The organism is Chryseobacterium sp. MYb328, assembly GCF_037572595.1.
Classification (GTDB): Bacteria; Bacteroidota; Bacteroidia; order Flavobacteriales; family Weeksellaceae; genus Chryseobacterium; species Chryseobacterium pennae.
On the sequence record NZ_JBBGZQ010000029.1, the window covers coordinates 1 to 57,671 of the forward strand.

Sequence of the window (57,671 nt, forward strand, 5' to 3'; positions counted from 1 at the left end):
GTATATTAAATTATTAAGATTTTTCAAAATATAGAAAATTTATTTATTTCAATTACGGTTTTCCATTTTGTTTTATTAAAAATTTAAAAAAAGAAACAACGAATGACAAGCATTTTGAAAAAACGAGCAGTCTGAGGAAGTGATGACTAAAAAATTTATTAGCAAATACTTAGTAATCGTTTAAAATTTGTTTTTTCAAAAATCTTCTTATGTGAAAAAGAAAAAAAAGAATAAAATAAAATCAGAACAGCTTAACAGCAGGATTTATTAGTTAGTAATTAATCTAACGGTTATCAATAAATTGAATAACTTTAAAACAGATTAAGTCTTAGCTAATTCAGTAATTGATACACCAGCCTGGGCAAAGTTTATATATTATCTTTTTCCAAATCCTTTTCAAGTCTGGATTCCAATAAAATTGGTTGCTTTTTAATATCAGATAAAATCTTTTCTAAATCATTTCTTAATTCTTCTGTATTCCCGTAATTATCTAAAGCAACCGGATCTTCTGTCCATGAAATAATTTCACCAGTTTTTTCGTTGAAATAAACTTCGTACACTCCATAAAAAGGGGTTTCGGTTGTTCCTGTATTGATAATCTGATAACGCCAAAAAGTTATATTTTCCATTAATATTTATTTTTAAAAAAAAATACAATTATTTTTACCACCGAAAAAACAGGATTTATAAAATCTGAACAGTTTTTTCTTTTTAAGTTAAAAAGAAACTTATAAAAATCCATCTCAAATAATTTTGAAGATGGATTTTTTATCTTAAAGATTACTATTCACATCATTAATTAACTATAAATTTATGGATCGTATTTTCTGTTTTAAGAAAATGCATACCTTTCAGTAGATTATCTATTAATATTAAATTGCTTCTTAAGTTTGATTTCTTAATCAGTTTCCCTTCGCTATTATAAATAAGAACTTTATTTACCTTTTTATTAAGATACAGATATTCACTGTTTTTAATTGGATTAGGATAAATTGGAAGCTGAACCGACTTAGCGCTTTCATTAACTCCTAAAGTTGAATAACATGTCCAGGATAAATCATCAATTGCAACTCGCTGTCCTGTATTTGGATTCAAAATTTTAATTACAAAATCACCGGTTACATTCAAATTATCAATAGTCGTTGTAGTTACAACGGAGCTGAAGGGTATTGTTGCAACCTGAATATTATTTATTTCCAATATTAGTTCACTCGGATTTCTGGCAAATTTTAGCTGTGTCGTTACTGTAAGACTTTTAATTCCTCCATTAATTGCAGAACTCATTACATAAATTAAAAATTCAAACAAACTGTAAGTTCAAAAAAAAGACTGTCCTTTTGAGACGGTCTTTTCTATATGAATATTTACTTATTATCTGTCATAACTCTGTTTCTCAAAGTATCAATCCCAAATCCTGTACATCCCTGAAACAGAAATAGCGTCAGAAACATCAGATATAATGTCTGAGGCAGATAAAGGAAGTAGCTCAGCCAGGTAAAAGGATCCATTGCATAGATTCCTGTCTCTTCTTTAATAGGATTCAGTTCTTTAGGAATTGAATTCAGATCATGTGTAAATAAGGCTACCAATATAATAATGATTAAAAACACAGAACTTATTCGCGTCCAAAAACCCAGCATCAGAAATAAACCAAATATACATTCGCAAAAAGCTGTAAAATTGGCAGTAAACTGTGGGAAAGGAAATCCTATATTGCTTATGGTATTTAACATGTATCCCTGAAATATAGGATGAAACAGTTTATTAAATCCTGCAATAAAAAAGAACAGGCCGATTAAAATCCTGCATATGATATAAATATTGGGACTGTTTTTTTCGAAGTTTGATATTATTTTTTTCATTTTTAAATTCTTTTTGATTACATATTCATATCATTGGCATACGACCACGCCATGACTCTTGGTGGATCATGCAATCGTGAATGATATAATTGTTAAATGGTCTGGAAAAATTATACAACGTAAGATACCTTTAATTGTATCGTACTATTAAGGTTAAATTTTAGGGGGAATCCAGATAGAATTAAAAAATGAGCAATAGGGTGGATCATCATATAAAACGAATCGATGACCTAGTGCTTTAGCCAGAAATTTTTCAAATCCAAAAGAGGGAAAAGAAGCTGTAAAAAGGAGTGAAAAACCTGAACAATAATTGCTATTGCATTTTATTGGAGTTTTATTGTTTTCTTTAAGATAAATCTTGTTACATTTCAGATTAGAATCTGCCTGAACACTTTGAAAAATGTTTAAAACTGTTGTGGAAAGTCTACTATAATCTGTCTTATAACTAAATAAATGGAACAACATTAAAAACAGACCTATCATTTTTATAGAGTGCAATACATTAGTGTTTTTATATGTAATTCGTCTTTCCACTGACACAAATATAGCAAAATATTAATGGTCAGTTTTCACAGAAATTAACTTTCAGAGGTTTTGATTTTAAAAGAATTAAAAAAAATGAACTTTTGTTTTTATCTTATGGTTTAAATTTCCAGAAGCTTATATCTGCAAGTTCATTCATTTGATGAGCCATTGTTTTTGGAGCTGATATTGCCAAGAACATTAATGTCCGATTATTTATTGTATTTTAACATAGCATAAGCTTTCCTGCACCTGTTCTTCAATATATCCTACATAATCATATTCTGTAAATCCAAGCTGGTATTTTTCCCATGGGGCCACTAAGCTCTCCGTTTTTTTTATAAAAGAATTAATGAGTTCTACTATTGTTTTTCTATCGAATTGTTCTCCTGAATAATTTTCAACCCTTTCAAACTCTTCATGGTTAATAATTACATTGAATAGGGATAATAATTGCTGTTTAAAATTATTTTCTCCAAACAGAATGATTGAGTTTTCTAATTTTGATGCTGAGAATTTTTTAAAAATAAAAACCGGAGTCTGCATTTCATAAGGTTCTCCCCATTCAAATTTTTTCTCTTCAATTTTACAATGAGGTATTGTTTCAGTATCAATATAATTCTCCATAATTTAATAAATCCTGTTTTTATTTGATTCTATATCGGAAAAACAGATATAAAGAACAAACATTTTTCCATATGAATCGTGAGTAGTAAGCAGTATATTCTTTACGGAAATACTACTCTTCCATTGCTGCTTACCCATTGATTATTTCTGTTCCATTCTCCCCCACAATCGCTCTGCATATACATAACAACTTTTTTCCCGGGAAGATACACAATTACACAAAGATAATTTTCATAGAGTCTTTTACTTTCCCCGTCCTCTACATATCCTTTTGAGATATGATCCAACACAATATATTTGTTATTGGGAGAAATCCCGAGCAATTTTCCTTCAGAATAATTCATACTGCCATATCCTTCTATTTTGTATTTTTTTCTGTCACTCAAAATAAAAGGGTTCTGATACATTTGAAATTCTTTATCATAGGTATTATAGCCCAACTGATAAGATCTGGATATAGGAATAAGTAGCCGTTTCTTTCCAGACTGAGAAAAGACTACAGCAAATAATTGCAATAAAATTAACAGTATAATTTTTTTCAAGATGTATTCCTATTTCTGTATACCCCTAATATTCAGCTTTCTGCTCAAATTCACTAAGTGCATTAAAGTAATATTTCCCGTTATTTTTCTTGAAGAACAGTCTATCACCAACAATATTATTTCCCAGAAAAGTCCGTTTAATGATCAGAGTTTTTTTGCTGCAACAATCTGCAGTAACTTCTACCGGAGCATGACTCCAGTAATTGACTGTTCTGATTCTTACATTTTTGCCCAGCCATTTATTGTCTTTTCTATCTATTGATAAAAAAATACTGTCATCATTCACTTTCTGACGGACGACAATATCAGACTTCAATATTTTACTCCAAATCTTTATTTCCTGAGCATGGAAACTAATGCTGCCCAGAATAAAAAGTAGGATTATTCTTATTTTAAAATTCATAAGGATACAGGGAAAAACAGCATTTAGGATCTATAATTCAATTCTTTCCTGAGCAGGCCCTTATTATTTTGATATCTTTTTTTTTAAGGTCCTTGTATTTTTTTTCATTGGATACTTCTTATTATCAATAGACAGTAAGTAGTTTTTAGGAATATTATTTTCTATTTTCCCGTTTTCATCTTTATTCAGAGTCTCGTCTTTGGTTAATATCCAATTGTTATATTTGGGAAAATAGGTGTATTCCTGTGTATATTCTGTATCAGCAGAAGCATCATACAATAAAATACATCCAGGACCACAATTACTAATGACAGGAGAAGAGACATAATTTAAATTAAAATCATACCTCTTTTTTGATTGTCCCAATACTAAAACGGCTTTACAGGTCGGCTCATTAATTTCTTTAATCTCTCCAACTTTATAGCACTTATAGGTAAGAGTATCATCAATTTTATCATTATTAAAGTCTCCTACAACCTCTTGGGAATACAAAAAGGCAGAGAAAAATGTTATGCATATTATGTTAATCTTCTTTATCATCATATCCTTGTATTGCTTTTTTGTTTTTTTCTTTTTTACCCCATTTGGTGTCTTTTATGGCACTTGTATCGTAGGTATAAACTCCCAGATTTTTTATTTTCTGATTTTTACAGTTATCTTTTACTTTCATATTCTTCAAAATCCTTTTCAGGTTTTCTTTTCTATGGGTAAATCCTGTTAATCCACCATTGACCCCAACTGCTGCTGAGATAAAGTCATCTGTATCTGCAAATTTATTCAAATCACCCCATGCTGAACGATCTCTCCAATACCATGCCGCCGAATTACATACATGTTCCAGATCATTGGCAACAATATCCGGGTCCTGGGTTTCAGGTTTTTTAATCTTAGAAAAGTATGCTTTATAAGTATCTTTCCAGGTAAGCTGAATTAATCCTCTTCCTTTATATTTCGGGCCATCTCCTTTTGTATCGTTCTCACGGCTTAAACATTCAAGATATCTGTTATACCCCCTCTCTATCCGGGCTGTACCGTTTTCTTTATATTTTACTTTGTCTTTTTTGAACAAGAGGTATTTATTATAATTATCAAGATGCGTGGTAGGATCATAATCCCATCCATCAGCATATTCTAAAGAGGTATCCAGCCCTGTTTCGGCTTCCACCTGTGCCAGAAAATGAGCCTTGCGAAGACAGCTGTTGATATCATTATCCTTCATTGCTTTATTCAGGGCTTTTGTAAATTCTTTATAGCTTTTCTTATCTTCCGGCAAAGGACAGTTTTTGGCTGTAAATAATTTCTTGGAGTTATAAAACCCTTTAATATCTTCTTCTGTAAACTCTTTCTCGCAATAGCATTTTTTATCATCTTCCGGGTCTGGTACAGGAGCTCCTTTCCCGTCAATACTTTCCGGGGCATTTACCTGTCCGGAGGTTACAAATTCTATTTTGCCTGTTTCAGGAGGTACAGGGCCCGGCATTTTGCCTGTTCCCGGTAAAGTAGATTTTTTTAACAGCACAAAGTTTTCCTGAACTTTTGCTGTTCCAAAATCCTGCCACTCTGTAAGAGAAATCATCAGAAAACCATCATCAAAGATAAAATTGGGAATCTGTTTTTCTACTATAGTCCCAGTAAGCTTGTCTTGCGTGGTCGGTACATTATTCAGCACTTTAAATGTTCCCAGGTGTGCATTGAATTTAATTTTTGCTCCATCTATAGCCAATAATAAACCTTCTTCAGTTTTATCTTTTTCTTCATTTTCTACACGTTGATCGTCCAGCTTCTGCTTATTGGCTGCTTTCACCTGATCATTATCCTGCGTTTGAGTTTGAGTTTCAGGGGAGATATTTTCTCCATCTTGATTTACACTATCCATACTAATGAATGTTTTAAATGAGAATGTTACAAATTATTACCAGTTCCTTATTTTCACTTATGAATAAAGTTTATCTAATAATACATCCTTAGTCCATTTATCTCTCTAAAAGACTTTTCCTATCTTTTATTTTATGTTATCCTTTGGGGAGTCTGGATTTTCAGGATTAATTTTCTTTATGCTTTTTGGAAATTTAGAGTAATCTATTTTTTTTACTCTTTTCAATTCTGATGGAAACTCTATAGAAATTCGGTTCAAATTAGAATTATCAAAGTGATAATCTTCCGGTTTTTTGTTTTCCTTTCTATAGACATTGTTTTCTTTAAAATATCCCCCTAATAATTTAATATCAGTCTCTGATAAGAGAGTATAGTCAATTACTTTTTTTTGATTTTCATCGGTATAGTAATAAAATTTTGAGGCTTTCCACAATGGAATATAGTCCAAATCATTTATTTTTTCTGTTTCAATATAGAGAAAAGAGACAGGTTCTTTTTCTTTATATACATAGCCATTATCGAAAGCTCTATAAATCGCTTTATCCTTATGTACCTCTAAAGTGCTATAGACATATTTAGAATTAATTTCTGATAAATTATCGTTGTAATAATATTCATAATATTTTACAGAACTACATGATACTATTGTTAATAATAAAAATATAAAGAATATTTTTTTCATCCTTCTTATTTTATGTTGGATTTCGAGCTTGGATTTCGGGAGCAGTTCCCTCGCCTTCATTCTTTAGCCTATCCATAATAATGAATGTTTTAAATGATAATTTTGTTTTTTGATTTCTATGAAACCTTCTTTAAGCTAGTCTTTTCTTTTTACAAAAAACCACTTGAACTCAGTAGACATTCTCACTTATGGTTTATAAGGCTATCATTTTTATAAATCACTTCCTTTATTGTATTTTGAGAATTTTCCAAATCATTGTATTTATAAATCTTCCAGACTCCATTTTTCTTTCCATTACTATAATTTCCTTCCTGAGATTTTTCTTTCCAATAGCCATCTTTCTTCGACTGTTTATTAAATTCTCCCTCACCATCAATTTTTTCAATAACCGTTTTACGAAAGATATATTTGCATTGATAGCATTGATCAATCCTGTTGATGTATTTGCCAATAGGTTGATTTCTTTTAAAATGACCAAATACTATGGTATCTGATTTTTCTATCAGGAGTATTTTCCCATTTAATTCTCCTTTATACAAAGAATAGGAAAAGTTCATATTCGGAAAGATAAATTTTCCTGTCTTTTTTTGCCTGATATCACCATAAAAAATATCCCCTTTGTAATCTACCTGTTGATATACAATAGGCTCACTTACACATGACACCATAAAAAGTATCATAATGAGTTTATAAAAATTGGAATTCATCATTTAATTTTCTTATTATTTCGTGTTGGTAATAAAAGGTGGTTCCTGCAACAGAGGTATCAGGATATTCCATAATATTATCAATTGAACCCTTTTTGAACCTTATATTATTATACAGATTGATCTTTTCATACAGATTAATCTTACTCTCCATTTCCTTTAAGCTGTCTTCATATTCCTGCTTTTCAATCTTCAATTGGCCTTCCAACTCAAAAATTCTAGTTTCCCAATCTTTTTTACTTTTAACTTTTTCATTTCCAAAATTAAATGGATAATGCTCCGGTTTTCTTTCTTTTAAGTCTTTTTTATAATTACCAATACGCTTTTCGAAATCTTCGAGGTAAATTTTTTGTTTTTTATAATACCCGTTCGGATCTATTAGCTTTGCTTTAAGTTGATTCACATATTCATCTTCATCTCCCTCTAAAAAAGTATGAGCTAATCCAAATGAATGTCCTAATTCATGAAAATAAGTATCAATATTAGAAGAATAAAAAAGTCCTCTGTTTTTATGATACCCATAGGATGCTGCCACATTATTATTTTCACTGATTCCTGAAAAGAAGATATACATTTCGTTGTTATTGCAGTTGATTTTCTTTTCTATAAAAGTGGTATACTCGCTTCTCTTCAAAACATAATTATCTGAAATAATATTTTCCGTTTTCAACTCTGCATCATCCACTTCTAATTCTGAAACCTTATATTGTGATTTCAAATTGACTAAAAGCTTACTGATCCCAAAACAATTGATTCCTTCTACGATGTTATTAAGCGCCGTATTTTCATCCTCAAATTTTACAAATTCTCCATTTTTATACAATTGAGTTTCTATAATCATTTTGTTTATAGTTTCCAGATCACTTTGTTTACTATTTTTCCTCAATACTTTTACAAAATGAAAAGATTTATTCGAAAAAATAGCTTTATCATTAGGCTTAATGATCAATAGACCAATAAGGTTATTTTCAGAATCAAAAAACTTAACGGGCTGATCCTTATCAAAAGTATTTTTACAGATAATCATTAAATTGGAAAGCTCCAGCTTCATACTACCTCCGTCTTTTATCAATTGAGGTTCGTAAGCTGTCATCTTAGGGGATATAGGTTTACCTGATTTATCATTTCTGAATTGTCTGGGCTGATTAAAATAGGCATCGTTCTTTGTATCCAGAAATTCTTTAGAAATAATAAATTCTTTAGAAGCTATCGTTTTACCATCTTTGGTAAATCCAATATCAAAGAGCGATTGATCATATTTTAATTGAATACTATTTTTCTCTGTTTTTTTCGGATTTATAATCTCTACATATAAATTTAAAACCACTTCCAATTTTGTTACTTCGCTATGATTCTTAAACATATACAAATAAGGAGGATAGTAATTTGATTTATTAATATTTATTTTACTGGATTCATATTTCTCTTCAAACAATACCTTGTTCTGAGTGCAATTATCTAAAATATCCGATTTAGACTTTGTTCTGAGACTTAAAATATCATCGTGATCTCTATTCCAATCAAATCCGTAATTACTCGCCGCTGGAAAGTCATTCCAAATTCTCGGGTATACAATAAAATTAATGATAGCATCCTTTTGCTCCGGTACAGGTGCACCATTCGTAACTATTTTTTCGGGTATATTTACTTGACCGGAATTTGAAAACTCTACCTTTCCACTTTCTGGAGGTGTTCCTGGGATAGACCCAACTCCTGGTAAAAATGAATCCTTCAACAAAACTTCATTATCCTGTACTTTTACATTTCCAAATTTTTGCCATTCTGTAAGAGTATTTAAAACGAAACCATCATCAAAAATGAAATTAGGCACCTGTTTTTCTACCACCGTTCCTGTAAGTTTATCCTGTGTAGTAGGTACATCATTCAATACCTTAAAAGTTCCTAAGTGAGCATTGAATTTTATCTTTGCTCCATCTATGGCCAACAATAAGCCTTCTTCAGTTTTATCTTTCTTCTCATTCTCTTTACGTCGATCATCCTGTTTCTGCTTATTGGCCGCTTTCACCTGATCATTATCCTGAGTTGGATTTTGAGCTTGGATTTCGGGAGCAGTTCCCTCGCCTTCATTCTTTAGCCTATCCATAATAATGAATGTTTTAAATGATAATTTTGTTTTTTGATTTCTATGAAACCTTCTTCATATTGATCTCTTTTGCAGACAAATAAACCTCTGAAGTGTTTGATTTCTGATTCTTCCAGATTTTCTGCTGATACTTTCAAAGTTAATGTATCTCCATTTTTTACAGGATTCATAATTTCTGTAAAGCCTTCTGAAGATTCTCTTTTCATTTTAGTATCAAATGAATTCAATAAGCCATTAAAAAGTAATCCAAACATTTTATAACTACCTAAAAAGACAATCAGCTTTGTTTCATCTTCCAACAGATCACTGATTTGGCTGAAATAGCGATCTATGGCTTGTCCTGTATGTGTTTCAGACAAACCTGCCTGAATTTTAGCCCATCTTACCCTTAAAAACAATAAATTATCTACCGCAGTAATATTTCCTTCATCATCTACCCTGCATTCTATTTCATCGAATAAATAGCTGATCTTTTTTAAAAATTTATCCATACTCCCTTCATCTTCAGAAAAATCAAAGTGAGTAACCAGAACCTGAAAGTCATGTTGATCCTTTACTTTACCATAATAATAGACCTCAACTTCTCTGACATAGCTTTTTTGGGTAGAATAAAACGGATTTTTTTGTTCTATGACGATGGTCTCCAGCCGATAGGTTTTCTGATGAAGATTCTGCAATAAGTTTACTGCCATACTTAATATATCCTTCTTTGATAATCATTATTGGGATCCATTCCCATCCAGTCTCTATTAGCAGACCAATGAAGATACTTATTTCTTAGGGTTCTCAGTAAATCCTGCCATCGTTGCGAAGTAACCTGTACTGCCGGAATATTGACGATCCTATTGCCATCTTTATCTTTACCATAGGTTGGCTGTTCCAAAGCAGCTTCAGCATTTAATCTGGCAGCTTCTTTTCCCAGGTCCTCATCCTTCACAAAATGCCATGGTTTTCCATCTCCAAACACATATTTTTCCAGATGTCTTTTTGCTGCCGGCAGATGTTCGTCTTTATCAATAGAATAGGTACTTTCAGTTTTCACTATGATCTGATGATTATAGTAATCTATTCCATGCTTTTCCATAAAATGAAGTGGAATATAACTGTATTCTTTTCTAAGAAAACGAACTCCTCTTATTTTATGATATTGGAAAATCCATAAATGACTTTCTTTTTTTATACTGATCTGACCATCATGATACCAATGCCCAGCTTTAATTTCTTCCATCCTCTCCTCCAGCCTTTTCAGGGCATTCCAGGAACTGTAAGAATTAAATCCTACACCAGGATGTTTATCTGCTACTTCTATTTCGTCTACGGTTTCTGTCCCACTTTCGTAAGCTCCACCAATATCACAGTGCACCCCCGGAAAATCTTTCTCAACGCTTCCTGGGAATCTGGTGAGTGAAAAATTTTCCCGATGCTCATCCATTGCAGTAAAGTGAACGGCTTTATAGTAAGGTCCGGGATTTTTGAGCTGAAGCTGCTCAACGTCATCTCCAAAATTATGTTTGGATCCGAATGTAGCATGCAAAGGACCTCGGTATCCTACTCTTTCCAATGCTCCCATATCTCCAAACTCCTCATAAGAGGAAACAGTATCATAAACTCCTATGAACCGGACATCCAGTTCTAATTCCTCCAGTTCTTCTTTGGTCAGAATTTCCTTGCTTAGAAGATAGTAGCCTAAAAAACCAAATTTGGGAAGCTTACCATCCACAAGGTAGGCCGGATTTACCTCTGTTTTATCTTTATCTATCCAAATATCCTCGTATTCAGCAATCAATCCATCATTGCCATAAGACCGGCTTTCTCTGTACCCTGCCAACTTTGTTTTTTTCCTGATTTCAACATCTTTGGGTCTTTTGTTTCCATTAATTTCATAGGAAAAATTTCTGGCTGCAGCAGCACCACGACTGAATCCGAAAGTATCAATGGTAATTTTACTGAGCATTTTTTCCGGAGAATGTTTTTTCTTTAGGGCATCAATTCTTTCTGCAACCATTTCACAGCCTTTTCTCACTTTCCCTCTTACTCCGGTCTCTCCGGACCCATACTGAAATCCATCATCTACATCTCTGCGTCCATCCAATGTTCCTATGCCTTCTACATATACACCATATTCATCCCGTTGGCTGCATTTATACATTCTTGCTACGTTGGTAAAATCATTACTGTAACTATTATCTACTCCCTGCTTGTCCAGCCATCCTCTGTGGCTTGCTTTAAGAAAACGGTCAGATTCCTTATCCTTGTCAGAGATTTCTTTGTTTTTCAGTTCTTCGTACTGTTTTTCCTGTGCTTTGGTGGTTTCATCGATGGCTGCTTCTTTGATCAGAACTTCATCGTCGGTATCGCTGCTTTCAATTTTATTCTTTCCATCTCTGTACTTCTGCCTCATTTCAGTGTTCTTAAGGCTATTAAGGGTACCATCAAAGAAAACACCTATTTCCAAATGTATTTCATCAATTGGAGGGGAAGAGTTTCCGGTATTGTATACAAATGTTTTTCCCATAATCAATAGTTAATTATAGTTCGATATGCATTATTTCTTTCTGGATTTAAACATTTCCAGGTTTTCTGTTTTAATGAAAGCTTCTTTTCCATTTTCACCTTTCAGCAGCACTGTAAAGAAGCTATATGATTCGTTTATTTTAATCACCAGGCTCGCCTTTGTAGACTTCGGATCTTTTCCAAACACTTTTGAAAATGCTTCAAAAGCTGACTTTTCATTAAGTTTGCAACCAGCCCCATATCTTATATCCTCACCATCCACTACTGAAAAGGAAAAAGACTGCGGTATTGCCTTAGTTCCGTTACCTCCAAGAGGATTCTTGGATGAATCCAACTGATCCATTTCACCATTAACCATTGTCATTCCTACATCTGCCAGAGGATTGAGTTTACCTTTTTCAGGAAGTTCAAAAACAGGTTTCCAGTCATACTGAATCCTATACGAATCCCATAAACCAAAAGGGATAGACTTCCCTTTGTTTTCCTGTTGTATTTTTAATGGAACTATTTTTTCACTGGTATGAATTTCTTTTAAGTAATCATCTCTGAAAAAACGGTCCTCATGGCTGTCCAGTTTAGCTATTTCTGATTCCGGAATGGTTACTTTTTTTCCAAGATACCTTCCTATTTCTTTCTGCACACCTACACCGGCTACCCAAACTATAACCACTCCTCCCGGAGCCATTCCTATACCGATCTTGTTATAGTTTAAATGTTTTATATTTCCACTTCCATTGCTGGCTTTACTATCATATCCTTTACTGAAATATTCTTTTATTTTACTCGTGTCTACCTGAGCATCTATCATATAGAACTGGTTCTCCATGTATGACATCCATGTAAAATCAAGACGGGTGGGAATACCTTTAAAACTATTTCCCATTCCATTATTGATGGTTCCCCAGGTATTTCCTCCCGGTGATAACCCGATATCTAGTCCTACCCATTCTCCGCCCTCACATTCTATTCCTCCTTTGTATACCTCCATCGGATATCCTAAAGGAGCAGAAGTTCCCTCAGTCCATTCATATTTTGTCATTGTTACTGTTTTTTTATGGTCTTTTTTTTCCTGACAAGAAATCTGGGTAAAAAATAAAAAGCTTAACAGATATTTTATTATTCTATTCATTATGAACACGTTCTAATCTTCAATAGTAAACTCCATGAAACATACTGCCATGTGTTTTATCCTTTATTTACTTTAGCATCAATTTTACCCAACATTTTAGCAATTCCAGAACTCTGCAGCAGGATATCTCCATTCTTTGCCTTATGGGTAGTTGTAGAGGTTGTTTCTTTCAAATCACCTGTTACATTGATGGTTTTATTTTCATTAACAGTCTGTTTATAGTTCCTTGAAGTAAACTTATGATTATTGGTAATATTAATGGCATTATCATTTCCTACGGTGGTCTTCATATCCTGCCCGACATTGATGGTAAGATTTTCCCCTGCATTGAACGTCATATTTTTCGGTGCTGTGACGATGATGTTTCCTTTTCCATCCATAAAATAATTATTTCCACTTGGATCGACAATCGTGACGCTTCCTTCAGCATCATTCATTAAAACCCTGATTCCACTTCTGGTCTGAATGGATTTTAAATGATTGTCAACACCTCCTCCCATAGCTGTTCCACCATGGAACATTCCTCCCATCACAAATGGACGGTCCGGATGGTTATGGACAAACCCTACCATTACCTGATCTCCTACTTCGGGTATAGCTACATAACCTCTGTTTTGAGTAATCTGATCTGTACCTCCGGCATCAGGTGCCATCATTCGGATAAAATTTGTGGTATCATGCAGTTGCCAGTCGAATCTTACAGTAACCCTTCCCTGTCCCATCGGATCTGTATTGGAGATCACTGTAGCGATCTGAGGCTCTGCAATGGGAACTGTAAAATCAGGGGTCGGAATATATCCTGTATCTGCAGCTATGGCTTCAAACCTTCCTTCATAACGTCCCAGTGTATCTACCTCATGAATAACTTCTGTAACCATCAGTTTGGTAAAGTAAGAGGTTTGATTGCTATCGGCTTTACGCATATTGATATCGGCAACACATCCCGGATATAGAAATGGAATAGTGGTACCACCTGAAACTGTAAAAACGTCTACCGCTCTGCTTCCTGCTGTACTGGTTTGAGAAATCACCACATCCATATCAGTGGCTGCCTTTATAGGAGCAACCTGTAATGATGGGGTTTTAAAGATCTTATCGTTGTTCTGGTAGGATGTTTTTGCAAGATTTCCCACATGTTTGATAGGAGTTTCTCCGGAAGTTAATTTAGCATTAGAGCTGCTGTTATATCCGTAAAAACGAGGCTTGATATGTACGGCCTTCATTTCTACATTGATATCTGAAACATTGCTTCCATAGATCAGTTCTACAGCTTTATTCTGAGGTGGCATATTTCCGAAATGGAGTATTTCACCGTCATAAAAGAATTGCTCACCATAGGCTTCTGCCATTCTGCAAAGATAATTGTAATGGGTTTCGTTATATTGAGAGCTGTAAAGAATCTGAGCAGACGCTTTAGCATTCACTTTTACATCAAATTTACTGTTTTCGATACCCTGTTTTATTACATCGGTGGCAATAATTCCCATATTAACGGGCTGGTCACCACCAAAACTTTGGGTATGAGGAGCAGCATCCAGAAGAATAGTTGGGCTGTATCCTTTCAGTACGATATTTCCAAGACTATGATTTTCCTGGCTGAATCCTACTTTTGTAATAACTCCTACAAAGGTCCTTTCGGGACTTCCTTCTACATCTTTATATTTAAAGACTACAGTTAAACGTTTTCCTAAAAACTGCTGAGCTTCTTCCAGATCATGGTTCTGTACACCATCTAAGGTATCATGAGCCAATGTCAGTTCAAAATTATGATGTTTCTTTACACTCTGTTGTAAGCGGAAGTGTTTGAAATGTTTGATCATTTTGCCTTCAATCACTATATCCAGCTTCACCACACGGTTGATTCCGGGAATATGATTCTCCGAAATCTTTTCGGAATTCGAGGTATTTTTGTTCATATTTTAATGTAAGGTGTTTGAAAGACTTTTATTTTCAGAAAAAAATTCTAAAAAAAATATCCTTTATATAAAATTATAAATTTTTTACAATATAAAATCCACTTTTACCCAATTTATTTCAACAATTACAGAAAATTGATGAGAGTATTTTGTTTAATTCTGAAGTATTTATCAGAGCCAAAAAAACAGAACAGTATCTATTGTACCATTCTGTTTTTATATGTACTTGATTTTTTTAAGAGATCAGATTCTTACGCTGTAGGCCAAGCTCCATGGTAAGCAGAATTCCCTAAGTCAATTTGTTCTGCACTTACAACAAAAGTGATGTACATACTGTTTTCATCCACTGCATCGAAATCTACTTCGTGCTGGATCACGTATCCATTCTGCCACTTTAATGTTGTTAATGTTCCTTCCTCATGAGATTTGTTGAAGGTAATTTCTCCCACTGTAGGCTTATACTTTCCGTTCAATAAGCTTTCCAGAATATCTGATTTTTCTGTAGCTTCTACTGTGATTTTGATAAGCGCGTTGGAAGGATCTGATGCTACACGTCCTGAAACGTCTGTAGATCTTGATACACTGTAGTTAAGCTTTAATAGCTTTTGTCCTTCTCCGTTGTTGAATTTTAAAATTCCTCTTGAATTTCTTTCTGCCATGATTGTAAATTTTAATCGTTAATATTGTGTGATTTGTTGTTTTATATCACCAAATATAGATCTAATTACAAGAACAAAATACAAATTAATAAGAAATTTCAAAAAGTGTAGTAATACTACGACTAACACTTGTTAGGGTAAATACAAACTGGAAATCAAATACTTATTATTTAAAATTCTTTTTAATGCGGGAATAGAAACCATTCCGTATCAGGATACATTTACTCCAAAAAGATGCCCCACCAAAGCTGTTATTCCCATAGCAACAGTCCCCCAGAAACAGATTCTCATTACAGCAATTTTAATACTGGAACCGCCTGTTCTGGCTGACATTGCTCCTAAAAGCATCAGAAATATAATGGAAAAGCCATATTGAAAATACACCATCTGCCTGATAGGAGCTAAAAGAGAAACCGTAAATGGCAGCAGTGCCCCTACAGCAAAAGACCCGAATGATGCTATAGCGGCCTGTAAAGGTTTTGCCTGAGTCATTTCATTAATACCCAATTCATCTCTGGCATGGGCTTCCAATGCATTGTGTTCTGTAAGTTCAATAGCAACCTGCATCGCCGTTTCCTTGGAACAACCTCTTTTTTCATAGACTCTGGCAAGTTCTCTAAGTTCTGCTTCCGGCATTTCTTCAAGCTCACGCTTTTCGCGGATCAGGTCTGCCTTTTCTGTATCCTCCTGTGAGCTTACCGAAACATATTCCCCGGCAGCCATAGACATTGCTCCTGCGATCATTCCTGCCAAAGCCGCAAGAATAATGATGTGCCGCTCAGGTTCTGCTGCTGCAACACCAATGACAATACTTGTAGTGGACAACAACCCGTCATTAGCTCCCAAAACTGCTGCCCGAAGCCAGCCTACCCTATTTACATAATGCTTTTCCAGTTGATGATGCATATGAGATTGTTTTGTGATAAATAATGGTATTAAAGGTATAAAATGTTTCATCAAGAATCATTTTAAATTAATAAGCAGTCTCCTTGATCAGTCTAAAGCTGAAAGCTGGTATTGATTTTTGAACCTATTGAAATCTTCAAAAGAATATTCAGGACAGGCGCCTTCCTGCGATGTGATAAATGCTCCCAGGGAAACCGCCTGAATCATGGTTTCATGCACTGAACTTCCTTTCTCCAATCTTTTTGAAAGGAAACCTGCTAAAAAAGAATCCCCGCTTCCCACAGTATCTTTTATCGTAACAGGAATGGTAGGATATCGATAAAAATCATGCTTATCTGCATACAAAGCTCCTTTACTTCCTTTGGAAATAATAATTTCATGTAGATCAAAATTTTCCTGTAGAAATTTTATACCGTCTTCTTCACTTGTATATTCTTTTCCTAAAAAATCCAGCATCATACGCAGTTCTGCCTTGTTAAATTTTGCCAGATGTGTTTTATGCAGCAAATCCTTAATCATACTGGTTTCATAATACGGCTCTCTGAGATTGATATCAAAAACATTATAAGCTCCTACTTCAAGCAGTTCGAATAATGTGTTTTTGGTTTTCTCACTTCTTGCTGCCAATGTTCCGAATACAAAAGCATCTGTTGTACTAAGTATTTCATGGTTTTCCGGAGTTATATCAATGAAATCCCAGGCTACATTCTCTACAATATCATAATGTGCATCATTATTTTCATCCACAGAAGCGATAACAGTACTGGTAGGATACCCTACATTAATCTGGATGTAATCTGTCGGGATATTCCAGCTTTTAATTTTCTGCAGCAGATCCTGTCCCAGCTGATCGTTCCCCACACTACTTATCATATTAACATCAACGCCCATCCTGGAAAGATGGTATGCTACATTAAAGGGCGCTCCGCCTACCCTTTTCTGTTCACCAGGAAAAATATCCCAGAGAACTTCCCCAAAGCAGACAACTTTATTTTTTTTATCTTTCATTATCTAAAATTAATTAAATGTATTAAACTAAAATAGCATTCTTTTTTCATTATCAGAATGAATAAACCTGTACAGAAAACTGCAGGAAGGCATTATTGTTTACCGGATTCCATATTCCCCATATTCCGATGGGTATTTTATAACCTTCAATAGTAAAGCTTTTTGAAATGATAAGGCTGATCTCATTGAACCCGGATTCTTTAGCAAAAAAATTGTTCTTTTCTCCATTCGTATTGTTTAAAGCAAAACCATATCCTATTCTTCCCCTTACTTCCAGATTTTCTTTCTTATATACCGGATATTCTCCTGATACAAATGATGAATATTTATTTTTTGTATTGTCACCGTTCCTGTCCCTTCCGAACACCACTGTATTCCAGCTCAGTACCAAAGGAAATTTTTCACTTATGGTATAATAGGACCTCAAATCCCAGAAACGCCCGGTTTCTCTTGCTGAATAATTAAAGAATTCCTTATTGTTATAAGTAGCACCAGGCGAAAAATTATAAATATCCCAGAGCTCTAAAGTAAGATGCTTATTTTTATATCCTATATAGTTATTAAATTCCTTATAGGAACCTTCCACATTACCACCGGCCCAGAATCCCACATAAAAGTTTTTGTAATCAAGATGTACATCTCCGGTATAGATCAAACCTGCCGAGACTTCAATCCCGCGCCACAAATGGCTGTTTCTAAGCTGTAGAGCCGAATGTAATTCCTGTGCACTTAAGAAACTTCTCATAATAAGAAGAAAAAGCAAAAAAAAGATTTTTAACATGACATAGGTATTTTTTTGGATAAACATTAGAGATCTATATCTGGTAATATTTACCGGATACTGAAGGTTTTCAGGAAAAATAAAGATGGGGTTATTGAATAAGATCCTTTTCTCTTATCCGTGATCCAAACAGAGCATAAACCAGCATCAGCAATTCGCAGATCACTGTAAGCCACCAGGTCCATCTCCACGAGCCTAAAATATCTGCAAGACCTCCCTGGATAAGGGTAAAGACAGCCCCGCCAAATACTGCAGAAATAAAGATTCCAGATGCTTTTGAGGTATACTTGTTCAGTCCTTTTATGGAAAGGGTATAGATACAGCTCCACATAGAGGAATGAAGCAGACCGATTGCTACCAGAAACCAAAGGTTCTGTGTAACCATAGAAATGATACCAAGGATAGTGGCAAGGATAGTAGTGGTTACCAGCTGTGTTCTTGCAGAAATTTTACTAAAGAAGCTTGATATAGCTCTTCCCACAAGGAAGCCTCCCCAATATAATGTAGACAGTAATGCATGAATTCCTAAATCCATACCACCGATGATAATATCTGACTTTCCAAAAAAAGTGATCGGATGGCCGGAATCCATCAGTTCAAAAGCATACAGATTAATATTGGCACCAATAGCCACTTCAGTTCCTACATAAAAGAAAATTGCAAGAACACCCAGTACAAAGTGTCTGAATGACCAGATGCTTCTTTCAAGCTTTTCCTCTCCCACCACTCTGGTATGAGCCAAATCCGGAAGATGAAGCCTTTTGGTGATTATCATTACAGTAAGTATACAGATGATAAGGGCTGAAAGCGGTAACAGCAACTGCCTGATTTCTATATTTTCAATAGAAATCCCACTGAACATCACTACGGTCACAAAAAATGGTGCAGAAGTTGTCCCAATGGAATTAATTGCGGTCAGAATGTTCAGCCGCTGTACGGGCTGGGTACCTTTCAATTCATAGGATGCGGCATAGGGATTCACTACAACCTGAATAATAGCTGCAGAAGTACCCATCAGGTAAGAACCTATGACGAAAACGATAAACCCGACAGGAATAACGGCATCTTTTATACTGAATTTCAAATCGGAATATTGATCCCCTATCCAGGATGAACACAAATACATAAAAAGACCGGAAATCATAAATAAAAGGCCACGCAGGATCGTATTCTTGTATCCAAAGGCATTGACCCATTTACTTCCCAGGGTTCCGTTCAGAAGGTACCCCAGGAAGAAGAAAAAGGAAATCAAAGTTGTAAATGTGTTTTTCAGGCTGCCTGCATGGCTCAGAAAAGTGAATTTCAAAGGAGCCTGAAGCTGTTCATTCACCGTTGTCAGAAAACCTACAATGAAATAAATAAAAGTGATAATAGCAAACGGTAGCATAGCGTTGTTTGCCTTGTTTCCCGAGGATACGGTATTTGAATTTACTTGCATGACCTTAGTATTTTATAATTGATTTTAAAACTGAAGAGATTCCTGAATCTTTGATATTCTGTACGAAGCGGATATACAGTTCCACGAATTGTTCAGAAGTTTTCAGATAAATTCCTTTAAAAGCTGATAATTCTAAAAAATCCAAAGGATTTTCACTACCAATAAGCAGTTCATCACTAATCGTTAGCCACGGTTCTGTTACCTCGAAAGTATTTCCATGGCTGTCTGTCTTATATTTCAGATAATGTCTGTAGGAAGCAATAAGGAAGGCAGGTCTGGTAAGATCCTTAGCCCCTTTTATCATTTTATCAAGATTAGGAATAATATATACCGGAAATTTTGAAACCCCGTCAGAGCATAGGCGGCTCACCTGATCACTGACGCTATGATTCGCAAATCTTTCAATAAGGGTCTGTTTGTATTTTTCCAAATCTGTATTTTCCGGAGCCGGAACAAAAGGAGTAATATCAATATCCATAAAATCCCTTATAAACTGTACCAAATCTGCATCTTCCATAGCCAGATCTACCTTACGGTATCCCATCAGAAAGGCAGGATAGGACAGCAATGTGTGTGAAGCATTCAGAAGACTGAGTTTCATATTTTCAAATGACGTTACATCATTGGTAAATTCTACTCCTACTCTTTCCCAGGCTGGTCTTCCTGCAATAAAGCAATCTTCTATTACCCATTGGGCAAAATCTTCACAGTATACAGGAACTTTATCATTTGTTCCGTTCAGCCTGTTCAGTCTTTCTACATCTGCATACATTGTAGTTGGTGTAATGCGGTCTACCATGCTGTTTGGGAAAGCTACATTTTTCATTATCCATTCCGCAAGTTCCTTATCCTGTGCTTGTATAAAACTGGTAAAGGCTTTCTTTGCCATATTTCCGTTCTGCAGAAGATTGTCACATGAAAGAATCGTAATAGGACCGCCATTTTGTTTTTTTCTTTGGCGTAAGCCCTCTGCAATGAATCCGAATACCGTAGAAGGACTGGCAGGATTATCCAGGTCATGTTGTATATTTTCATTGTCAAGTATGAATTCACCGGTTTCCTTATCAAGATTATATCCACCTTCTGTAATAGTTAAGGTGATGATCCTGATATCGGCATCAGCAATTTTTTTAACGATAGCACCAGGATTATCACCAGCCCAAATCAATTCGCGCAGTGAATCAATTCTATAAACTTCATTTACTCCGTTTCTTCCACAAACCGTGAGCGAATATTTAAGGTTCTGCTCTCTTAGGCTATTGAATACATTCTCATCTGAAGGCAGTAAGCATACTCCACAAACACCCCATGTCTGCTGATCCTTGTCATTCAGCAGCATATGCGTATAAAACTGTTGATGAGCTCTGTGAAAATTTCCTACACCGATGTGTAAAATCCCAGTACAGATTTCCGAAGAATTATAATTACAATAAATAATACTCATAATTAGTATAATATTTAATAAATTGATTAGTTTGTTAAATATATATTAACAAATAGTTGACTTATAAGTTTTTTTACCAAATCACAATTGGGAACGTTCCCAAAACTAAGGGAACGTTCCCAATAGGATATTTTTTTATTATTTTTAACAAAAAAACAGAGCTAATGAAACGCATAACGATAAAAGATTTGTCCAAATTTTTGTCATTATCTACCTCTACAATCTCAAGAGCACTGCTTCATGACAAAAATGTGAATGAAGAAACAAGAAAACGGATATTGGATGCAGCGGAAAAATTGGGATATAAACCCAACCTTACAGCCTTGAATTTACAATCCGGACAATCCAAAACTATCGGGTTTGTAGTGCCTGAAATGATTACTCCTTTTTCTGCGAAAGTCCTCAAAGGAATTCAGAATATCCTTTATCCGTTGGGATATAGAATCATCATTACACAATCTGATGAAGATTCTTGTATTGAAAGAAAAAACCTGCAGCTCCTTGAAGAGTTCAATGTGGATGCTATCATTATTAATCTCTGCCACGAAACATATAATAATGATATTTATCAACATATTATGAAGCAAGGAACTCCATTGATATTTTTTGACAGAATTCCCCATGAATCTCTGGATGTATCGAAAGTAATAGTCAATGATTATATTAAAGCTTCGCTGATGGTGGAATACTTAATCAAAACTGGGCGAAAAAGAATTGTTCACATGATGGGACCGGCTACTATTCGAAACGCGATGGAAAGAGTGAATGGCTATAAGCGTATTCTCATGAAATATAACATTTTTGATGAAAACCTTATTGTACAGGCGGATGGAATGACTTTTGAACACGGAAAAAAGGCCATCAAACAGCTAATAAGCAAAAATATAGAGTTTGACAGTATTTTTGCATTTAGTGACACATTAGCTTTAGGGGCCATGAATTACCTTCATGAACAGAAGATAAGAATTCCTGATGATGTAGCAGTTGCCAGTTTCTCCGGAACGGAACTATCATCCATGGTTTTCCCTCAGCTTACCAGTGTACAGCAACCTTTGGAAAAGATGGGTGAGATTGCTGCAGAACTCGCTTTAGAAAAAATTAAAAATAACTCTTCTCCAAGCAAATGTATTATGATGGATGCAGAATTAATCTATAGAGCTTCTACCTGACAGTATTTCGGAAACAGTAATCTTCTTTCCTACGATTGGGATGATGATCGATACTATTTTATCCTCCCTTTCATGGTTTTAACCAATTTACCATCGTTCAGTTCTTAAGCTTTTATAGAAAACTTTGAAAAATGCAAAGCAGTATACAATCCCACTAAAACTCTACAATTCAGTCCGTTGATTCTCAAAACAGGGGCATCACTCAAAAAAATCCTATTTTCTTATCTTTGCATCCGTAAAATCCGATAACAATATCAATGAGTTTATTATACATCAACTGGAATGTGAATCCTGAAATCGTTAATATTTTAGGTGTTTCCGTCAAATACTATGGCCTTTTATTTCTTTCAGGGCTTGTTTTATGCTTTAATATTTTAAAAAAGATCTATAAAAAAGAAAATCTGAGTACACAGGCACATGATGCTTTATTTTCATATGCCCTTATCGGAATTTTTGCCGGAGCCAGGTTAGGGCACTGCATCTTTTATGATTTCGATTACTATTCTCAGCATCCGCTTGAAATCTTCCTGCCAATCCAGAGAGGTCCGGATGGAGCCTACCACTTTACCGGTTTTGCAGGACTTGCAAGCCATGGTGGGGGAATTGGGCTGATGATTATGTTGCTGATCTATGCGAGAAAGTTTAAGATCCCATTAATGACAGTTTTGGATGCTATTGCTATTGTACTTCCTTTAGGTGGAGTCTTTATCAGGCTTGCCAATCTTATGAACTCGGAAATTATTGGAGTTCCTACCAATGTTCCATGGGCTTTTATATTCCATCAGGTAGATGATCTTCCAAGACATCCTGCACAGTTGTATGAGGCAATCTCTTATTTAATTATTTTCCTTTTCGTATACCTTATTTACAAGAAAGATATCTTCAAAATCGGAAAAGGGTTTTACTTCGGGATCAGTATTCTTTTAATTTTTATCATGAGAATCCTGATCGAATTTATTAAAGTAGATCAGGTTGAATTTGAACATGGAATGAGCTTAAATATGGGACAGCTTTTAAGTATTCCTTTTGTTCTTCTGGGATTGTTTTTCATTATTAAAAGTATTCTGGACAAAGGAAAAATGAAAACTTTATAGTTTCGTACTCCTTCAGATCAATAAAAAACTCACTGAAAACAATTTTCAGTGAGTTTATTTTTTTTATGTATTTCAGATTATCTTGTTGTATAACCACCATTGGCAAAAATAGTCTGCCCTGTGATCCACCAGCCATCAGTAACTAAAAACTCTACCAATGGAGCAATATCTTTAATATCGGTAAGCCCGCCCAATGCTGAGGCAGATTTATGATAAGCTACTGCATCATCTGTTTCCTGACCGTAGAAGAAAGGAGTATCCATTGGGCCAGGTGCCACTGCTGTTACAGAAATTCCTCTGGCTCCGAATTCCTTAGATGCAGCTCTGGTAAAATGCTCTACAGGTGCCTTTGCTCCTGCATAAGTAGAATACAAACCTGTATATGCTGCCAGTAATGAAGTAACAATTGTACAGATCTTTCCGTGGTCATTTATTTTTTTACCTGCTTCCTGCAAAAAGAAGTAAGCTGATTTTGAATTCACGTTGAACATAGTATCATATTCTGCTTCTGTAGTTTCTGAAAATGGCTTTTTAAGGACCATTCCTACTGTATTTATTGCAATATCTACTCCTCCAAAACGGGAAATAGTTTCATCAAAAAACCTGGTAAGATTATCTACTTTAGTAAGATCACCCTGAAACAGAAATGCTTCAGTGCCCAATGCCTGAACTTCTGCCAGAGTCTTTTCACTTTCTGCTCTTGAGCTTTCACTATTATAGTGTATTGCCAGTTTTGCTCCTTTTGCCGCAAAATCTCTACTTAGCAATCCACCAAGGTTTTTACCTCCTCCGGCTATTAAAACAACTTTTCCTTTTACATCTTGTGTTGACATTATTTTATTTTTTATTTGTTAATGAAGCAAAGATGAATAATAAAAAGCATCTCAACATGGTGAATTTTTCGGAAATTTCAGATAGACTTCAATTTTAACTTTAAAAATATTATAAAATTTATATAAACATATTTTTTTCAATATCCTATTATCTACCAAGCAGATAGAGTTTATATCCAATTTTACATATTAAACAGTTGCTTAACTTTTCCAGCTTAAGTGAATTTTAGGCACAACATTTGATGCTCTCCCACCCGTATTAACACACCATTTCATTCTTAATATATTTTTTTAAATCCTCAGTTTCCTGGGGATTTTTTATAAAAAGCAGTCAATACTGCTTTATTCTCCTGTAAATAAGATTGCTGGACAGATTTTCATAAAAACCATTTCTGATAATCAATCATTTAAAAACAGTTTTATTCATTTTATTGTTGTATATTTGCATATTATTAACAGGTCACTACTTTGTTTTCTGTAACGACTTAGAATAGATTTATTCAGTCTTTGCTTTTTGAGCAGCCATATTTTTAACTTTTATTCTTCTACCCAGAACAATACTTGTCGGAATTTTAAAGCTCTGTATTATTAGGGAAACCCAGAACAGAAAACATCGGCGGGCTTTAAGGTCTAAGGCAGACCAGAGTGAACAATACAATTTATAGAAACTAAATACTAAAAATAATTTATGGCAGATTCTTTTTCTAAAAAGGAAAATTTCAAGAAAAAAATTCAAAAGCAAAAAGAAAAAGCGCTAAGACGCGAAGAACGTAAAACGAACAACAACAAAGGAGCGGAGGACGTATTCATGTATGTAGATGAATTCGGAAGATTAACTTCTACTCCACCTGAACAAAGACAGGAAGTAAACCTTGATGATATTCAATTAGGAGCTGCTCCTATTATTGAGGAAGATCCAAGAAAAACAGGGATTGTTACTTTCCTTAGTGAAAAAGGATATGGTTTCATTACCGAAGATAACAGCAAAGAAAATATCTTCTTCCACAATAATAACTGTGTAGAACCTGTAAAAAAAGGAAACAAAGTTTCTTTTGAAAAGGAAAAATCTCCAAAAGGATTTTCTGCAGTTGAAATTCAGATCGTTAAATAAGATCAATACATCCTGCACCATTGCAGGCATGTTTTTAAACTATACACAAAGAGACCGTCTTAAAGACCGTCTCTTTTTTTATTAAAGGAATCTCTCAAATTGAAATTTTGTTACTAAAAGAGAATTATTCAACAAAAAAAATACGATAGGTTATCAAAATCAAAAGAAGCTGCCTCGCAGTGAGACAGCCTCTTTCTTCATCGTAAAAAATAAAAATGGCCGGTTTATAACAAAACCGAAAAATGACTGTTTAAAATATAAGTTAGTTCTAATTCAGTTTTCCTCCTAAAGCTTTAAACAACAGAACGTTATTTCTGGTATTCTGATGTTGAAACTGTAACAGGTCAAGTTCTGCAGTCAGCTTACTTTTCTGTGAATTAATCAATTCAAAATAATTTGCATACCCAGTAAGATACAGATCATTGGAAACTTCAACTCCTCGATCCAGAAAGCCGACCTCTTCTGATTTTAATTTTAAAACCTTTTCGTAAATTCTGGTCTGTTTCAAAATAGACTGAAGCTCATTAAAGGCAGTGGTTATACTTTTCTGATAATTTAAAAAAGCTATCTCCTGTTCTTTACTGGCTACTTTAAACTCATACTTAAGCTGGCCCTTATTAAAAACGGGTACCATCAATCCACCCAACAGCTGCCCTGCTAATGAACTTGGTTTGAAAAGTGTTTCCACAGAAAAGGAATTCATCCCGATCCCTGCACCCAGGTCAATTTTAGGGTAAAAAGCAGCTCTTGCAGCTTTTGCATCAGCCTGAGAAGCCTCCAATACATAATAATTAGCAGCTACATCCGGCCTTGCATGGATCACAGCTTCTACATTAACAGTTCTGTTTAAAACATCAGTATTTGTTGGCATCAGCGTTTTACCACGTTTTACTTCGCCACCATAACTTCCTGTTAAAGTTGTGATCGCCTGCTCTACAGTAACGATCTCCACTTTAATATGTTCAATTTCTGCCAGCCAGTTATTATTCTGAGCTTTAAACTGCTGGACAGCAAGTTCTGTAGCTTTTCCCACTTCACGCTGCGCCAGGACAATTTCGAAGGCTCTCTGCTGGAGCTTATAGTTCTTCTGATAAATGGCCAGACGGTTATCTAAAGTTACCAACTGATAATACAGATTCGCAATATCTGTGAAAAGTTCTACCTGAAGCAATCGCAGCCCTTCCGTAGAAGCCAGATACTTCTTTTGTGCAGCAATTTTTTTATTCTTCAGTTTCCCCCAGGCATCTATTTCCCAGCTGCTTCTTGCTCCCAGCCAGTAATTGGGAGTAAAATCACGGTTAATTTTCTGGTCTTCGGTAATATTGGGAGAAAGGTTAGTGTCATAATTTCCCACTCCTTCCATGGTATACTTTCCGTAACGGTTTCCGGAAACTTCTGCTCCTACCTCAAGAGAAGGCAAAAGATCCATTTTTGATCTTTGCAGGAAGCTGTTAGCAATTTCCACTCTTTGTTGTGCAATCTGAAAATCAGGATTGGCCTGAACAACTTTATCGAAAAGTTCCAATAAGTGAGTATCTGTGAAATACGCTTTCAGATTCAGGTGTTGAAATTCTTCTGAGCTGGCTGATTTAGCAGGCATTTCCGGAAGCTCCTGAGCTTTTTTCAGTTCAGCAACCTTCGGAACGGCACAAGAAGCTAAGCTTAAAGCAGCTATTCCATACAAAATATGTCTATGATTTAATCTTTTCATCTTTCTTCTTATTTTCAAGTTTTGCAAAGAATATATACAGTCCCGGAATGACCACCAATCCGAAAACAGTTCCTATCAGCATTCCTCCTGCTGCTGCCGTACCAATGGAACGGTTACCGATTGCTCCTGCTCCGGATGCTATACACAACGGAATAAGACCGGCCACAAAAGCAAAGGAAGTCATCAGGATAGGCCTCAGACGTTGTCTTGCTCCTTCAATAGCTGCCGGAATAATATCGTATCCCTGTTTGTTTCTGGCTACAGCAAATTCTACAATCAGAATGGCATTTTTAGCCAATAGTCCGATCAGCATGACCAGAGCCACCTGTGCATAAATATTATTATCCAACCCTGCCAGTACCAATGCGATATAGGATCCGAAGATTCCTGTCGGAAGACTCAATAGTACAGGCATCGGAAGAAGGAAACTTTCATATTGCGCTGCCAATAAAAGGTATACGAACAACAGACAGATCAGGAAAATATATACCGTCTGGTTTCCGGATAGAATTTCTTCTCTTGTCATCCCGGACCATTCAATATCGAAACCTCTTGGTAGAATCTCTTTGGATACACGTTCTACAGCAGCAATAGCATCACCGGAACTGTATCCTTCAGCAGGTTCCCCATTAATCATAGCGGACATATACATATTGTATCTTGTAAGTACCTCTGGTCCATATACTTTTTCAATAGTGATAAACGTTGAAAAAGGAACCATTTCACCTTTATCATTTTTAAGATATAAATTGAGAATGCTTTCAGGGGTGTCCCTGTGTTCCGGGCTTGCCTGAACCATCACTTTATACATTTGGCTAAAACGGATAAAATTGGTTGCATAATAAGATCCCAGCATAGTTTGTAATGTGGACATCGCATTGTCTACAGATACCCCTTTCTTCGCTGCCATATCATAATCCACATTAATCATATATTGCGGAAAAGTAGCATCAAAGCTGGTAAAGTTGTTCTGCAGCTCGGGAGCTTCATTCAGTTTTTTGACAAAATCTTTGGTGATTTTATCTGTATTTTCAATGGTTCCCCCTGTTCTGTCCAGTAAACGCAATTCAAAACCACTGGTATTTCCGAACCCAGGAACCGTTGGTGGTGCAAAGATTTCAATCTGGGCATCTGCAATTCCTTTTGTTTTTTCTGAAAGTTCGGTGATCAGGTCATTGACTGAAATGGATCTTTCTTTCCAGTCTTTAAGGTTAATCATAGCCATTCCATAGGATGAACCTGCGATTTCTGTTACAATGCTGTATCCTGCAAGAGTGGTTACGTTTTCTACACCTTTTATTTTCTTGGCAATAACCGTTACTTCATCCAGTACTTTTTCCGTTCTTTCTACCGTAGCTCCCTGCGGAGTGGTTACACTTACATATACCATTCCCTGATCTTCCATTGGAATAAATCCGGTGGGAAGGAACTTACTGGTCACAAATGTTAATCCTATAAATAAGAACAATAGCCCAAAAGTAACTGTAGTCCTTGTTGCAAATTTTGATAGAATATTTACGTAGCCATTAGTCAGTCTTTCAAAGCCTGTATTAAAGCTCTGGAAAGCCCTATCAATAATGGTCTTCTTTTTATTGTGATCGTGTGGTTTCAAAATAATGGCACACAATGCCGGAGTAAGCGTTAATGCATTCACCCCAGAAATCACAATACTGATGGCTAATGTTAATGAAAACTGTCGGTAAAATACTCCCACCGGACCATCAAGGAATGCTACGGGAATAAATACTGCAGACATTACAATGGTGATTGCTATTACTGCTCCTGCAATTTCTTTTGTAGCACTGATAGTAGCATCCATTGCGTTCATACCTTCTTCCATTTTTACATGGACAGCTTCTACGACGACAATCGCGTTATCCACCACAATTCCGATGGCCAGTACCAAAGCAAATAAAGTTAATAGGTTTACTGAGAAATCCAGCATATTCATAAAGGCAAAGGTTCCTACCAATGCTACCGGAACTGCCAATACAGGAATTAACGTAGAACGCCAGTCCTGAAGGAAAATAAATACTACAATTCCTACCAGAATAAAGGCTTCGATAAGAGTTATCAATACGGCACTGATTGAAGCATCAAGGAATCTGGAAACATCGTAGGCCATATTGAATTCCATTCCGGGTGGGAATGAAGTACCTTTTAATTCTTCCATTTTAGCCTTTACATTTTCAATAACTTCAGAGGCATTGGATCCCGGACGCTGTTTCATCATAATAGATGCGGAAGGTCTTCCGTCTGTCTTGGAAACCATTCCGTAATTCATCGCCCCAAATTCCACTTTGGCAATATCTTTAAGTTTCAAAATCGTTCCGTCTACATCTGACCTGATGGGAACTTCTTCATATTGTTTAGGCTCAAAGAATTTCCCTTTATATTTAACTACGTACTGCAGCTGACTGGAAGTTTTCCCTGAAGTTTCCCCTACTTTTCCTGGTGCTGCCGAAATATTCTGTTTTTGCAAAGAAGTAATCACTTCATCTGCTGAAATATTATATGCTGCCATCTTCTGTGGATCCAACCAAACTCTCATGGAGTATTCTTTCTGACCCATGATCTCTGCACGGCCTACTCCATCAATACGTTTCAGTTCCTGAAGAACATTAATATCCGTAAAATTGTAAATGAACTGCTCATCCTGGCTTGGGTCTGTACTCGTAATGTTGAGGTACATCAGCATACTGTTCACCTCCTTTTCAGTAGTTACTCCGGCACGGATTACCTCTTCAGGGAGCTCATCCAAGATGGTTGTCACTCTGTTCTGAACATTTACTGCTGCTACATCAGGATCGGTTCCTACTTCAAAGAAAACCTGGATCAAAGTAAGCCCGTCATTGGAAGTTACCGTTGACATATACGTCATTCCCGGTACTCCGTTGATGGCTCGTTCCAATGGAAGTGCAACCGCATTGGCTGATACTTCGGCATTGGCTCCGGTATATTTTGCTGTTACCGTTACGGAGGGCGGTACAATATCCGGGAACTGGGTAATGGGCATCTTTAATAAGGCCATAATTCCCAGCAATACAAATAATATGGAAATAACCAACGAAAGAACCTTTCGTCTTATAAACATCTCTACCATAATAAGTTGATTTAAAAATTATGAAAGGTTAATACTTCTTTTTGATTTTAATAATATCACCATCCTTTAAGGACTGAGTACCTTCATAAATGATTAAATCTCCTTTTTTAAGACCGCTTTCCACCATATAGGAATCCCTCAGTGTGTTTCCAATCTTAATGTTTGTCATTTTGGCTCTATTCTGTTTGTCCACAACAAAAACATAGGTTTTATCCTGAATAGAGAATGTAGATTTCTGTGGAATAAGAATGGCCTTATCCTGATTTTCGGAAATAATGAGTTTTCCCGAGGTACCGTGCTTAATCAGGTGATCAGGATTTGGGAAAAGGACTTTATAGCGGATAGATCCTGTAGTTCGGTCGATTTCTCCCTCTGCTGTTTTTAAAGCTCCGTTAAACTGATAGTTTACACCATTTGGCAGGGTCAGTTCAATTTTCTGATGATTCCCTATCTTATCATTAGCCAAAAGTTCAAAATAAAGGTTTTCCGGAATTGAAAAGTAGGCATACACCTCATTAAGCTGGGATAATGTAGTTAATAAAGTTCCATTTTCCACCAAACTTCCGTCTTTATGAGGAATAACGTCAATAACGCCATCAAACGGAGCCGTAATTCTGGTAAAACTGATTTTCTGAAGCACAGCTCTCTTTTCAGCATCAGCAAAAGCATTCTTAGCCTGAGCTGATGAAAGCTTAGCCTTTACCAATTCCAGTTCGTTATTCGCTACAAACTTTTTAGCATGAAGGCTCTGAATCTGTTTCAATTCTACTTCAACGATGCGGACATCTGCCTGAGTCTGTTTTAAAGCAGCATTAGCCTTTAAAAGTTCCATCTGCAGTTCAGCATCATTGATTTTAAATAAAGGCTGTCCCTGATGAACAAACTGTCCTTCATTGACGTAAATATGCTGAATAATTCCACCAATCCTGGACCTCATTTCCACATTTTTCTTAGCCTGAATATCAGTCACAAACTGGTTGCTTACCAAGGTATCTTTTTCCTTGATTTCCAGTACCGGAACTTCTTTGTCTTTTTGACTGTTTTTTTGCTTGTCTTTATTACATGACACTGCGAATAATATTGCAAAGCTGCAAATTATTACATTTTTAAAATACATTTCTGAATGTTTAAGTTATAAAATTTTCGGTAAAATAATTTGAAATTCAATAACTTAAACTAGTACAATTGGAGAAGATGGAGAAAGGACTTTACTCCACAGATAAGGGAAACTGCAATATCAGGAAGCATGATTTTCGGAGCAATTTTTAATGCTGCCGAAAAATCCCCAACTGCAGGATCGTCCTTACGACCTGAATGTTTAACAATTTTAGAAGCCGCAGGCAAGGCATGCGTGTTCATATCTGCCTCTTCATAAACATCCAGAAGATGAATATTATTTACATGGGGAACATGAGGTATATTCTGCAACGATTTCTCCGCCCAATTCGAATTGAAAAGGGTAAAAACCAGCATAATATAAAAATAGAAAAGTGACCTCAGACTCGCCATGTCAATCAGAATACAGTAAAAACGATAGTTCTGCAAAAGTAAGAAATTTTGATGGAGTTCCCGTCCTTTAACTGTTAAAAAAACTTAAACAATACTGATAAAATCACACTTTTTGAAGATTGGCATATGAGTGATCAACAATATCTTTTTATTAAAACAGTAATTGGTGAGGTTATGGAGAAATAATCTAATGTTATTCTGAATACAAACTGAAGGTTTCCGAACATAGTTCAGAAACCAAATAGAAAACCTATAAAGTAATCAATGAGATTCTTTCTTCTTCTTCAGAATGACAGACAACCTGAGCTCTTTTAAAACAATCTGCTCAGAACTCTGAAACGATAATCAAAAATAGAGTCCAGTTTCTTTTTCACGAATAAAGAATGGGCAATTTCTCCTAAGAATCCCATAGGAAGTTCGTAATCTATGGTATCTCTCATCAGAACACCTTCGTTATTGGGAATAAACTCGTGGTGGTGATTCCATAATTTGTATGGGCCTTTTCTTTGGAAGTCTATGAAGTTTTTCTGAAAATCTACATGGGTAATTTCTGTCTGCCATTTCATTTTGACTCCAAATAATGGCGAAACATAGTAATCGATGAGCATCCCTTCATAAATTTCGTCATCTTCCATTTCTGTCAATACAGTAAATCCCATATCCTTTGGCGTAATTTCTGAAAGGTTATTGGCTGAGGAAAAGAATTTCCAGGCGGTTTCTATATCACAATTTAATTGTTGCTCACGGAAAAGCTTATGTTTCATCTTACTTCTTTTTAATTATATATCCACATCAGAACAGGCTTTGTTGAATTTTGAATCATCGGGTCGATTTCCTTCATAGCATTATTTGAAATGGTAGGACAGCCCCATCCTTCCGGTGATCCTTCTGGAAACATTTCCTCATCACTCATCATATCCCAGGAGTGAAAAACTATGAATCTCTTCAAGGCATTGCTATTGGTTTCTTCAAGACCATGCATCAGATACTTTATATTAATTCCCCATTCACTGTAGCCTCTGTCCTGCAATTTATATTTTCCCAAAGAGGAAAGGTGGCTTCCGTCTTCGTTACTGAATGTTGGCTTATCTTTTGACTCATCCCTGCTCCAGCTATTCAATCCACAACCATGGCCTACCAGATATTCTTTGGAAATGGTTTCCTTGTCAAAATCCCAGACAAAAAAACGTTTTACACCAGAATGAAGACTCATATCGATCAGAATACAAAAATCTGTACTCAAATTCTTTGCGCTGCAGAATTTCAATGCTTCTTCTGCTTTATTTTTTACTTTGGCAAAATCAGCCTTGGGCTTCTTTTTAGCCATTAGAGGAGTAGCATCAGCAGGATGTTTATATTCTTTCTTCTCTTTTGTGCAGGACAAAAATAAAAGAATAATACTGAACAGAAAAAAAGGTTTCATACTTATTTATAATGCTGGAAAATTCCAAAATCAGAAGGTGTCCAAAGCGCGGCCTTTTGTCCTGCAGCCTTCAACGCATTATTGCTCCAGGTATTGCAGGTATAAAGAAAGCTATAAGTTCCTCTGGCATCATAAAATGCATCATTATCACCATACACGGCATCTGTAGGAATCAGCATAAACTTTCCGTTCTGATCTCTATCGAATTTATCTTCTACAAATTTGATTAAATTTTGATACTGGCTTCTGCTGATCATAATCATTTTACAATCTTCTCCTTCTTTCATTGCATAATAATATGTGCTATGCATTGCTGAATCGCTTAACCAAAAAGCGGCTTTTATCGCCGTTGAGAACTTCAGATCAGCCCAGGTTGGAGTATCCAGATAAAAACCTTTATCACCCCATCCTATTCCAATATATTTATAATCTGTTTTCTTAGACTTTGTATCTGCAAAAGGAATCATAAGACTCCAGTCTTTCATTTCGTTCTTTACAGGCATCACAATATCGGTATGAACACCGTTGGTATAAATGTAAATAGCAATGTCTTTCTGTTCCCCGTCATCTTTGGCTGAAACCGGAATAAACGGAATGAGCAGTCCTAAAAGAACATAAACAATTACAATCCCCAGAATGACTCCCAGAATTTTCAGAGTACCTATTAATATTGTTTTCACATTCATGCTTTTTTAATAAAATTTAATATATAGTTTTTCGTAAAAGTATTTGTTTTAATCGAAAAAATCGCTATATTTAATTACGAAATATTCACAAATATGCGTAAAAATACCAAGTCACAAAAAAGATTTAAAGTAAGAGTAAAAACTGCTCCAAAAAGAGTACAAAAAAAACGTTGATTTTCGGTGAGACTTTAATCTCATGAAAATCAATTTTTCTTTTTAGGAAAGGGTTTTTATATAACTTATTCAATTAAATCCAAACCTCCCTAGGGATAAAAATCTAGGGAATGGTCAATCATCAGCTCTAGTTTGGAACTCAGGAAATTTCCAAAGAAGGAATCGTCACCAAATATTTAAGCAAAAATCAGTCTGAAGAGCGTTTTAAAAATTCAATATTTCTCTGCAATCCTGCAAATTTTGTCCTCTTCACCGGTGATTTTCTGAAGATTTCGGAGAAGATTTCCTGAGTAAGTTCTTTCCACTCTCCTTTTTTGAAATTTTTCAATGCTTCATTGGGCTTAAATCGGCTCTGTTGGTGTGGAGCAGAAAACCGGTTCCAGGGGCATACATCCTGGCAGATATCACATCCGAACATCCAGTCTTCCATTTTGCCTTTGAAATGATCCGGAATTTCGTTTTTAAGTTCTATGGTAGCATAAGAAATGCATTTGCTTCCGTCAATGATCTTTTCTGAAACAATAGCATCTGTGGGACAGGCATCAATGCATTTTCTACAGGTTCCGCAATGATCGGTGGTTTCATGATCGGGAATAAGCTCAAGATCACAGATAATTTCTGCTAAAAAATAGAATGAACCATTCTGTTTGGTAATCAGGTTAGCATTTTTCCCAACCCAGCCAATTCCTGATTTTCGTGCCCAGCTTCTTTCCAGCACAGGTGCTGAATCTACAAAAACCCTGAATCCGAATTCTCCGATTTCCTCTTGCAATTCAGCCACCATTTCACGAAGAATTTCCTTGATTACTTCATGGTAATCTTCTGCATAAGCATATTTTGAAATCTTAAAATTTTCCAGAATGGAAATCTTTTCTTCCGGGAAATAGTTATACGAGAGTGAAATGACAGATTTAGAACCTTCCACAAGAAGTCTTGGATCCAATCTTTTGTCGAAATGGTTCTCCATATATTTCATTTCACCATTGAAGTTATTTTTCAGCCATTTTTCAAGGTGTCCGGCATCCTCCTCCAGAAAATCTGCTTTAGATATACCACAACTCTGAAACCCAAAACTTTTTGCCTTGGACTTGATCAGTTGGGTATATTTTTCAGCGCCTGCGTTCATTAATTTCACTCTGCAAAATTAAGATTATTTTATCAATCTTACGATTCGTTACTCTGTTTCGTCTTCATCTTCAGAACTGTTTCTTTTCTGAAAATTTATGTTTTAATTAAGATTTTTTTCAAAAAAAAATTACGTAATTTCGTCTACAATTTAATGTTTAAAATAAACAACTATGTCTTTAATAGAAGTAATACAATCTGGAAACTATGAATTAATTGATGTTCGTGAGCCAATGGAGCTTGAAATGGACGGAAATATAGAGGGTGCTAAAAATATTCCACTGGGTGAAGTAGAAGAGAGACAGGATGAGATCCTTTCTATCGAAAAACCTGTAATTTTATTCTGCAGAAGTGGAAACAGAAGCGGAAAAGCATTAGAATATCTTAACTCACAAGGATTAAAGGATGGTCATAACGGCGGAGGCTGGTCTGAGCTAAAGGCTGTTCTTGAAGCAAACAGAGGAACTTTTTAAAAGTTCCTTTTTTTATACCCTACCACCATGAATATGAGAGATCAATTTGAACAGCTTTGTTTCCCTTTTACTAAAGATCTGAACTTAATTGATGAACTGTGGAAAGAGATTGAAACAAAATATACTGAAAAGGGCAGACATTATCACAATCTTCTTCATCTCGGAAATATGTTCGCAGAGCTTGAACCATCGAAAAACAAAATCTCTGATTTTACAGCAGTTTCTTTTTCCATATTCTATCATGATATTGTTTATAATGCAACGTCTAAATCCAATGAAGAAAAAAGTGCGTTAAAGGCCAAAGAACGACTTTCTGAACTGGGATTACCTCAGGATACTATTGAAGCTGTTTCTGATCAGATCCTGGCGACAAAGCTTCATCAGACATCAATGAACGAAGACACCAATTATCTTCTGGATGCAGATCTTTCAATCCTAGGCAAAGATTTTGAAAGTTATCTGGCCTATACCAAAATGATTAGGAAAGAATACTCGATCTATCCGGATCTGCTTTATAAGCCCGGAAGAAAGAAGGTATTAAAACATTTTCTGGAGCTTGATACAATCTTTAAGACAGATTATTTTAAAGATAAATATGAGATGCAGGCAAAAAAAAATATTGCAGCGGAAATTGATTTACTATAACCGAAAATAAAGAAGAGATGCAAATTTTGCATCTCTTCACACATTCACACCTAACATACATTTAATGATCCCCATCATTAACTTCACATACCTATTAATAAAATCTAGGTTGTAAAAATAGAAAATATTATATCCCCAATTAGTGATATTTATTGTTTGTTTATTGTAATTTTAACGATAAAATAATGGTCCAATCCCCATTAATACTATTCATTTTTTTAATAAATTCTGTAAAAAATCTCACAGTCCGTATTCTATATCAGGAAAATAGTTCGGTATTTTTTCTGATAAGATTAAAGGCCAATAAAACGGCCTGATTTCTATGTTTAATACATATTGTACAAAACAATATCTGTATGTATAATATGTGTACAAATAAAATTTAGAACTGTTTATTTAAAGAGAACAGGTAAAGTATGCAGCCTTTTAAATATCAATTTTACTCAAAAAAAGCACCCTATCATGAAATAAGATGCTTAAATTTTATTTTGTATTTCTATTTACGAATTCTACTGATCTTTTGAATACCAAGTCCGGAGCTTCTTTATGAGGTGTATGCCCAATCCCGGGAATAATGTATTTGTCTACACTTCCACTTACCTGTGAAACGGTTTTCTCTACCTGATCCAAAGTTCCGTACTCATCAGCTTCTCCCTGAATGAATAATAGAGGACAAATAATATCCTTCAGGAGATATTCAATGTTCCAGGCTCTGTAATCATTGCGGGTCCATGTTTCCGTCCAGGCTTTAAATAGTGTTTCTACCTTATCACCATGGTATTTCTGCAGACGTTCCGGCAGATTTGTAGTTTTGTAAGCTTCCCATGTATCATAAACGCCTTTTAAAGTGACATCTTCCACAAATATATGCCCGGCTTCACAAATGACAGCTTCTACCCTTTCTGGATATTTTGCTGCAGTGATTAAGGCAATGGTTCCTCCATCACTGTGACCGAACAAAATAGCTTTGTCAATATTGAGCTCTGCTAATAATTCATTCAGCAGATCTGCTTCCAGCTCCATATAGTTCACAGGTCTTATGTGAGTAGGCATAGGATAGGATTTTCCATATCCTAACCGGTCATAAACAAGAACATTACATTGTGTAGCTTCTGAAAGCCTGACTGGTAAATCTCTCCAAAGATGTACAGATCCAAGCGAATCATGCAAAAAGACAATAGTTGGCTTATTTTCAAACGAATTGTAGTATTCTGTATATAGTTTTTTCCCTTTTACATCAATGATTCTTTCCTCCATTAATTCAAATAATATATGATACGGTCAATTTTTAAAAGGAAGGCATTTTTGTTTCTTCAAACTCCTTCAATAAATGATTAAAGACTGTTTCCACCGGAATGATATCATCAATAAGTGCTGAAACCTGTCCTATTTCAAGCTCTCCATCTTCCATGTCACCTTCAAACATTCCTTTTTTTGCTCTTGCTCTTCCTAGCGATGCAATAAGTGCTTCTTTATTTCTTCCGGCAAGATAAACATCTTCAAGTTCGTTAAAGAACTTATTTTTAACCATTCTTACAGGAGCCAGCTCTTTTAGTGTAAGATGCGTATCACCTTCCTGAAGTTCGGTAATTTTCTTTTTCCAGTTCTCGTGAGCACTGGCTTCTGTTGTAGCCGCGAATCTGGAGCCTATCTGTACTCCGTCTGCTCCCAGAATCATTGCAGCTTTCATCTGAGAACCTAAGGCAATTCCTCCTGCAGCTATTAACGGTTTTGAAATATGCTTTTTGACATTTGGAATAAGGCAGAATGTTGTAGTTTCATCTCTCCCGTTGTGTCCTCCTGCTTCGAACCCTTCTGCCACTATTGCATCTACTCCTGCATCTTCACATTTTACAGCAAATTTGGTAGAGGAAACTACGTGAGCAACCTTCAGTCCTTCTTTTTGTAAGGTTTCTGTATACGTTTTCGGATTTCCAGCTGATGTAAACACAATTTTTACCCCTTCTTCCAGAATGATCTGAATGATTTCATCAAGGTTAGGATACAGCATAGGCACATTCACTCCAAAAGGCATATTGGTAGCCTGTTTACACTTCTGAATGTTTTCCCTGAGAATATCAGGATACATACTCCCTGCTCCTATTAATCCTAATCCACCACAATTGGAAACAGCAGAAGCCAGCCTCCATCCGGAATGCCAGATCATCCCAGCCTGAATAATCGGATATTTAATATTAAAAAGTTCTGAAATTCTATTTTGATTGGTCTGCATGTCGTGTAATTTTTTTGCCGCGTTGAAATCTATAAAATTGCTCATGTTGTAAAAATACTAAAAACAAAGATTTTCAACCCCCTACATTTATTAAAAAAATCATTAGAAAACCACTTAAACCCATTATTTCTTATACCGCTCCAGAACTGTATCTATAATTGAACTGATCTTAAAAAAATTTTGAACCAATTCTTCAATATTTCCCTGTATATTATCTTCTTTCAAATCAACCCATCCCTGCATTAATGTTAGTGGGCCAAATTCAATATTTACATTTGGCCAGTCTTTCTGGTATTTCCTGAATTCATTCCTAAAATCCTGAGCAAATTTTCTACTTGATAATGCATGTTTTTTAAATTCTCTCAGCTTTAGAGCATGGATATTATAATACATTCTTCCCTCCTGAATGGTTTTGTCATTTATCCATATTGAAAAGAAAATCCTCCCTATAGCATCTAATGGTGAATTTAAATCAGAGGACCATTCCGGTTTAAATACTTTAAGAGCAACAGAATCCAGAACAGTATCAACAGATACATCCAACTTATTATTTTCAAGTTTTTCTTTAAGTACTTCTGTTATGGCCAGGTGAAATTTATTAAGATAAAATTCGTAATCCATGTTTTGGTTTTTGTAAAGTTATCAAATAATTTCATCCAAAATGACAGATGCAGAATACCTGTTTGTGCTTATCATAAAGAATCATTCGTTTTTATACCGGACTCTTCAGCATAAAAAAACCTTCAGAAATTTCTGAAGGTTTTCAATTTTATTTTTTAACTGATTCTTTTTTCCAGTTGGATTTAAAGCTACAGTTATCGTAACGTCCGTCGATGGATATGAAAGTAGTTGGCAACTTGGAGTTGACAAATTTTTCAACCATTTCGTTTTTCTTTTTATTGAGCGCCATCTGCTTGATTCGGCTGAAGTCTGTTTCCAGAGTGATCTGGTGGGCAGGAATCACATCTTCAAGCTTAATGATTTTTACAGCTTTTCTTCTGTTCTCTTCATCTTCAAAAGCAGCAGTAATATCTCCTTTATTCAAACCTGCCAATTCATAGCTGATTGTTCCCGGGATACTTTCTCTTTCGATTTTATCTGAACCATCACCACCAGGAATTATCCCTGCATTGAATTTGGTTCTTTTATCATCTGAAAACTTGAAAGCAGCATCTTTAAAAGTCATCTTCCCATCCGTAATTAATCCTCTGATGCTGTCTAATTTTGCTTTTGCAGTTTTAAGTTCTTCTTCTGTAGGTGTTGCTTTCAAAAGAATGTGTCTTGCATCATATACTTTACCTGATCTCTTCAGCAGCTGAATGATGTGGTATCCGAATTCAGATTCAATAGGATCTGAGATCTCGTTTTCCTGAAGATTTAAAGCAGCAGCTTCAAACGGCTTCACCATCTGTCCTTTGTTGATATTTTTGTACAGTCCACCATTGGAAGCAGAACCCTCATCTTCAGAATAAATTCTTGCCTGACTTTCGAAAGTTTCTCCGCCAATAATATCCTGTTTGATCTTTTTCAGTCTGTTGATAAGATCTTGCTTATGAGCCTCCGTCAAAGTTGGATACATCATGATCTGTGCTAAGGTAATTTCATCTTTTACCTGTGGCAACTGTATTTTATACATATTATAAAAGTCAGTTACCTCATTAGGAGTTACGTCTGCTTTATCAGTAACTCTCTGGTATTTTGCCTGTCCGTAATACTGGTCGGTATCGATTTTTTCGATAGCGTTTTTCATTTCGTAGGCATTTTTGAATTTATAAGCAGTTAATAATGCCTTTTCATCTGGAAATTGAGAAAGCAACTGACGGTATTTTTGATTAGCCTGCTCTTTGATCGCTGCAGAACGGTTTTCAATTAATGTATCTTTTTTTGCTTCGTATACAAGAAGTTTGTTGCTGATAAGGCTTTCAAGGAACTCACATTTGTCTGTATTGGCAGCTCCCTGTTGTTTTCCATAATTCATCTGCTCAGTAACATCTGATTCCAAAACGATTTCATTTCCAATCACAGCAGCAATACCATCCACTAAATCTCCTGGTTTTAGCTGGGCATTCATCATATTGGAAGAAAAAATCATGATGAAAATCCCAAGAAGATAAGTGATTTTTAGTCTATTTGTCATTTTACTATTTTAACAAGTTGCAAATTTAGAATTCTTAACGAATTTCACTCAATTTTTTATTATAAATATTTCTTAAAAAGACTTATTTATTGCAGTTCAATATCAAAAGTTGTCAATTCTTTAAATTGTCTCAATCTGCTGAACATATCTGATTCGTTAACTTCTTCAATTCTTTGTGTTCCGAATTTTTCTACAGTGAAAGAAGCCATTGCTGATCCCACGATCAATGCAGACTTCATTGTATCAAAATCAATTTTACCTTTTTTAGCAAGATAAGCGGCAAAGCCACCTGCGAAAGTATCTCCTGCTCCGGTTGGATCAAAAACATCTTCCAACGGTAGTGCCGGGATAGCAAATACTTTACCGTCATGGAAAAGTAAGGCTCCGTGCTCTCCTTTTTTGATGATTACATATTCAGGTCCCATTGCATGGATCTTTTTAGCAGCTTTTACAAGAGAATATTCTCCTGAAAGTTGTCTTGCTTCTTCGTCATTGATGGTAATTACATCCGTTTTAGCGATCATATCCATCAGAATATCCCATGCACAATCCATCCAGAAATTCATCGTATCAAGGATTACAAGCTTAGGACGGTTGTTCATTTTTTCCAATACGGATAGCTGAACTCCAGGGTGTAGGTTTCCAAGCAATAAAATTTCGGCATCCTGCATTGAATCCGGGATTTTCGGATCAAAGTTCTCCAATACGTTTACTTCTGTAGCCAAAGTATCTCTGGTGTTCAGATCATTGTGATATTTTCCTGACCAGAAGAATGTTTTTCCTTCTTTTACGATTTCAATTCCTTCGATGTTTACTTCTCTGTCTGTAAACATATCAAGGTGTTCCTGTGGAAAGTCTCCTCCTACTACAGAAACAATACCGGATTTAACGCCTAAAATAGATGAAGTGATCCCAATATAAGTAGCAGCTCCGCCTAAAATTTTGTCCGTTTTACCAAATGGTGTTTCAATTGCATCAAATGCAACACTTCCTACAACTAAAAGTTTCATATATTTTTCAATGTATATTAAAAGTAATTATTTTTTCCATTCAAAAGAGTCCAGCATATGTTTCATATCGTTTTTGATATAATTCACAGCAGGAGCCAGAGAGTCCGGTTTCGGTCTCGTATTAAAGTATAAGTAACCAGTCACGAAGTGTTTCGCGCTGTCTGTAATATAAAATTGAAGATTGGAAGCACTCTGCCCTTTCAGCTCATAGAAATTCCCGTATACTTTCTTTTCAGGATATTCAAAGGATTTTGTATCTATGGAACTGGCTTTGATGGTATGCTCATATACCATTTTTTCAGCTTCTTTAATGTGTTCTGCAAAGTCATTCTGTATCGGGTAATAGGTCACAAAAACCTTTGCCTTCATTTGAGGATAGTTCAGATAATACCAACACGGTTTTTTTGCGGCTGTAATATTAGCAAAATCCGAATACTCGAAAGTATAAGCACAGTTGTTTTCAAACTTCTGGTATTTCGGTGCCGGGTATTCCAGACGCAGTTCTCCGTACGGTTTCGGAACCGGGTCTTTTCCACATGAGATTAAAAGCAGTGATACAAAAATAAAAATGACTTTTTTTATCATTTTGCAAAAGTACAAATTAGATTTCAGATTTCGGAAGACAAATTTCAGTCTTTCAATGAGTTTTGAATGTAATTTTCCAGAGGCTTCGGAAAGGATTTTTCATGAGAACCCTGAACGTCGGTAATCTGGTATTGATTTTCAGTAATAAAACGATTCCAAATCTCTTCTGAAGGCACCTCAACATTCAATATTTCAATACTTAAGTTCTTGTGTGTCAGTTTATGGGCAATCGTTTTTGAACCAGTGATAAAGGTTTCCATGTCAGCAGAAATAGAAGATGGAAATTCAAATAATTTTTTCCAGATAAAGTCATCTTTTCTCTGACGGATCAGAAATTGCCCGTTTCTATGAACAAAATAATAGGTCAAAGCAAGATCTTCAGCCTTTACTTTTTTCGTTTTCACAGGATAATCAGAGATTTTCTGTAGGGAAAAAGCCAGGCAGTCTTCATGGATCGGGCATTCTCCACACAAAGGATTTTTGGGTTTACAGATCTCGGAACCGATATCCATCATCGCCTGATTGAAATCGCCAACATTATCCGGCATTATCAATGTCGCCAACTCAGAAAAATAAGTAAATGCCCTTGAGTTTGAAATATCAAAATCATCGGCAAAGAAACGGCTCAGGACCCGGTAGAAGTTTCCATCAACAGCAGGCATTTTTCCTTCAAAACAAATACTGGAAACAGCTGCTGCTGTATACTTTCCTATTCCTTTCAGTTTTAAAATTTCTTCGTATTGGGCTGGAAATATACCATCATAATCATTCATAATCTGCTGAGAAGCTTTATGGATATTGATAACTCTGGAATAATAGCCTAAGCCTTTCCAGTAAAGCAACACTTCATTTTCCTCAGCTTCAGCTAAGGTTCTTACATCAGGAAATCGTTTAATAAAATTATTATAATGATTAAGGCCCTGATTGATTCTTGTCTGCTGAAATACAATTTCACAGATCCAGATTTTATAGGGATCTTTTGTCTGTCTGAAAGGCAGATCTCTTGCATTGTTCCGATACCATTTCAAAAGCCTGTTTCCTACATGAAGGAATTCTGAGGTTGCACTATTCTTTTCCAAAAACCAATCAATTTAAGTCACTGAAGAGCTTTTATCTCTTCATCCTGCATTATTCCAGGAACGCAAAGATAGGTTTATTTTATTTTTTCTTCACAGAATATACGGAAGCCCCTCTCAGCCATTGATACTTAAGATTTCTTTCTTTCGCAATAAAACGGTAGCCATCTAATTTTTTCAGGTACAAGTACATGGAATCCTCTTTCAGTTTCAGCTTATGGGGAGATAAAAACATCATCGGCAATTCCAGAGTGGAGTCTCTTACTGTTTTTAAAACTTTTCCGGATCTTACTTTATAAAGAAAAAATGATTTTCCACGGCCTTTTGAACTGTCTGCCAGCTTTACTTCCGAACTTGCTAAAACCAATTCACTTCCATCAAAACATTCTTCTTCATCCATGATGTAAGCTTTTCCTTCCTGACGTTCGTCTGCAAAAAGGTCTTCTTCATATTGATCCGGGCTTTGGTATTTTTTTTCACAGCTTACCAAAAGCGCCATCAATACAAGAGGCAAACCAATGATAAGTTTGATATTCATTTTAATATTCATAGGTATTGGTAGAAAAAAACCGATGTAAAAAATGCATCGGTTTTTATGATTAAAAATAAGGTGTTATTATTCCTGAGTGTATTGTGCATCCCATTCGTTACCATCATCTCCTTTATGTCCGTCTAGTTTAATAACGAAACTTTTTGTAGGGAAATAAGGTGTCATACGGATATCAAGCCATACTCTATCTTTGTTTACTCTATCCTGTTCGAAACGAACGATCTTGAATTTCTCGATCAATTTGTCTGGTCCTTTGATATTGTCAAGGAAAGTAACAATTTGTCTTCTCAAATCGTCTTCGTTCTTAGCATTCCAGTTTTCGAAGGCTCTTCTGTTCAGGAAGTCTAGCAATACTTTAGTTACATAGTCGAATACACGAACTACAGAATAGGTCTGAAGACCGATGTTGTCTCCTGTAAATAATGTCTTTGCAGAGAAAGCCATAATTTTACCATATTCGTTAACCATTGGTACAAGACCCATTTTTTCCAACTGAGAAATTTCACTTTTCTTCAATTCGAATTTTACAGCGTCTACTTCGTTGATGTTACCATGTTTTTTACCTGCTGCTACCTGAGACATCAGTGTTTTATGGATTTTTCCTGCTAATGAAGTGGAAGGTGGAAGTTCTACGTTTTCTTCTTCTCCTACTTCTTCTGCTTTTCCACGTCCTACTAGCCAGTTACACGTCATGATCACGTTACTTCTGTGAAGTTCCCCACCTGTAAGGTTTGCAGAATGGAATAAATCTACAACATCATCCGGCTTATCAAGGTTCGCAAAGTCTGTAACCATCATTACTTTGTTCTCGTTACAGATTTTAGCCCACTTTTCAATAACTTTATTAGATCCTAAGTATCCAGGGATAGCAAGGAGTGAGTAGTTATCTCTAAGGTCTAAACGGTCATAATAATTTTTGAATTCTTCAGAGATGGCATCAATGAATAAAGGATTGTCAAGGTCTGAAACCTGATCAAGGCTTGCATTAACAATACTTACGTTATCCACTTTATCCAATTCTGTATTTTTATAGAATTGAGCTACTGTTCTATAGTTGGTTTCCAACAGACGAACTGCATCCAGTGTACTTTTTAAGTTTTTCTTTAAATTCTGATCAGCCAGTTGTGCTTTGGTTTTGCACGTATCAGCCATTTTATCAGCAGATTCACTACCTTCAAGAAGGCTTACCCAAAGATTGATCTTCTGAAGAAGTTCTTTTCTTTCTTCTGCCTTATTGTTATCATTAAGGAAGATTTCTTTCCTTGCTTTTCTTGTTGGGTTCATATTGGCGATCCCGTCCACAACGGATTCAACAAAGCCAAAACCTCCCATTTTATTGAGCTCTGCAAGCGGGTTGCCTTTCGGCTGCCCTGAGTGCTGCTGCTGTTGTCCCTGCTGCTGGCTTTCCTGCGCCTGTAATTTGCTATCCATGATTTAATGTAAGTCTTTAATTATTTTTCAAGTTCTTGTGCTACATCTTTCAATACTTCGATGAACGCAGCTCTTGTCTGGTCGTTCTCCAGCATATTGCGAAGAATTTTATTGGTTTTTAACTGACGTACAATTTTGTTGTACTGCTCCTGCTCCATGCTCAGTTGCTGAAGATAATCAGATTTCTGAGTAAGGCTTTTAGGAGTAAAGTCTCCAAGATTCTGAAAACGGAATTCTTCGTCAACCACTCCTCCATCTTCTGTTTCGTGTTGTACTGCCACAGAAGGCTGAAAGTGTTTGAACACGTCTTCCACAGTTTTTAATCCTGTTACAATTTCAGGGGTATAAGATTCGTCTGTTGTAAGCTGGCTTACTATCAGTGATTTATTTTCCTGTATTTCCTGAATAGCTTCATTAGCGTCTACTTTTACCTCGTTTCCGCCAACACCATAATTAAACATTGCCATATTATTATTATTTTGAGATTTACTATTTTGGTTTGGATCTGTCTTTGAGCAATTTACAGATTAATCAAATAAATTACTAATCCAAAGTTTAAATTTAAAAAAAAACTGTAACATACAAAATTTTGTCAAGATTTTTCTTAAACTATTTAAATTTATCTATATTTATTTAACATAAAATCACCATCTTACGATGTCACTAAGCTATGAAAAAATAAATAAAAACAAACACAGAGTGATAAAATAAAATCCTGATGCATTTTGCATTTATAAAAGAGAACAAATATGTGCTAAATAAGAATTCCTGTGAGGTGAAGAAAAATATTCTTTATATTTAGATAAAGTAAACAGAATGATGAAAGATGTAAAGATCGCATTTAGAAAACCCATATATCCTGTTTCTGAAGGATTACAGCAGTATTTGGAAAAGCATAACAGAACAACCAAGATCCAGTTTTTATATGAAGACCTGCTAAGATTCAGTGACAGTGTGAATATTCTGGATAAAGAAGGCAAGGACACTTTATGGCTCGGTGTACTGTATTCTGAATATGAGTTTAAAGAAATAGAAGCTAATTTAAATAAGATTTACACCCTTCTTCATTCTGATGGAGATGAAGCTACTCTCCCTTATCTGAAAGTGGATACCATTGACTTCTGTACTTTCGGAAATTCTAAACCTTTCCGGATCCGGGTGAGAAATATCCTGAATGATAATTATACTAACTTTTATATTAAACAGGCTGATGCCTCCCGCATCTATGGGCTGGAGCTTGAAGACCTGCTTTCTCCTAACCGGATTAATTTTCTGATCTACAAAAACACCTTAATTGAAGAACATATCTTAGGAATTCCCGGGGATGTATTTATTCAGAAACATATATCCAATTGCACAGAGCTGGAAAAGGCACAGATTTCCAAGGAATTTGTAAAATTCAATGAACGCTGTCTCATTGGGCTTCTTGGTGATATGCGTTCTTATAATTATGTGATTATTCCTATCCATGATTTTGACCAGGTTATTTACAGAATCCGCCCGATTGATTTTGACCAGCAATGCTATGAAGGAAATTTGAAAGTTTATCTTCCCCAGTATTTCAAAGAAAATCATCCGATGGTTACTATGGTACTGGAAAAGCTGAAGCCTAACTCTATAGAACAGTATCGTAAAGAGGTACGTTCACAGATTGTAAAAAGAGTAACGAGCAGCCAAAGCAGATTCAGTGAACTGATTTCTATTATGAAAACCGAAAATATTGCACCGGAAGCTAATGTTACTGAGTTAAAAACAGCTTTACAAAAACTCACCTATGATGTCAACTTCAAGTATTGTAAGACCATGGGAGACATTATAGAAACCGGAATAAAGTTTGTGATCCGGAATTATAAGAAAGCATTTTAAAAAGAGAATCCGTCCCACATTGCATTGAGACGGATTCTTTCTTTTCTAACAATTTTTCGGTACTCTTACCAAATTTTTATTCTGTCCTCAGGAGTTTTATACATTTTATCTCCCGATTTGATATCAAATGCTTTGATAAATGAATCCTGATTCACCAGTGGCCCGAAAGCTCTGTACATTCCCGGAGAGTGCGGGTCTGTTTTTACCTGATTGATCATATATTCGTTGGTTGCTTTTGTTCTCCAAACGGTAGCCCAGCTCATAAAGAATCTCTGATCCTGAGTAAACCCACTGATCTTCCCTGGGTTTCCTTTGTCTTTAAGATACATCTGAAGGGCATCGTAAGCTACTGCTACTCCTCCTAAGTCTCCAATATTTTCTCCACTTGTGAATTTACCATTCACGAAACTTCCTTTTACCGGTTCGTAGCTACTATATTGAGCAGCCAGCTGAGCCACTTTTGCATCAAAGTTCTTGCGGTCGGTATCCGTCCACCAGTTGTTAAGATTTCCATCACCATCGAAGCGGGAACCACTGTCATCAAAACCGTGAGAGATCTCGTGACCAATTACAGCTCCAATTCCACCGAAGTTTACGGCTGCATCTGCCTTAGGATTGTAGAAAGGAGGCTGAAGGATTGCTGCCGGGAATACAATTTCGTTGTTTGAACCGCTATAGTAAGCATTTACTGTTTGAGGAGACATTCCCCATTCTGTTTTGTCAACCGGTTTTCCTACTTTATCTAAATTTCTTTGGTATTGCCAAGCCGATACATTTTGCAGGTTAGCATATAATGATCCTCCCTGTTTTGGAGATTCTACTTTCAGTTGGCTATAGTCTTTCCATTTATCAGGATAAGCAATTTTTACTGTAAACTTGGATAGTTTTTCCTGAGCTTTTACTTTTGTTTCAGGAGACATCCAATCGATATTCGCAATATGGGTTTTAAATGATTTTAAAAGGTAATCAATATAGGTTTCCATCTGCTGTTTTGCTTCAGGAGTAAAGTATTTCTCTACGTATAATTTTCCGAATGCCTCACCAAGAACTCCATTCACAAGTGTTAACCCTCTTTTGTTCATAGGACGCTGTTCTTTTTGCCCCTGTAAATCTTTTGCATAGAAATCAAATCTGATCTGCTCAAGGTTTTCATCAAGATTACTGGCATTACCGTTAATCAGGTGATATTTCAGGTAGTCTTTTAATAGAGGTAGGTTTTTCTGTGTGATGAACTGGTCCATGTTCTGGTAATATTTCAGTTCACCGATGATTACCCTGTCTGTATTTACCCCTGCATCTTTAAGATATTTTGCAAGATCAACATTTTTCACAACCCCTGATAACTCAGAAACGTTTTTAGGATTGTATCTTAGGTTGGCATCTCTGTTCTGCTCCAATGTCAATAAATAATTGGCCAGCTGTTTTTCAAAATCCACCACATTCTGTGCAGCCTGAGTAGAATTTTTATACCCTAAAACCCCAAACAGTTTTCCAACGTAAGCCTGATATTGTCCTAATGTTTTAGTGTTGGCATCATTTACTTTCTGATAATAATCTCTTCCTAAACCAAGATCCGGACCTCCAAGATAGACAGCGTTCATTTTGGAGTTTTTCATATCTGCTCCGGCTCTCCATCCGTAAAAGGAGTTATCTCCGATTTTTGTAGCTTCTAAAAGGTATTTCTGAAGATCATTAAGATTTTTAAGGGCATCAATTTTTGCCAGATCAGCTTTGATAGGATTTAATCCATCTGCATTTCTTTTAGCAGTATCCATAAAGGAAGCATAAAGACTCTGGATCTTTTGGCCTTCAGAACCTGCAGAATAATTTTCTGTAAGGATTTTGTTTAAAATATCCAATGAAGAATCATCTACATTTTCTCTCAAAGCATTGAAAGACCCCCAATTGGCTTTATCTGAAGGAATCTGAGTGGTTTTTACCCAATTTCCGTTCACATAGCTAAAAAAGTCATCCTGCGGACGGACACCTGTATCCATATAAGATAAATTGATCCCCTCCTCCTTTACTTCTTCTTTTACCGGCGTTGCAACTGTTGCTGTAGCCTCTGTTTTTGTATCAGTTCCTGCAGTTTTTGCAGCACCACATGAATTTAGCAATACTATACCGGAAAAGGCAAGTATACCAATATTTAGCTTTTTCATTGAAGATTATTTTTGATTTTACACAAACTTATCAAATATACGAACTTTGAGGATAAGTGATGAAGGATAATAAATAATTGATGAGAATAGTGAAAAAATATGGTTTAAAGTTCAAAGCTTGAGAGGTTCATTGTTTAAATTTTTCGGAATGATGGCTTAAAATTAGATTTCAGTTGGGGTAAGAGTTTTGTGGGGCCTGTAAACTACCCTGTCAAAAATCCTCTGAATTTTCACCTCCCTCAGGAGGAGGGGAATGATGAAGACCACCACTTATTAACTGAAGCTAAGATAGTTCCTCACCTCATCCTATTTCTATTATCTCTATATCTCCCTAAAAAACAAAAACCGCTCATTGCTGAGCGGCTTATATTTTTACCAGATTTTAATTCTGTCTTCCGGAGCTTTATATAATTTGTCTCCTTTTTTCACATCGAATGCTTTGTAGAATGAATCAACATTGATTAACGGACCAAAGCTTCTGAAGTAACCCGGCGAGTGCGGATCTGTCTTCACCTGGTTGATCATGTATTTTTCACTTGATAAAGTTCTCCAAACGGTTGCCCAGCTTAGGAAGAATCTCTGATCCTGAGTAAATCCACTGATGGTTCCTGGATTTCCTTTATCTTTTAAGTACATCTGAAGAGCGTCATAAGCAATATTCACTCCTCCTAAGTCAGCGATATTCTCACCGTTTGTGAAAGTACCGTTTACAAATGTTCCTTTTACAGGCTCATATTTGTCATATTGAGAAGCAAGAGCTTTTGTAGCTTTTTCGAAGTTTGCTTTATCTTCCGGAGTCCACCAGTCTACCAGGTTCCCCTCTGCATCAAACTGTGCTCCAGAATCATCAAATCCGTGGCTCATTTCGTGACCAATAACAGCTCCGATTCCACCGAAGTTTACTGCTGCATCAGCCTTAGGGTTGAAGAATGGCGGCTGAAGAATTGCTGCCGGGAATACGATTTCGTTATATACCGGGTTATAGTAAGCATTTACAGTTTGTGGAGTCATTCCCCATTCTGTTTTATCAACAGATTTACCAATTTTGGCTAATTCTCTGTTGTATTGCCATTCACCAATATTCTGAAGGTTTTTATACAATGTACCTCCTTTTGATTCAGGTGTAATTTCTAATTTTGAATAATCCTTCCATTTATCAGGATAAGCTACTTTTACAGTGAATTTATTTAACTTCTGTAGTGCTTTTTCCTTAGTTGTAGAAGACATCCATGCTAAGTTATTGATGTGAACTACAAAACTTTTCTTTAAGTAGTCGATCAATTCAACCATTTGAGCTTTAGCTTCTGCAGGGAAATATTTCTCAACATATAATTTACCGAAAGCTTCTCCGATGTTTCTGTTGATTAATTCAAAACCTCTCTTGTTCAGTGCTCTTTGTTCCTGCTGACCTCTTAAATATTTCCCAAAGAAATTAAATTTCATATCACCCAGCTTTTCGCTTAGGTAAGAAGCACTTCCATTAATCATGTGGAATTTCAGGTAATCCTTAATTACCGGAAGATTCTCAGCATTTACTAATTTATCAAAGTTTTTATAATACCCCAGTTCTCCGATGATCACTTTATCTGTGTTTACTCCCACTTTTTTAAGGTAAGCCGGAAGATCTACTCCTTTTACCAAAGCTGAAAGTTCAGTCATTGTCTGAGGATTATACTGAAGGGTATTGTCACGGCTCTGCTCGTTTGTCAGATAAGTTTTTGCAATGCTTTTTTCATAATCAACAATACTTTTTGCTGCTGCATCTGCATTTTTATATCCTAATTCTTTCAGCATTGAAGCTACATATTTCTGATACTCAGCAATAGCTTCCGTATTCTTTTCATTTACTTTCTGGTAGTAGTCTCTTCCTAATCCAAGAGAAGCTTCTCCTAAGTAAACGGCATTCATATTAGAATTCTTTAAATCAGCATATACTCCCCATCCGTAGAAATTATTTTCTCCTTCTTTTGTTACAGATGCTAAATATCCCTGAAGATCAGCCATATTTTTGATGGCATCAATTTTACTCAGGTGCTCCTGAATAGGCTTGATTCCGTCAGCATTTCTCTTCTCCATATTCATGTAAGAAGCATATAAATCCTGAATTTTTTTCCCCTCACTTCCATCTGCAAACTTATCTTTCAAAAGAGAGTTCAGAATTGTCATGGAATTGTTATCCGTATCCTCACCCAATTTATTAAAACTTCCCCAAGTTGGTTTATCAGCCGGAATTTTAGCTGTTTTCATCCACGTTCCGCTCACATAATTATAAAAATCATCCTGCGGACGTACTGAAGTATCCATTAAGCTAAGGTCTAAACCTTTATCTGTATTATTCATTGCTACTTTAGTAGCTTTAGCTTGTGCGCTCATCGTGTTTTGAGAGCAAATCCCTGCTATTAGAAACAAAGAAAGCGTTAGTTTTTTCATTATGATAACAATTTATACAATATGTATGATTTATTTCTTATTTGTTACTTTTTTATGAAACAAATTTAAACAAATCCTATTAGAGTGTGATAAGGATTTATAAATTGGATAGGCTTGAAGCTAGATGATGGAAGATGGAGGGTATGAAAGTCATAAAGAATGACTACTCTATCTCCTTTCTCCTTTTTTAAATAGTTTATCAGAACTTTCAGTAATAATACGACTAAAAGTAACTTCTAACCTCCAGCTTCCAGACCCTACCCTTTTAAGATGTTGCTATCTCTTTTACATTCCCTGTGCGTTTCAGAAAGCCCCAGGATTGTATTTCACCTTTCAATGCTTTTCTTAAACTTTTAAACAGTACAATATACATCAGCCATCTATACCCAAATCTTTGCGGAATAATATAGAACAGATTCGTTAATTTTTCCCTTTGCATAATAAATGCGACCAAAGCCAGAGAGGCATCTACCAGAAGAAAAATCAAATAATAACTAAATATTTTATCTCCGTTTCCAGACAGGATTCCAAAGAACATAATAAGGTCTGCCAAGGGTGAGAAAAATGGAATAATATACTGGAACAATAAGATATTCGGCATGGCCCAAAGTCCTAATCCTTTATATTGAGGATTAAGGAAAGTGTGTCTCTGTTTCCAGAACATCTGCATGATTCCATATGTCCAGCGGAAACGTTGTTTCAGGAACTGTCTTACGGTTTCCGGAGCTTCTGTTACGGCAACCGCTCTGTTTTCATTGGCCACTGTATATCCGGCTTTTAAAATTTTTACTGTAATATCACAGTCTTCAGCCAGTGTATCGGAAGAATACCCTCCTGCTTCAAGAATTACGGATCTTTTAAACGCCCCGATAGCTCCAGGAATTACAGTAATGGCATTGATATTGGCATACGCCAGCCTGTCAAAATTCTGGCTGGTTGTATATTCAATTGCCTGCCATTTGGTAAGCCAGTTTACAGTGTTTCCTACTTTTACATTTCCAGCCACTGCAGCAATTTTTTCATCTGAACCCGCATTCAGTAATCTTGCAATCAGATACTTTACCGCATCCTGCTGGAGTTTGGTATCTGCATCTATACACACTACATATTCAGCATCTGTCTGTGAAATCCCGAAGTTTAAAGCGGTTGCTTTTCCTCCATTTGTTTTTGTAAATATTTCTAACTTCGGATGATCCGGAAAAGCGTCTCTGGCCTTTTCATAAGTTGAATCTTTGCTTCCGTCATCTACCATAATGATGTTAAAATTCGGATATGTCTGTTTTAGCAGGTTATTCAGGGAAGAAACAATATTCACTTCTTCATTATAGGCAGGTACTATAATAGAAACCTTAGGATAGAATTCAAGGGTTGGAAAATCACCCAGCTCTTTTTCTTTTTTTCTTTCTTTAAAAGCCCAGTACGCCATCAACAGTAATCTTATTAACCCCAGTACAATGAAAATGGTAAATAAGGCAACCAAAAAATGGCTTATTCCATAAATTACAGTGGCCAGCACCAGATTAAGCTGCATGATATAGTAAGACTTTGTCTTAGGAACTTCAGGCATCAGTTCAGCTTTACTCTTATGCAGAAGATTGGTAAGATTGGTAAAGTGATAGCCCTGTTTCTGAAGGGTTGGGATTAAAATTTTCAAAGCCTTCACGGTTTCTTCTCTGGTATCGCCACCAGCGTCATGAAGTAATATGATATTCCCTCTCTCCTTCTTGATTCCTGCCATTACCCGTTTTACAATTTCATCTGCTTTTATTCCCGGCTGCCAGTCTTCCGGGTCTATATTTTCTCCGATATCCAGATAGTTTTGCTGTCTTGCCAATGCCACCGGAATAATCTCTTCTGAAGTGGTAGGCTCAGAGTCGGCATTATAAGGAGCACGGAAAAGGATTGTACTGTGTCCTGTCACACATTCTATAAGAAGTCTGGTAAGTTTCAGTTCCAGCAAAGCTCTTTCCGGGCTTACCTTAGCTACGTTTTCATGGGTAAAGGTGTGGTTTCCTATTTCATGACCTTCACGATAGATTCTTTTAACGAGCGGAAGATTTTTTTCTGCATTTAACCCTACTAAAAAGAAGGCAGCCGGAACGTGATATTTTGACAGAACATCAAGGACCTGAGGTGTATACGTCTCATCGGGACCGTCATCAAATGTTAATACCAATTCTTTCTGCGAAGCGCTTCCATATTTTTTTACTTCATAGGAACTTGGATACGTAACATAGTTTTCATCGGTAATAATTTTTTCCTTCGGATCTATTTCAAGAGCAATTTTTCCATCATGCGGTGTATTCAGAACATCCAATACTTCTCCATCTCCAATGTAATCCACCATGGTCTGCCCTTTTACATTTTCAAGTGTTTTCAGATTCAGTTTAGAAAGCCCTGCAAACGTAAGGTCTTTATCATAAAAATTCCAGACTCTGCTGTCCTCACTTCCCAGTCTCCAAAGTGCAGTTCCTGCCAATGGATATTCGGAGGCAAAACGCATGGTATTAAAAATAGATGCAGCATCATTAAAAAATACAGTATGGGTATTATTTTTAGAATCTGTATAGGAATAATTCAGGTTAAAAGTATTGTCATTAAAATCAATAACCGCTTTACTGGCACTGGCCTTGGTAATGGCCTGCATATAGGTAACCGAAGTATTGTCATCCTTATTGGAGCTCCAGTCATATCCATATGCTCCCAAACCAAGGATAATCTTGTGAGGAGAGGTTTGCTTAACGATCTTTCCTGCCTGAGATTCAATCCATTTCTGCGAAGAAACAGGGCCTGCATCACTGCCTGCTGAGTATTCATCATAAGCCATCAGTACAAAGTAATCTACATAAGGATCTAATCGCGGAATGTTGTAGTCATCATTATCCGTCATAATATCCATAGTCACCAGCAATTGATTCTGTCTGAATGTTGCTGAAAGTTCTTTCATAAAAGCAATCAGGTTTTCATCAGAATTCAGGTTCATATCTTCAAAGTCGATATTGATCCCTTTGAAATGATATTTTAGGCACTGTTGGGTAAGCTTCTGAATAAGAGCCATTCTTTTTCCGGGATCATTCAATACTTTCCCTAGCCCTTCAGAACGGAACTCCTGATTAGAATTATTACTCAGGATCGGCATGGCTGCTACTCCTGTTCTTTTGATTATTTTGTATCCTTCCGGGTCAACATTGGTTTTCAGGTCTCCTGTTTTGGGATCAAGGAAAAACCATTCAGGAAAAACCAGATTAATGTGTCTGATATTTCGTTTCAGAGACATCAGAGACTGAGGATCCCAAGCCACATAAAATGCAGAACGGATCCCTCCGGGAAACTGAGCCCAGTTTCTGTTTTGATTTTTATATCTTTCTGCTCTTGCCTTTTCAATCTTGGCAAGGTTGGTATGAATTGTTTTTTCAGAAATAAAGCTTCGGAAACCTTTGTATTCTTTGGAAATTTTATTCTCCTGAAGATAGGGCTTATTGGCTGTAATAACTGCTTTATAATCCTCTTTAAAAGGAATTTTCGGACTTTTATCAAATCTCATCATCAGTCCTAAAGCCAAAAGAAGAAGAACCGCAATAAAAATAAAGATACGGCTGCCCCATTGTACACTTTTCCAGCGTTTTTTGCTGTTAGTCTGAAAAATCTGTTTGGAATTTTCCACAATTTTTAAATTTTAATGAAGGATTTTCAAAAAGTGTGAAAAAGTACCTGAAAATTCATTAAAAAAAAATTAAAAAAGGGGTATTCCTTTTACTGATTTATCAAAAGCCCTACAAGATCCTGAATTACCTTTTGGGAAACAAAATTCATAAAGTCTGTTCTTTCCAGATGAGGCATATATAATTTTGATGTTACTTCCTGATCCTTGACCCGGATAGTATAGAAAACCGTCCCTATATCTTTGCCATCCTCTCCTTTTCCGGGGCCCGCCACTCCGGTTGTGGAAAGGGAAATATCGGTTTTAAATAAATCCTGACAACCTTTAGCCATTTCCTGAGCTACCTGCTCACTGACTACAGTAAACTGATCTACCGTTTCTCCGGAAACATTTAAAATTTTTATTTTTTTCTCTGTGGCATAGGCTACCATTCCACCTAAAAAGTATCTTGAACTTCCGCTAACTGAAGTAATCATTTTCGCCAATTCTCCTCCGGTACAGCTTTCCGCTGTGGAAATGGTCAGTTTTCTTTCGGTAAGCATTTCTGCCAGGATATTTTCGATTTTATCTTCAGATATAGCAATCACATTGTCCTTAATGAGCGGAAGCAATTTCTGAATTTCGTCTTCTGTCTGTTGTTGTAAAGCTTCTTCATTATCTCCTGATGTCGTTAATCTCAGTTTTACCCTGGTTCCCACCGGAAGATAAGACAGTGAAATATTTTCAGGAAGAGCTAATTCCCAGTCTTCAATAGTATCTGCAAGAATACTTTCCGGAATTCCTACCACGGAAACAATCCTGGAATGGATATAATTAAGATTAAATTTCTCCTGTAAATACGGAATAATCTGATCTTTAATTAACGGTTTTACTTCATAGGGAACTCCAGGCAAGCTGTAACTCAATTTCCCGTTCAGTTCCATCATCATGCATGGTGCTGTACCAAAATGGTTTTGAAAAACAATCGATTTTGTAGGAACGAAAGCCTGTTCTCTATTTCTTTCCAGAATATCTGCGCGCCCCCGTCTTTCCATGTATCCTTTAAGATGATTAAAGGTTACCTCATCCAATGCAATCTCATCATTGAAAAACTCGGCCAGTGCTTTTTTGGTTTTATCATCCCTTGTTGGGCCCAGTCCGCCTGTGGTAATAATCAGATCTCCCAGTTCAAACGCTGCACTTAATGTATCTTTAATGGTTTCAATCTCGTCTGAAATTGTAAAGATCTGTACAACCTTTATTCCGATATTCTTCAGTTCAGAGGCAATAAAATTGGAATTGGTATCTACCGTATTTCCGGAAAGGATTTCATCACCAATAGTGATCAGGACTGCTTTTTCCATATATCAGATTCTTGAAAAAAATTCTCCTGCAAATGACGGAAAAATATGCGGCTGTAGCAATATAAATTGATTTTTTCTATTTTTGACAGAAATTAGTTAAAATTATGTCTAAATATGATGATGCTTCATGGCATTATGGCGGTGATTTTCCTGAAGAACTTCCTCAAAAAAACGGGGCTACTCATACCGGTATGTTCCTGAACTGGTGTATCCATAATGACCTGATCTCTGATGATCTGAAGGAAGATGGTGAAGAGGAAATTGAGAAATTAAAACGCAGAGAAATTACAGGCGCTGAATTTATCATGGATTCCTGTGACGGAAAATTCTCTGAATATGATCTGAATGACCTTGGAAACAGCTTTGCAAAAGATTATTACGCAGATGAGACCGATTTTGGAAACAGATACAGCTCGTTTGCAGATGATTATGTAAATCTTTTTGATACTAAGGCTGAGGAAAATGATTATGAGTATGAAACCTTTTATCACATAGAGGATACCTACGAGAATTATGACCTGATGAAACAGGTGATTGATTACCGTTTTGAAGAGTGGAAGGAATATATTAAGAACTAAAATAGCAAAGGAAACAAAGCAGCTTAATCAGCTTTCTTTGTTTCCTTTGCCTTTATTTACTGATTATGTTTTACCCAGATCAGTTCATCCGTATTATAGCCAATTTTTCTGGCTTTTTCAATAAAACGCTGTCTGATGCTTTCCGGGATAGTGGTGGTTCGGGAGAGGATCCAGAGATATTTTAAGCTGCTCCCTGCTACCAAGGCATATTGATAGTCTTCATCCATATCAATGACATTGTAACCCGCCCAAATCGGTTTGAAAAAAGAGACTTTGAGCCGGGCTTCGGTTTTATCTTTAACGAATCTGGCCTCACCAATGGATTCCTGCCACAGTTTTTTTACATAGTTGTACCCTTTATTTTTAACATGAACTGTTCCATCCGGGTTTTCAGAATATTCTGCAGTGACATTATCCATATTTTTCTCAAACCT

At 35.9% G+C, this 57,671-nt stretch carries 52 protein-coding genes (1 of these 52 running past the window's edge); 7 read left to right on the forward strand and 45 right to left on the reverse strand.

Annotation, left to right across the window (positions count from 1 at the left end; all coding sequences use genetic code 11):
- Positions 1 to 368: 368 nt before the first annotated feature.
- From WH267_RS22080 to WH267_RS22180, 21 genes are all read right to left on the reverse strand, one after another.
- Positions 369 to 629, reverse strand: a complete 261-nt coding sequence (locus WH267_RS22080; RefSeq protein ID WP_340011029.1) for a hypothetical protein — start codon at positions 627 to 629, stop codon at positions 369 to 371.
- A gap of 166 nt (positions 630 to 795) precedes the next feature.
- On the reverse strand, positions 796 to 1,284 hold the full coding sequence (locus WH267_RS22085) for a T9SS type A sorting domain-containing protein (protein ID WP_340011030.1): 489 nt from the start codon (positions 1,282 to 1,284) through the stop codon (positions 796 to 798).
- Positions 1,285 to 1,364: 80 nt separating this feature from the next.
- The gene (locus WH267_RS22090; protein WP_340011032.1) at positions 1,365 to 1,862 is read right to left on the reverse strand and encodes a DoxX family protein; all 498 of its coding nucleotides are present in this window, start codon (positions 1,860 to 1,862) and stop codon (positions 1,365 to 1,367) included.
- Between the two features lie 738 nt (positions 1,863 to 2,600).
- A complete protein-coding gene (locus WH267_RS22095) occupies positions 2,601 to 3,011 on the reverse strand; it encodes a hypothetical protein (RefSeq protein ID WP_340011033.1) in 411 nt (136 codons plus the stop codon).
- 101 nt (positions 3,012 to 3,112) lie between these two features.
- On the reverse strand, positions 3,113 to 3,553 hold the full coding sequence (locus tag WH267_RS22100) for a hypothetical protein (RefSeq protein ID WP_340011034.1): 441 nt from the start codon (positions 3,551 to 3,553) through the stop codon (positions 3,113 to 3,115).
- Between the two features lie 25 nt (positions 3,554 to 3,578).
- On the reverse strand, positions 3,579 to 3,956 hold the full coding sequence (locus WH267_RS22105; RefSeq protein ID WP_340011035.1) for a hypothetical protein: 378 nt from the start codon (positions 3,954 to 3,956) through the stop codon (positions 3,579 to 3,581).
- A gap of 63 nt (positions 3,957 to 4,019) precedes the next feature.
- Complete coding sequence (locus tag WH267_RS22110) at positions 4,020 to 4,499, reverse strand: hypothetical protein (protein ID WP_340011037.1); 480 nt, start codon at positions 4,497 to 4,499, stop codon at positions 4,020 to 4,022.
- Positions 4,480 to 5,832 carry a glycoside hydrolase family 19 protein gene (locus WH267_RS22115; RefSeq protein WP_340011039.1) on the reverse strand — a complete coding sequence of 451 codons (1,353 nt, stop codon included), beginning with the start codon at positions 5,830 to 5,832 and terminating at the stop codon, positions 4,480 to 4,482. The genes WH267_RS22110 and WH267_RS22115 overlap by 20 nt, the downstream gene beginning before the upstream one ends.
- Before the next feature lie 126 nt (positions 5,833 to 5,958).
- Positions 5,959 to 6,513: a hypothetical protein gene (locus WH267_RS22120; protein ID WP_123947422.1), complete on the reverse strand. Its 555-nt coding sequence runs from the start codon at positions 6,511 to 6,513 to the stop codon at positions 5,959 to 5,961.
- A 182-nt stretch (positions 6,514 to 6,695) separates the two neighbouring features.
- The gene (locus tag WH267_RS22125) at positions 6,696 to 7,193 is read right to left on the reverse strand and encodes a hypothetical protein (protein WP_123947421.1); all 498 of its coding nucleotides are present in this window, start codon (positions 7,191 to 7,193) and stop codon (positions 6,696 to 6,698) included.
- Positions 7,194 to 7,200: 7 nt separating this feature from the next.
- Positions 7,201 to 9,324: a hypothetical protein gene (locus WH267_RS22130; protein ID WP_340011042.1), complete on the reverse strand. Its 2,124-nt coding sequence runs from the start codon at positions 9,322 to 9,324 to the stop codon at positions 7,201 to 7,203.
- Entirely contained in the window at positions 9,312 to 10,016 is a 705-nt protein-coding gene (locus WH267_RS22135) for a hypothetical protein (protein ID WP_340011043.1), read from the reverse strand. Before WH267_RS22135 ends, WH267_RS22130 begins: the two co-directional genes overlap by 13 nt.
- A 2-nt stretch (positions 10,017 to 10,018) precedes the next feature.
- Complete coding sequence (locus WH267_RS22140; protein WP_340011045.1) at positions 10,019 to 11,839, reverse strand: phospholipase effector Tle1 domain-containing protein; 1,821 nt, start codon at positions 11,837 to 11,839, stop codon at positions 10,019 to 10,021.
- Between the two features lie 30 nt (positions 11,840 to 11,869).
- Entirely contained in the window at positions 11,870 to 12,967 is a 1,098-nt protein-coding gene (locus WH267_RS22145; RefSeq protein WP_340011046.1) for a DUF2931 family protein, read from the reverse strand.
- 56 nt (positions 12,968 to 13,023) lie between these two features.
- On the reverse strand, positions 13,024 to 14,883 hold the full coding sequence (locus WH267_RS22150) for a type VI secretion system Vgr family protein (RefSeq protein ID WP_340011048.1): 1,860 nt from the start codon (positions 14,881 to 14,883) through the stop codon (positions 13,024 to 13,026).
- A gap of 251 nt (positions 14,884 to 15,134) precedes the next feature.
- Complete coding sequence (gene tssD, locus WH267_RS22155; protein ID WP_045494324.1) at positions 15,135 to 15,542, reverse strand: type VI secretion system tube protein TssD; 408 nt, start codon at positions 15,540 to 15,542, stop codon at positions 15,135 to 15,137.
- Positions 15,543 to 15,752: 210 nt separating this feature from the next.
- Positions 15,753 to 16,448, reverse strand: coding sequence for a VIT1/CCC1 transporter family protein (locus tag WH267_RS22160; RefSeq protein ID WP_340011111.1), 696 nt, complete (start codon positions 16,446 to 16,448; stop codon positions 15,753 to 15,755).
- 87 nt (positions 16,449 to 16,535) lie between these two features.
- Positions 16,536 to 17,456: a carbohydrate kinase family protein gene (locus WH267_RS22165; RefSeq protein WP_340011051.1), complete on the reverse strand. Its 921-nt coding sequence runs from the start codon at positions 17,454 to 17,456 to the stop codon at positions 16,536 to 16,538.
- A gap of 52 nt (positions 17,457 to 17,508) precedes the next feature.
- On the reverse strand, positions 17,509 to 18,237 hold the full coding sequence (locus WH267_RS22170) for a hypothetical protein (protein ID WP_340011053.1): 729 nt from the start codon (positions 18,235 to 18,237) through the stop codon (positions 17,509 to 17,511).
- A 91-nt stretch (positions 18,238 to 18,328) separates the two neighbouring features.
- Positions 18,329 to 19,675 carry an MFS transporter gene (locus tag WH267_RS22175; protein ID WP_340011054.1) on the reverse strand — a complete coding sequence of 449 codons (1,347 nt, stop codon included), beginning with the start codon at positions 19,673 to 19,675 and terminating at the stop codon, positions 18,329 to 18,331.
- A 4-nt stretch (positions 19,676 to 19,679) separates the two neighbouring features.
- Positions 19,680 to 21,119 (reverse strand): mannitol dehydrogenase family protein, encoded by a 1,440-nt coding sequence (locus tag WH267_RS22180; RefSeq protein WP_340011056.1) that lies wholly within the window; start codon positions 21,117 to 21,119, stop codon positions 19,680 to 19,682.
- 164 nt (positions 21,120 to 21,283) lie between these two features.
- On the opposite strand from WH267_RS22180, the gene WH267_RS22185 reads away from it, so the two are divergent.
- Entirely contained in the window at positions 21,284 to 22,288 is a 1,005-nt protein-coding gene (locus WH267_RS22185) for a LacI family DNA-binding transcriptional regulator (protein ID WP_115973052.1), read from the forward strand.
- A 257-nt stretch (positions 22,289 to 22,545) separates the two neighbouring features.
- Positions 22,546 to 23,382, forward strand: coding sequence for a prolipoprotein diacylglyceryl transferase (gene lgt / locus WH267_RS22190; RefSeq protein WP_340011059.1), 837 nt, complete (start codon positions 22,546 to 22,548; stop codon positions 23,380 to 23,382).
- 77 nt (positions 23,383 to 23,459) lie between these two features.
- Here lgt and WH267_RS22195 read toward each other — a convergent pair whose 3' ends face one another.
- Positions 23,460 to 24,215 carry an SDR family oxidoreductase gene (locus WH267_RS22195; RefSeq protein WP_340011060.1) on the reverse strand — a complete coding sequence of 252 codons (756 nt, stop codon included), beginning with the start codon at positions 24,213 to 24,215 and terminating at the stop codon, positions 23,460 to 23,462.
- A 688-nt stretch (positions 24,216 to 24,903) separates the two neighbouring features.
- Between WH267_RS22195 and WH267_RS22200 the strand changes: the two genes are divergently transcribed.
- Positions 24,904 to 25,326, forward strand: coding sequence for a cold shock domain-containing protein (locus tag WH267_RS22200; RefSeq protein ID WP_047420468.1), 423 nt, complete (start codon positions 24,904 to 24,906; stop codon positions 25,324 to 25,326).
- A 268-nt stretch (positions 25,327 to 25,594) separates the two neighbouring features.
- Here WH267_RS22200 and WH267_RS22205 read toward each other — a convergent pair whose 3' ends face one another.
- The 8 genes from WH267_RS22205 to queG all read right to left on the reverse strand — a co-directional run bounded on the left by WH267_RS22205 (position 25,595) and on the right by queG (position 35,058).
- Positions 25,595 to 27,037 (reverse strand): TolC family protein, encoded by a 1,443-nt coding sequence (locus tag WH267_RS22205; protein WP_340011062.1) that lies wholly within the window; start codon positions 27,035 to 27,037, stop codon positions 25,595 to 25,597.
- Positions 27,018 to 30,140, reverse strand: coding sequence for an efflux RND transporter permease subunit (locus tag WH267_RS22210; RefSeq protein WP_340011063.1), 3,123 nt, complete (start codon positions 30,138 to 30,140; stop codon positions 27,018 to 27,020). The genes WH267_RS22205 and WH267_RS22210 overlap by 20 nt, the downstream gene beginning before the upstream one ends.
- Before the next feature lie 28 nt (positions 30,141 to 30,168).
- The gene (locus tag WH267_RS22215; RefSeq protein ID WP_340011064.1) at positions 30,169 to 31,257 is read right to left on the reverse strand and encodes an efflux RND transporter periplasmic adaptor subunit; all 1,089 of its coding nucleotides are present in this window, start codon (positions 31,255 to 31,257) and stop codon (positions 30,169 to 30,171) included.
- Between the two features lie 59 nt (positions 31,258 to 31,316).
- Positions 31,317 to 31,685, reverse strand: coding sequence for a hypothetical protein (locus WH267_RS22220; RefSeq protein WP_340011066.1), 369 nt, complete (start codon positions 31,683 to 31,685; stop codon positions 31,317 to 31,319).
- A 275-nt stretch (positions 31,686 to 31,960) separates the two neighbouring features.
- Positions 31,961 to 32,413: an SRPBCC family protein gene (locus tag WH267_RS22225; protein WP_340011067.1), complete on the reverse strand. Its 453-nt coding sequence runs from the start codon at positions 32,411 to 32,413 to the stop codon at positions 31,961 to 31,963.
- Positions 32,414 to 32,424: 11 nt separating this feature from the next.
- On the reverse strand, positions 32,425 to 33,072 hold the full coding sequence (locus WH267_RS22230) for a murein L,D-transpeptidase catalytic domain-containing protein (RefSeq protein WP_340011068.1): 648 nt from the start codon (positions 33,070 to 33,072) through the stop codon (positions 32,425 to 32,427).
- A 2-nt stretch (positions 33,073 to 33,074) separates the two neighbouring features.
- On the reverse strand, positions 33,075 to 33,758 hold the full coding sequence (locus WH267_RS22235; protein ID WP_340011070.1) for a TIGR02117 family protein: 684 nt from the start codon (positions 33,756 to 33,758) through the stop codon (positions 33,075 to 33,077).
- Positions 33,759 to 34,119: 361 nt separating this feature from the next.
- Positions 34,120 to 35,058 (reverse strand): tRNA epoxyqueuosine(34) reductase QueG, encoded by a 939-nt coding sequence (gene queG / locus WH267_RS22240; protein WP_115973041.1) that lies wholly within the window; start codon positions 35,056 to 35,058, stop codon positions 34,120 to 34,122.
- Between the two features lie 172 nt (positions 35,059 to 35,230).
- On the opposite strand from queG, the gene WH267_RS22245 reads away from it, so the two are divergent.
- Entirely contained in the window at positions 35,231 to 35,530 is a 300-nt protein-coding gene (locus WH267_RS22245) for a rhodanese-like domain-containing protein (RefSeq protein ID WP_115973040.1), read from the forward strand.
- A gap of 33 nt (positions 35,531 to 35,563) precedes the next feature.
- Positions 35,564 to 36,175, forward strand: coding sequence for an HD domain-containing protein (locus WH267_RS22250; RefSeq protein ID WP_340011072.1), 612 nt, complete (start codon positions 35,564 to 35,566; stop codon positions 36,173 to 36,175).
- Between the two features lie 483 nt (positions 36,176 to 36,658).
- Here the strand turns inward: WH267_RS22250 and WH267_RS22255 are convergent, their stop codons facing one another.
- The 10 genes from WH267_RS22255 to WH267_RS22300 all read right to left on the reverse strand — a co-directional run bounded on the left by WH267_RS22255 (position 36,659) and on the right by WH267_RS22300 (position 45,664).
- Entirely contained in the window at positions 36,659 to 37,432 is a 774-nt protein-coding gene (locus tag WH267_RS22255; protein WP_340011073.1) for an alpha/beta fold hydrolase, read from the reverse strand.
- A gap of 31 nt (positions 37,433 to 37,463) precedes the next feature.
- Positions 37,464 to 38,453, reverse strand: coding sequence for an NAD(P)H-dependent flavin oxidoreductase (locus WH267_RS22260; RefSeq protein WP_340011074.1), 990 nt, complete (start codon positions 38,451 to 38,453; stop codon positions 37,464 to 37,466).
- Positions 38,454 to 38,531: 78 nt separating this feature from the next.
- A complete protein-coding gene (locus WH267_RS22265; RefSeq protein ID WP_340011075.1) occupies positions 38,532 to 39,029 on the reverse strand; it encodes a hypothetical protein in 498 nt (165 codons plus the stop codon).
- 148 nt (positions 39,030 to 39,177) lie between these two features.
- Positions 39,178 to 40,545, reverse strand: a complete 1,368-nt coding sequence (locus WH267_RS22270; RefSeq protein WP_340011077.1) for a peptidylprolyl isomerase — start codon at positions 40,543 to 40,545, stop codon at positions 39,178 to 39,180.
- An 86-nt stretch (positions 40,546 to 40,631) separates the two neighbouring features.
- The gene (locus WH267_RS22275; RefSeq protein ID WP_115973035.1) at positions 40,632 to 41,555 is read right to left on the reverse strand and encodes a PfkB family carbohydrate kinase; all 924 of its coding nucleotides are present in this window, start codon (positions 41,553 to 41,555) and stop codon (positions 40,632 to 40,634) included.
- Positions 41,556 to 41,582: 27 nt separating this feature from the next.
- Complete coding sequence (gene gldD, locus WH267_RS22280; RefSeq protein ID WP_115973034.1) at positions 41,583 to 42,140, reverse strand: gliding motility lipoprotein GldD; 558 nt, start codon at positions 42,138 to 42,140, stop codon at positions 41,583 to 41,585.
- A 44-nt stretch (positions 42,141 to 42,184) separates the two neighbouring features.
- Entirely contained in the window at positions 42,185 to 43,219 is a 1,035-nt protein-coding gene (locus WH267_RS22285) for an A/G-specific adenine glycosylase (protein WP_340011079.1), read from the reverse strand.
- A 79-nt stretch (positions 43,220 to 43,298) separates the two neighbouring features.
- Positions 43,299 to 43,754 carry a hypothetical protein gene (locus WH267_RS22290; RefSeq protein ID WP_340011081.1) on the reverse strand — a complete coding sequence of 152 codons (456 nt, stop codon included), beginning with the start codon at positions 43,752 to 43,754 and terminating at the stop codon, positions 43,299 to 43,301.
- A 78-nt stretch (positions 43,755 to 43,832) separates the two neighbouring features.
- Positions 43,833 to 45,197 carry a DUF5458 family protein gene (locus WH267_RS22295; protein ID WP_123320068.1) on the reverse strand — a complete coding sequence of 455 codons (1,365 nt, stop codon included), beginning with the start codon at positions 45,195 to 45,197 and terminating at the stop codon, positions 43,833 to 43,835.
- A 20-nt stretch (positions 45,198 to 45,217) separates the two neighbouring features.
- Entirely contained in the window at positions 45,218 to 45,664 is a 447-nt protein-coding gene (locus WH267_RS22300; RefSeq protein WP_164464392.1) for a type VI secretion system contractile sheath small subunit, read from the reverse strand.
- 352 nt (positions 45,665 to 46,016) lie between these two features.
- Here WH267_RS22300 and WH267_RS22305 point away from each other — a divergent pair, with 352 nt between their 5' ends.
- A complete protein-coding gene (locus WH267_RS22305; RefSeq protein ID WP_123320135.1) occupies positions 46,017 to 47,063 on the forward strand; it encodes a hypothetical protein in 1,047 nt (348 codons plus the stop codon).
- Between the two features lie 65 nt (positions 47,064 to 47,128).
- On the opposite strand, the gene WH267_RS22310 is transcribed toward WH267_RS22305, so the two are convergent.
- The 4 genes from WH267_RS22310 to WH267_RS22325 all read right to left on the reverse strand — a co-directional run bounded on the left by WH267_RS22310 (position 47,129) and on the right by WH267_RS22325 (position 56,659).
- Positions 47,129 to 49,225 carry a M13 family metallopeptidase gene (locus WH267_RS22310; protein ID WP_123320069.1) on the reverse strand — a complete coding sequence of 699 codons (2,097 nt, stop codon included), beginning with the start codon at positions 49,223 to 49,225 and terminating at the stop codon, positions 47,129 to 47,131.
- A gap of 372 nt (positions 49,226 to 49,597) precedes the next feature.
- Positions 49,598 to 51,655: a M13 family metallopeptidase gene (locus tag WH267_RS22315; protein WP_115973029.1), complete on the reverse strand. Its 2,058-nt coding sequence runs from the start codon at positions 51,653 to 51,655 to the stop codon at positions 49,598 to 49,600.
- Between the two features lie 265 nt (positions 51,656 to 51,920).
- Entirely contained in the window at positions 51,921 to 55,319 is a 3,399-nt protein-coding gene (locus WH267_RS22320; RefSeq protein WP_340011083.1) for a polysaccharide deacetylase family protein, read from the reverse strand.
- Positions 55,320 to 55,408: 89 nt separating this feature from the next.
- A complete protein-coding gene (locus tag WH267_RS22325) occupies positions 55,409 to 56,659 on the reverse strand; it encodes a CinA family nicotinamide mononucleotide deamidase-related protein (protein ID WP_340011086.1) in 1,251 nt (416 codons plus the stop codon).
- 104 nt (positions 56,660 to 56,763) lie between these two features.
- On the opposite strand from WH267_RS22325, the gene WH267_RS22330 reads away from it, so the two are divergent.
- The gene (locus WH267_RS22330) at positions 56,764 to 57,237 is read left to right on the forward strand and encodes a DUF7832 domain-containing protein (protein WP_340011087.1); all 474 of its coding nucleotides are present in this window, start codon (positions 56,764 to 56,766) and stop codon (positions 57,235 to 57,237) included.
- 56 nt (positions 57,238 to 57,293) lie between these two features.
- Here the strand turns inward: WH267_RS22330 and WH267_RS22335 are convergent, their stop codons facing one another.
- Positions 57,294 to 57,671, reverse strand: partial view of a lipocalin family protein gene (locus WH267_RS22335; protein WP_123321280.1) — the 3' portion only. The gene runs 165 nt beyond the window's last position; only the last 378 of its 543 coding nucleotides appear in the window; the start codon falls outside the window, past its right edge; the stop codon is at positions 57,294 to 57,296.

What these genes read in the sequence shown, in the direction of transcription:
- WH267_RS22080 (WP_340011029.1), bottom strand. Translation starts at nt 629, where the DNA reads ATGGAAAATATAACTTTTTGGCGTTATCAGATTATCAATACAGGAACA.
- WH267_RS22085 (WP_340011030.1), bottom strand. Translation starts at nt 1,284, where the DNA reads ATGAGTTCTGCAATTAATGGAGGAATTAAAAGTCTTACAGTAACGACA.
- WH267_RS22090 (WP_340011032.1), bottom strand. Translation starts at nt 1,862, where the DNA reads ATGAAAAAAATAATATCAAACTTCGAAAAAAACAGTCCCAATATTTAT.
- WH267_RS22095 (WP_340011033.1), bottom strand. Translation starts at nt 3,011, where the DNA reads ATGGAGAATTATATTGATACTGAAACAATACCTCATTGTAAAATTGAA.
- WH267_RS22105 (WP_340011035.1), bottom strand. Translation starts at nt 3,956, where the DNA reads ATGAATTTTAAAATAAGAATAATCCTACTTTTTATTCTGGGCAGCATT.
- WH267_RS22110 (WP_340011037.1), bottom strand. Translation starts at nt 4,499, where the DNA reads ATGATGATAAAGAAGATTAACATAATATGCATAACATTTTTCTCTGCC.
- WH267_RS22115 (WP_340011039.1), bottom strand. Translation starts at nt 5,832, where the DNA reads ATGGATAGTGTAAATCAAGATGGAGAAAATATCTCCCCTGAAACTCAA.
- WH267_RS22120 (WP_123947422.1), bottom strand. Translation starts at nt 6,513, where the DNA reads ATGAAAAAAATATTCTTTATATTTTTATTATTAACAATAGTATCATGT.
- WH267_RS22125 (WP_123947421.1), bottom strand. Translation starts at nt 7,193, where the DNA reads ATGATACTTTTTATGGTGTCATGTGTAAGTGAGCCTATTGTATATCAA.
- WH267_RS22130 (WP_340011042.1), bottom strand. Translation starts at nt 9,324, where the DNA reads ATGGATAGGCTAAAGAATGAAGGCGAGGGAACTGCTCCCGAAATCCAA.
- WH267_RS22135 (WP_340011043.1), bottom strand. Translation starts at nt 10,016, where the DNA reads ATGGCAGTAAACTTATTGCAGAATCTTCATCAGAAAACCTATCGGCTG.
- WH267_RS22140 (WP_340011045.1), bottom strand. Translation starts at nt 11,839, where the DNA reads ATGGGAAAAACATTTGTATACAATACCGGAAACTCTTCCCCTCCAATT.
- WH267_RS22145 (WP_340011046.1), bottom strand. Translation starts at nt 12,967, where the DNA reads ATGAATAGAATAATAAAATATCTGTTAAGCTTTTTATTTTTTACCCAG.
- WH267_RS22150 (WP_340011048.1), bottom strand. Translation starts at nt 14,883, where the DNA reads ATGAACAAAAATACCTCGAATTCCGAAAAGATTTCGGAGAATCATATT.
- tssD (WP_045494324.1), bottom strand. Translation starts at nt 15,542, where the DNA reads ATGGCAGAAAGAAATTCAAGAGGAATTTTAAAATTCAACAACGGAGAA.
- WH267_RS22160 (WP_340011111.1), bottom strand. Translation starts at nt 16,448, where the DNA reads ATGCATCATCAACTGGAAAAGCATTATGTAAATAGGGTAGGCTGGCTT.
- WH267_RS22165 (WP_340011051.1), bottom strand. Translation starts at nt 17,456, where the DNA reads ATGAAAGATAAAAAAAATAAAGTTGTCTGCTTTGGGGAAGTTCTCTGG.
- WH267_RS22170 (WP_340011053.1), bottom strand. Translation starts at nt 18,237, where the DNA reads ATGTTAAAAATCTTTTTTTTGCTTTTTCTTCTTATTATGAGAAGTTTC.
- WH267_RS22175 (WP_340011054.1), bottom strand. Translation starts at nt 19,675, where the DNA reads ATGCAAGTAAATTCAAATACCGTATCCTCGGGAAACAAGGCAAACAAC.
- WH267_RS22180 (WP_340011056.1), bottom strand. Translation starts at nt 21,119, where the DNA reads ATGAGTATTATTTATTGTAATTATAATTCTTCGGAAATCTGTACTGGG.
- WH267_RS22185 (WP_115973052.1), top strand. Translation starts at nt 21,284, where the DNA reads ATGAAACGCATAACGATAAAAGATTTGTCCAAATTTTTGTCATTATCT.
- lgt (WP_340011059.1), top strand. Translation starts at nt 22,546, where the DNA reads ATGAGTTTATTATACATCAACTGGAATGTGAATCCTGAAATCGTTAAT.
- WH267_RS22195 (WP_340011060.1), bottom strand. Translation starts at nt 24,215, where the DNA reads ATGTCAACACAAGATGTAAAAGGAAAAGTTGTTTTAATAGCCGGAGGA.
- WH267_RS22200 (WP_047420468.1), top strand. Translation starts at nt 24,904, where the DNA reads ATGGCAGATTCTTTTTCTAAAAAGGAAAATTTCAAGAAAAAAATTCAA.
- WH267_RS22205 (WP_340011062.1), bottom strand. Translation starts at nt 27,037, where the DNA reads ATGAAAAGATTAAATCATAGACATATTTTGTATGGAATAGCTGCTTTA.
- WH267_RS22210 (WP_340011063.1), bottom strand. Translation starts at nt 30,140, where the DNA reads ATGGTAGAGATGTTTATAAGACGAAAGGTTCTTTCGTTGGTTATTTCC.
- WH267_RS22215 (WP_340011064.1), bottom strand. Translation starts at nt 31,257, where the DNA reads ATGTATTTTAAAAATGTAATAATTTGCAGCTTTGCAATATTATTCGCA.
- WH267_RS22225 (WP_340011067.1), bottom strand. Translation starts at nt 32,413, where the DNA reads ATGAAACATAAGCTTTTCCGTGAGCAACAATTAAATTGTGATATAGAA.
- WH267_RS22230 (WP_340011068.1), bottom strand. Translation starts at nt 33,072, where the DNA reads ATGAAACCTTTTTTTCTGTTCAGTATTATTCTTTTATTTTTGTCCTGC.
- WH267_RS22235 (WP_340011070.1), bottom strand. Translation starts at nt 33,758, where the DNA reads ATGAATGTGAAAACAATATTAATAGGTACTCTGAAAATTCTGGGAGTC.
- queG (WP_115973041.1), bottom strand. Translation starts at nt 35,058, where the DNA reads ATGAACGCAGGCGCTGAAAAATATACCCAACTGATCAAGTCCAAGGCA.
- WH267_RS22245 (WP_115973040.1), top strand. Translation starts at nt 35,231, where the DNA reads ATGTCTTTAATAGAAGTAATACAATCTGGAAACTATGAATTAATTGAT.
- WH267_RS22250 (WP_340011072.1), top strand. Translation starts at nt 35,564, where the DNA reads ATGAGAGATCAATTTGAACAGCTTTGTTTCCCTTTTACTAAAGATCTG.
- WH267_RS22255 (WP_340011073.1), bottom strand. Translation starts at nt 37,432, where the DNA reads ATGGAGGAAAGAATCATTGATGTAAAAGGGAAAAAACTATATACAGAA.
- WH267_RS22260 (WP_340011074.1), bottom strand. Translation starts at nt 38,453, where the DNA reads ATGAGCAATTTTATAGATTTCAACGCGGCAAAAAAATTACACGACATG.
- WH267_RS22265 (WP_340011075.1), bottom strand. Translation starts at nt 39,029, where the DNA reads ATGGATTACGAATTTTATCTTAATAAATTTCACCTGGCCATAACAGAA.
- WH267_RS22270 (WP_340011077.1), bottom strand. Translation starts at nt 40,545, where the DNA reads ATGACAAATAGACTAAAAATCACTTATCTTCTTGGGATTTTCATCATG.
- WH267_RS22275 (WP_115973035.1), bottom strand. Translation starts at nt 41,555, where the DNA reads ATGAAACTTTTAGTTGTAGGAAGTGTTGCATTTGATGCAATTGAAACA.
- gldD (WP_115973034.1), bottom strand. Translation starts at nt 42,140, where the DNA reads ATGATAAAAAAAGTCATTTTTATTTTTGTATCACTGCTTTTAATCTCA.
- WH267_RS22290 (WP_340011081.1), bottom strand. Translation starts at nt 43,754, where the DNA reads ATGAATATCAAACTTATCATTGGTTTGCCTCTTGTATTGATGGCGCTT.
- WH267_RS22295 (WP_123320068.1), bottom strand. Translation starts at nt 45,197, where the DNA reads ATGGATAGCAAATTACAGGCGCAGGAAAGCCAGCAGCAGGGACAACAG.
- WH267_RS22300 (WP_164464392.1), bottom strand. Translation starts at nt 45,664, where the DNA reads ATGGCAATGTTTAATTATGGTGTTGGCGGAAACGAGGTAAAAGTAGAC.
- WH267_RS22305 (WP_123320135.1), top strand. Translation starts at nt 46,017, where the DNA reads ATGAAAGATGTAAAGATCGCATTTAGAAAACCCATATATCCTGTTTCT.
- WH267_RS22310 (WP_123320069.1), bottom strand. Translation starts at nt 49,225, where the DNA reads ATGAAAAAGCTAAATATTGGTATACTTGCCTTTTCCGGTATAGTATTG.
- WH267_RS22315 (WP_115973029.1), bottom strand. Translation starts at nt 51,655, where the DNA reads ATGAAAAAACTAACGCTTTCTTTGTTTCTAATAGCAGGGATTTGCTCT.
- WH267_RS22325 (WP_340011086.1), bottom strand. Translation starts at nt 56,659, where the DNA reads ATGGAAAAAGCAGTCCTGATCACTATTGGTGATGAAATCCTTTCCGGA.
- WH267_RS22330 (WP_340011087.1), top strand. Translation starts at nt 56,764, where the DNA reads ATGTCTAAATATGATGATGCTTCATGGCATTATGGCGGTGATTTTCCT.